56 protein-coding genes and 1 riboswitch (1 of these 57 running past the window's edge) are annotated in these 55,892 nt (G+C 60.6%); of the genes, 38 read left to right on the forward strand and 18 right to left on the reverse strand.

The window, feature by feature from the left end:
* Positions 1-482, forward strand: a 482-nt coding sequence (locus AKV04_RS00060) for an IS30 family transposase (protein ID WP_156317272.1), incomplete at its 5' end; no start/stop codon positions are given.
* A gap of 186 nt (positions 483-668) precedes the next feature.
* The gene (locus tag AKV04_RS00065; RefSeq protein ID WP_054004458.1) at positions 669-1,070 is read left to right on the forward strand and encodes a hypothetical protein; all 402 of its coding nucleotides are present in this window, start codon (positions 669-671) and stop codon (positions 1,068-1,070) included.
* Here the strand turns inward: AKV04_RS00065 and AKV04_RS00070 are convergent.
* From AKV04_RS00070 to AKV04_RS00080, 3 genes are all read right to left on the reverse strand, one after another.
* The gene (locus tag AKV04_RS00070) at positions 1,058-1,882 is read right to left on the reverse strand and encodes a TolB family protein (RefSeq protein WP_054004459.1); all 825 of its coding nucleotides are present in this window, start codon (positions 1,880-1,882) and stop codon (positions 1,058-1,060) included. The genes AKV04_RS00065 and AKV04_RS00070 overlap by 13 nt on opposite strands.
* 72 nt (positions 1,883-1,954) lie before the next feature.
* Positions 1,955-2,728 (reverse strand): hypothetical protein, encoded by a 774-nt coding sequence (locus AKV04_RS00075; protein ID WP_054004514.1) that lies wholly within the window; start codon positions 2,726-2,728, stop codon positions 1,955-1,957.
* 61 nt (positions 2,729-2,789) lie between these two features.
* Complete coding sequence (locus AKV04_RS00080; RefSeq protein ID WP_054004460.1) at positions 2,790-4,178, reverse strand: DHA2 family efflux MFS transporter permease subunit; 1,389 nt, start codon at positions 4,176-4,178, stop codon at positions 2,790-2,792.
* Positions 4,179-4,635: 457 nt separating this feature from the next.
* Between AKV04_RS00080 and AKV04_RS00085 the strand changes: the two genes are divergently transcribed.
* A complete protein-coding gene (locus AKV04_RS00085; RefSeq protein ID WP_156317273.1) occupies positions 4,636-5,688 on the forward strand; it encodes a hypothetical protein in 1,053 nt (350 codons plus the stop codon).
* 135 nt (positions 5,689-5,823) lie between these two features.
* Here the strand turns inward: AKV04_RS00085 and AKV04_RS00090 are convergent, their stop codons facing one another.
* On the reverse strand, positions 5,824-6,465 hold the full coding sequence (locus AKV04_RS00090) for a TetR/AcrR family transcriptional regulator (protein ID WP_054004462.1): 642 nt from the start codon (positions 6,463-6,465) through the stop codon (positions 5,824-5,826).
* 102 nt (positions 6,466-6,567) lie between these two features.
* Here AKV04_RS00090 and AKV04_RS00095 point away from each other — a divergent pair, with 102 nt between their 5' ends.
* The 10 genes from AKV04_RS00095 (at position 6,568) to AKV04_RS00140 (ending at position 16,590) form a co-directional block, all read left to right on the forward strand.
* Entirely contained in the window at positions 6,568-7,701 is a 1,134-nt protein-coding gene (locus AKV04_RS00095) for an aromatic ring-hydroxylating oxygenase subunit alpha (RefSeq protein ID WP_054004463.1), read from the forward strand.
* Positions 7,701-8,918 carry an aromatic ring-hydroxylating oxygenase subunit alpha gene (locus AKV04_RS00100; protein WP_054004464.1) on the forward strand — a complete coding sequence of 406 codons (1,218 nt, stop codon included), beginning with the start codon at positions 7,701-7,703 and terminating at the stop codon, positions 8,916-8,918. Before AKV04_RS00095 ends, AKV04_RS00100 begins: the two co-directional genes overlap by 1 nt.
* Before the next feature lie 34 nt (positions 8,919-8,952).
* Complete coding sequence (locus tag AKV04_RS00105) at positions 8,953-10,053, forward strand: polyamine ABC transporter substrate-binding protein (RefSeq protein ID WP_054004465.1); 1,101 nt, start codon at positions 8,953-8,955, stop codon at positions 10,051-10,053.
* Position 10,054: 1 nt separating this feature from the next.
* A complete protein-coding gene (locus AKV04_RS00110; protein WP_202905534.1) occupies positions 10,055-11,143 on the forward strand; it encodes an ABC transporter ATP-binding protein in 1,089 nt (362 codons plus the stop codon).
* Positions 11,143-12,060, forward strand: a complete 918-nt coding sequence (locus tag AKV04_RS00115; RefSeq protein WP_082351464.1) for an ABC transporter permease — start codon at positions 11,143-11,145, stop codon at positions 12,058-12,060. The genes AKV04_RS00110 and AKV04_RS00115 overlap by 1 nt, the downstream gene beginning before the upstream one ends.
* Complete coding sequence (locus AKV04_RS00120; protein WP_054004468.1) at positions 12,057-12,896, forward strand: ABC transporter permease subunit; 840 nt, start codon at positions 12,057-12,059, stop codon at positions 12,894-12,896. The genes AKV04_RS00115 and AKV04_RS00120 overlap by 4 nt, the downstream gene beginning before the upstream one ends.
* Positions 12,883-13,095 carry a hypothetical protein gene (locus AKV04_RS00125; RefSeq protein ID WP_202905535.1) on the forward strand — a complete coding sequence of 71 codons (213 nt, stop codon included), beginning with the start codon at positions 12,883-12,885 and terminating at the stop codon, positions 13,093-13,095. Before AKV04_RS00120 ends, AKV04_RS00125 begins: the two co-directional genes overlap by 14 nt.
* Complete coding sequence (locus AKV04_RS00130; RefSeq protein ID WP_162232808.1) at positions 13,088-14,707, forward strand: amidohydrolase; 1,620 nt, start codon at positions 13,088-13,090, stop codon at positions 14,705-14,707. The genes AKV04_RS00125 and AKV04_RS00130 overlap by 8 nt, the downstream gene beginning before the upstream one ends.
* A 12-nt stretch (positions 14,708-14,719) precedes the next feature.
* On the forward strand, positions 14,720-15,094 hold the full coding sequence (locus tag AKV04_RS00135; protein WP_235815486.1) for a cupin domain-containing protein: 375 nt from the start codon (positions 14,720-14,722) through the stop codon (positions 15,092-15,094).
* 329 nt (positions 15,095-15,423) lie between these two features.
* A complete protein-coding gene (locus AKV04_RS00140; protein ID WP_156317274.1) occupies positions 15,424-16,590 on the forward strand; it encodes a hypothetical protein in 1,167 nt (388 codons plus the stop codon).
* Between the two features lie 75 nt (positions 16,591-16,665).
* Here AKV04_RS00140 and AKV04_RS00145 read toward each other — a convergent pair whose 3' ends face one another.
* On the reverse strand, positions 16,666-17,784 hold the full coding sequence (locus tag AKV04_RS00145) for a Gfo/Idh/MocA family protein (protein ID WP_054004518.1): 1,119 nt from the start codon (positions 17,782-17,784) through the stop codon (positions 16,666-16,668).
* Between the two features lie 192 nt (positions 17,785-17,976).
* On the opposite strand from AKV04_RS00145, the gene AKV04_RS00150 reads away from it, so the two are divergent.
* Positions 17,977-18,849: a MurR/RpiR family transcriptional regulator gene (locus AKV04_RS00150; RefSeq protein ID WP_054004470.1), complete on the forward strand. Its 873-nt coding sequence runs from the start codon at positions 17,977-17,979 to the stop codon at positions 18,847-18,849.
* Here AKV04_RS00150 and AKV04_RS00155 read toward each other — a convergent pair whose 3' ends face one another.
* The 3 genes from AKV04_RS00155 to iolD are packed head-to-tail and all read right to left on the reverse strand — an operon-like array spanning position 18,850 to position 22,461.
* A complete protein-coding gene (locus AKV04_RS00155) occupies positions 18,850-19,674 on the reverse strand; it encodes an SDR family oxidoreductase (protein ID WP_054004471.1) in 825 nt (274 codons plus the stop codon). It abuts the gene before it with no gap.
* Complete coding sequence (gene iolE, locus AKV04_RS00160; protein ID WP_235815487.1) at positions 19,671-20,588, reverse strand: myo-inosose-2 dehydratase; 918 nt, start codon at positions 20,586-20,588, stop codon at positions 19,671-19,673. Before iolE ends, AKV04_RS00155 begins: the two co-directional genes overlap by 4 nt.
* A 1-nt stretch (position 20,589) precedes the next feature.
* Positions 20,590-22,461: a 3D-(3,5/4)-trihydroxycyclohexane-1,2-dione acylhydrolase (decyclizing) gene (gene iolD, locus AKV04_RS00165; RefSeq protein WP_054004472.1), complete on the reverse strand. Its 1,872-nt coding sequence runs from the start codon at positions 22,459-22,461 to the stop codon at positions 20,590-20,592.
* A gap of 104 nt (positions 22,462-22,565) precedes the next feature.
* On the opposite strand from iolD, the gene AKV04_RS00170 reads away from it, so the two are divergent.
* Positions 22,566-23,372 carry an HpcH/HpaI aldolase family protein gene (locus tag AKV04_RS00170; RefSeq protein ID WP_054004520.1) on the forward strand — a complete coding sequence of 269 codons (807 nt, stop codon included), beginning with the start codon at positions 22,566-22,568 and terminating at the stop codon, positions 23,370-23,372.
* Positions 23,372-24,331 carry a hydroxyacid dehydrogenase gene (locus AKV04_RS00175; RefSeq protein ID WP_054004473.1) on the forward strand — a complete coding sequence of 320 codons (960 nt, stop codon included), beginning with the start codon at positions 23,372-23,374 and terminating at the stop codon, positions 24,329-24,331. Before AKV04_RS00170 ends, AKV04_RS00175 begins: the two co-directional genes overlap by 1 nt.
* Here the strand turns inward: AKV04_RS00175 and AKV04_RS00180 are convergent.
* On the reverse strand, positions 24,309-25,247 hold the full coding sequence (locus AKV04_RS00180; RefSeq protein WP_054004474.1) for a LysR family transcriptional regulator: 939 nt from the start codon (positions 25,245-25,247) through the stop codon (positions 24,309-24,311). The two genes, AKV04_RS00175 and AKV04_RS00180, sit on opposite strands and share 23 nt — an antisense overlap.
* A gap of 81 nt (positions 25,248-25,328) precedes the next feature.
* Here AKV04_RS00180 and AKV04_RS00185 point away from each other — a divergent pair, with 81 nt between their 5' ends.
* Entirely contained in the window at positions 25,329-26,195 is an 867-nt protein-coding gene (locus AKV04_RS00185) for an oxidoreductase (protein WP_054004475.1), read from the forward strand.
* Positions 26,196-26,256: 61 nt separating this feature from the next.
* Here the strand turns inward: AKV04_RS00185 and AKV04_RS00190 are convergent, their stop codons facing one another.
* The gene (locus AKV04_RS00190) at positions 26,257-27,126 is read right to left on the reverse strand and encodes a glycosyltransferase family protein (RefSeq protein ID WP_054004476.1); all 870 of its coding nucleotides are present in this window, start codon (positions 27,124-27,126) and stop codon (positions 26,257-26,259) included.
* A 123-nt stretch (positions 27,127-27,249) separates the two neighbouring features.
* Here AKV04_RS00190 and miaB point away from each other — a divergent pair, with 123 nt between their 5' ends.
* The 16 genes from miaB to AKV04_RS00270 all read left to right on the forward strand — a co-directional run bounded on the left by miaB (position 27,250) and on the right by AKV04_RS00270 (position 41,677).
* The gene (gene miaB, locus AKV04_RS00195; RefSeq protein WP_054004477.1) at positions 27,250-28,548 is read left to right on the forward strand and encodes a tRNA (N6-isopentenyl adenosine(37)-C2)-methylthiotransferase MiaB; all 1,299 of its coding nucleotides are present in this window, start codon (positions 27,250-27,252) and stop codon (positions 28,546-28,548) included.
* 219 nt (positions 28,549-28,767) lie between these two features.
* Positions 28,768-29,310, forward strand: a complete 543-nt coding sequence (locus tag AKV04_RS00200) for an OmpA family protein (protein WP_054004478.1) — start codon at positions 28,768-28,770, stop codon at positions 29,308-29,310.
* 5 nt (positions 29,311-29,315) lie between these two features.
* Positions 29,316-29,666: a hypothetical protein gene (locus AKV04_RS00205; RefSeq protein WP_156317275.1), complete on the forward strand. Its 351-nt coding sequence runs from the start codon at positions 29,316-29,318 to the stop codon at positions 29,664-29,666.
* Positions 29,667-29,857: 191 nt separating this feature from the next.
* Entirely contained in the window at positions 29,858-30,874 is a 1,017-nt protein-coding gene (locus AKV04_RS00210) for a PhoH family protein (protein WP_054004480.1), read from the forward strand.
* Between the two features lie 132 nt (positions 30,875-31,006).
* Positions 31,007-31,507: an rRNA maturation RNase YbeY gene (gene ybeY / locus AKV04_RS00215; protein WP_054004481.1), complete on the forward strand. Its 501-nt coding sequence runs from the start codon at positions 31,007-31,009 to the stop codon at positions 31,505-31,507.
* A 38-nt stretch (positions 31,508-31,545) separates the two neighbouring features.
* Entirely contained in the window at positions 31,546-32,463 is a 918-nt protein-coding gene (locus AKV04_RS00220) for a hemolysin family protein (RefSeq protein ID WP_054004482.1), read from the forward strand.
* Between the two features lies 1 nt (position 32,464).
* Complete coding sequence (gene lnt, locus AKV04_RS00225; RefSeq protein WP_054004483.1) at positions 32,465-33,940, forward strand: apolipoprotein N-acyltransferase; 1,476 nt, start codon at positions 32,465-32,467, stop codon at positions 33,938-33,940.
* A gap of 35 nt (positions 33,941-33,975) precedes the next feature.
* Positions 33,976-34,023: riboswitch (SAM-SAH riboswitch) on the forward strand.
* Positions 34,024-34,030: 7 nt separating this feature from the next.
* Entirely contained in the window at positions 34,031-35,197 is a 1,167-nt protein-coding gene (gene metK, locus AKV04_RS00230; RefSeq protein ID WP_054004484.1) for a methionine adenosyltransferase, read from the forward strand.
* A gap of 152 nt (positions 35,198-35,349) precedes the next feature.
* Complete coding sequence (locus AKV04_RS00235) at positions 35,350-35,799, forward strand: DMT family transporter (protein WP_054004521.1); 450 nt, start codon at positions 35,350-35,352, stop codon at positions 35,797-35,799.
* 63 nt (positions 35,800-35,862) lie between these two features.
* The gene (gene queF / locus AKV04_RS00240) at positions 35,863-36,327 is read left to right on the forward strand and encodes a preQ(1) synthase (RefSeq protein ID WP_054004485.1); all 465 of its coding nucleotides are present in this window, start codon (positions 35,863-35,865) and stop codon (positions 36,325-36,327) included.
* A 53-nt stretch (positions 36,328-36,380) separates the two neighbouring features.
* Positions 36,381-37,067: a tRNA (guanine(46)-N(7))-methyltransferase TrmB gene (gene trmB / locus AKV04_RS00245; protein WP_054004486.1), complete on the forward strand. Its 687-nt coding sequence runs from the start codon at positions 36,381-36,383 to the stop codon at positions 37,065-37,067.
* 260 nt (positions 37,068-37,327) lie between these two features.
* Positions 37,328-38,680: a 3-phosphoshikimate 1-carboxyvinyltransferase gene (gene aroA, locus AKV04_RS00250; RefSeq protein ID WP_054004522.1), complete on the forward strand. Its 1,353-nt coding sequence runs from the start codon at positions 37,328-37,330 to the stop codon at positions 38,678-38,680.
* A gap of 153 nt (positions 38,681-38,833) precedes the next feature.
* Complete coding sequence (locus AKV04_RS00255) at positions 38,834-39,298, forward strand: hypothetical protein (protein ID WP_156317277.1); 465 nt, start codon at positions 38,834-38,836, stop codon at positions 39,296-39,298.
* 135 nt (positions 39,299-39,433) lie between these two features.
* Positions 39,434-40,093: a hypothetical protein gene (locus tag AKV04_RS00260; protein WP_054004488.1), complete on the forward strand. Its 660-nt coding sequence runs from the start codon at positions 39,434-39,436 to the stop codon at positions 40,091-40,093.
* A gap of 61 nt (positions 40,094-40,154) precedes the next feature.
* Positions 40,155-40,736 carry a (d)CMP kinase gene (locus tag AKV04_RS00265; protein ID WP_054004523.1) on the forward strand — a complete coding sequence of 194 codons (582 nt, stop codon included), beginning with the start codon at positions 40,155-40,157 and terminating at the stop codon, positions 40,734-40,736.
* Positions 40,733-41,677 (forward strand): hypothetical protein, encoded by a 945-nt coding sequence (locus AKV04_RS00270; protein WP_054004489.1) that lies wholly within the window; start codon positions 40,733-40,735, stop codon positions 41,675-41,677. Before AKV04_RS00265 ends, AKV04_RS00270 begins: the two co-directional genes overlap by 4 nt.
* Here AKV04_RS00270 and AKV04_RS00275 read toward each other — a convergent pair.
* Complete coding sequence (locus tag AKV04_RS00275; protein WP_054004490.1) at positions 41,674-42,690, reverse strand: LacI family DNA-binding transcriptional regulator; 1,017 nt, start codon at positions 42,688-42,690, stop codon at positions 41,674-41,676. The genes AKV04_RS00270 and AKV04_RS00275 overlap by 4 nt on opposite strands.
* A gap of 237 nt (positions 42,691-42,927) precedes the next feature.
* On the opposite strand from AKV04_RS00275, the gene AKV04_RS00280 reads away from it, so the two are divergent.
* From AKV04_RS00280 to AKV04_RS00290, 3 genes are all read left to right on the forward strand, one after another.
* On the forward strand, positions 42,928-44,445 hold the full coding sequence (locus AKV04_RS00280) for a sugar ABC transporter ATP-binding protein (RefSeq protein ID WP_054004524.1): 1,518 nt from the start codon (positions 42,928-42,930) through the stop codon (positions 44,443-44,445).
* A 1-nt stretch (position 44,446) separates the two neighbouring features.
* Positions 44,447-45,457 (forward strand): ABC transporter permease, encoded by a 1,011-nt coding sequence (locus AKV04_RS00285; protein ID WP_054004491.1) that lies wholly within the window; start codon positions 44,447-44,449, stop codon positions 45,455-45,457.
* A gap of 65 nt (positions 45,458-45,522) precedes the next feature.
* Entirely contained in the window at positions 45,523-46,476 is a 954-nt protein-coding gene (locus tag AKV04_RS00290) for a substrate-binding domain-containing protein (RefSeq protein ID WP_054004492.1), read from the forward strand.
* Positions 46,477-46,820: 344 nt separating this feature from the next.
* Here the strand turns inward: AKV04_RS00290 and AKV04_RS00295 are convergent, their stop codons facing one another.
* Both AKV04_RS00295 and AKV04_RS00300 read right to left on the reverse strand, forming a co-directional pair.
* Positions 46,821-47,615, reverse strand: a complete 795-nt coding sequence (locus AKV04_RS00295) for a uracil-DNA glycosylase family protein (RefSeq protein ID WP_054004493.1) — start codon at positions 47,613-47,615, stop codon at positions 46,821-46,823.
* A 125-nt stretch (positions 47,616-47,740) separates the two neighbouring features.
* On the reverse strand, positions 47,741-49,906 hold the full coding sequence (locus AKV04_RS00300) for a heavy metal translocating P-type ATPase (protein ID WP_054004494.1): 2,166 nt from the start codon (positions 49,904-49,906) through the stop codon (positions 47,741-47,743).
* Between the two features lie 91 nt (positions 49,907-49,997).
* Between AKV04_RS00300 and AKV04_RS00305 the strand changes: the two genes are divergently transcribed.
* Positions 49,998-50,435 (forward strand): MerR family transcriptional regulator, encoded by a 438-nt coding sequence (locus AKV04_RS00305; protein ID WP_054004495.1) that lies wholly within the window; start codon positions 49,998-50,000, stop codon positions 50,433-50,435.
* A gap of 47 nt (positions 50,436-50,482) precedes the next feature.
* Here the strand turns inward: AKV04_RS00305 and AKV04_RS00310 are convergent, their stop codons facing one another.
* From AKV04_RS00310 to AKV04_RS00330, 5 genes are read right to left on the reverse strand one after another with little or no spacing between them, the layout of a single operon-like run.
* Positions 50,483-51,289, reverse strand: coding sequence for an ABC transporter permease (locus tag AKV04_RS00310; protein ID WP_202905536.1), 807 nt, complete (start codon positions 51,287-51,289; stop codon positions 50,483-50,485).
* A gap of 1 nt (position 51,290) precedes the next feature.
* Positions 51,291-52,157, reverse strand: coding sequence for an ABC transporter permease (locus tag AKV04_RS00315; protein ID WP_054004496.1), 867 nt, complete (start codon positions 52,155-52,157; stop codon positions 51,291-51,293).
* Between the two features lie 3 nt (positions 52,158-52,160).
* Positions 52,161-53,216, reverse strand: coding sequence for an ABC transporter ATP-binding protein (locus AKV04_RS00320; RefSeq protein WP_054004497.1), 1,056 nt, complete (start codon positions 53,214-53,216; stop codon positions 52,161-52,163).
* Positions 53,217-53,272: 56 nt separating this feature from the next.
* Positions 53,273-54,415 carry an ABC transporter substrate-binding protein gene (locus AKV04_RS00325; RefSeq protein ID WP_082351461.1) on the reverse strand — a complete coding sequence of 381 codons (1,143 nt, stop codon included), beginning with the start codon at positions 54,413-54,415 and terminating at the stop codon, positions 53,273-53,275.
* A 55-nt stretch (positions 54,416-54,470) separates the two neighbouring features.
* Positions 54,471-55,787 (reverse strand): aspartate aminotransferase family protein, encoded by a 1,317-nt coding sequence (locus tag AKV04_RS00330; protein WP_202905537.1) that lies wholly within the window; start codon positions 55,785-55,787, stop codon positions 54,471-54,473.
* Between the two features lie 81 nt (positions 55,788-55,868).
* Here AKV04_RS00330 and AKV04_RS00335 point away from each other — a divergent pair, with 81 nt between their 5' ends.
* Positions 55,869-55,892: the start of a LysR family transcriptional regulator gene (locus AKV04_RS00335; RefSeq protein WP_054004498.1), read on the forward strand. It continues 873 nt past the right edge of the window; only the first 24 of its 897 coding nucleotides appear in the window; it begins with the start codon at positions 55,869-55,871; its stop codon lies beyond the right edge, outside the window.

A 55,892-nucleotide genomic window follows, 5' to 3' on the forward strand; every position in this document is an offset into this window, starting at 1 on the left:
GCCACTGGGAAGGCGATCTGATCAAGGGCGCCTTCAACCGCTCGGCGGTGGGCACGGTGGTCGAGCGCAAGACCCGCTTTCTCATTCTCAGCAAAATGCGCGGCTGCACCGCTGACGCGGCGTTGGAGGGGTTTACCCGCCAGATGAAACGCCTGCCTGCCGTGCTGCGCCGGTCGATGACTTACGACCGGGGCAGCGAGATGGCCTGCCACCCGGAGCTGGCGCGTCGACTGAAGATCGACATCTGGTTTTGTGATCCGCATGCCCCCTGGCAGCGCGGCAGCAATGAGAACACCAACGGCCTGCTGCGCCAGTTCTTCCCCAAGGGCACCGATCTGAGCACCATCAGCCAGACCGAACTCAACGACGTGGCGCGCATGATGAACCAGCGACCCCGCAAAACCCTCGGATGGAAAACACCCGAAGAAGCCATGGCCGAAGAACTCGCGGCCTTCAGATCAAACGTTGCACTTGAAAGTTGAATCCGCCCTCTGGCAAATTTATGCTGGGTTTGCGCAGATAAGAACACGAATCCGCCTATTCGAGCAGATGGGGTCGGCACGATGCCGCCCGTTCTGGTGTTTGCAACCTGCGGGGGGCCGAACGGTCTTGCCCTGCGACGGGTTTGCAGCCCAATCGGAAACCAGAACTAGAAAAAGGCAGCGCGGATGCAGGATATTTTGCAGGTATTGATTCACAAGGCCCCGGTGCAAGACTTGCAGCTACATATCGGCAAAAGTGGCTTGTGCATTGGCGATGCGGCAGAGTTGCAGTTGCAAACGGATGGCAAGATCGGGATTTACGCGCAGGCGAAGCGGCCTTTGCTGGGGCTGCTGCCGCGTCGCAGTCTGCGGCATCTGGGCCAGTTGGGGCCAGCCGCGACCGCTGTTATGACCGAACCCCTACGCCACCGCGATCATCTGCGGGTGCGGATTGTCGGCCTGACGCCTGAGCATTTGTCACCCAGTGGGACGGCAGAGGTCTATATCTCGGTCTGGAGCAACACCCACCGGATGATGGGGGTGCGGCCGCCAACTCCGCTTCAGGTTGGCCCTATTCAGGGTTCGTAACGCACATAGGCGAAGGCGCTGGAATCCGGTGCCCAATTTGGCACATTCATTGTGCCTTGGCCGCCGATGAACTCTAAAATCCGGCGGCGGTTCTCACCTCGGAGGTCGCACAGGCAGAGTGCTACGGGCAGGTTTGCCGGGTGACCAAGCGTGCCGGGCGGATAGGCCAGATACAGCAGGTGCTGACCGTCGGGTGAGGGGTGCGGGAACCAGTTGACGTAGTCATCCGCGAACAGCTTGCGCTGACCCGTGCCATCCGCCGCCATCACCCAGATCTGCGCGTGGCCGTCGCGGTCGCAGTTGTAGTAGATTTGGCGACCGTCGGCGGAGAAGTCAGGTCCATCGCAATGGCCTTCCCCCATGGTCAACCGCGACTCAACGCCCCCCAAAGGCAAGGTGTAGACGTCGATCACCTTCTTCTCGCCCCGCGCCGCAACATAGGCGAGCACCTTACCATCCGCTGACCAGCCATGCCACCAGCTTGGGGCCTCGGGCGAAATCCTGATCGGATCGCCCCCCTTGGCAGGCAGCAGATAAATCTGCGAGCCTTGGCCCTCATGATGCGAGGAAATCACGATCTGGCTGCCATCCGGGCTGATACCGTGGTCGTTGTTCAGCTTCACCGCCACGCCGGTTTCCACCGGGGCCAGCGCAGGGGCATCAAGGGCCACGCGAAACAACCGCCCCTCGGCATTGATCAATAAGGTCTCGCCGGAAGGGTCCCAATTTGGCGCCTCGATGTGGCGATCCGTTTGCAAGACAACGCGCGAAGTTTCGCTGGCAAGATCGTAGATTTCCAGAAAGCAGCGCATGGAAAACCCCTTTTCAGGCAAACGCATAGGGTGAGTGCAACCCGGCGGTCCGAGCGGTGGGTTGCACCCACCCTACCCACGTTCCTTCGGCGTCAGCAATTTCTTCGGCCGCAGCGCCTCAGCGGCTTTGAACAGCCCAAAGGTCTGGTTGACGTAATTCACCACGCCACCAATCTGCTCCAGATACTTCTGCAATTCAGGCGTCTTTTCGGCCTCAATCACCTGGACCGGCCGATCCGGGCCTTCGGCTTCAAACTGGCAGTAGAACAAAGGCTCGCCGCGTTTCAGGATAATATCCTTTTCGGGCTCATGCCACTCAAATGCCCACATCAGCGGGCGCGGCCAGATGTTCAACGGAAAGCGGCCACCAAAGATCGTGCCGGGAAGTTGTTCGCGGCGATAGTGGGCAAAGGCGGAAAGCTGGGTGATATAGACCAGCTCATCCGCGATAAAGCAGTAGGGCAGCGACATCTGCACGGTCGGGCGATCCGGGTAGCGCCATTCGGTTTCTGACACCAAAGTCATCACCTCACCCAGCTTGTTGGCGCGGATGGTCGAGGCCGCCCCGGCCCGATTGATCAGATGCGGTTTGCCTTTGTCGTCGCGGCCAAAGCCGAGGTGCATGTCAAATGGGCATTTGATCATGAAATAGCGGCTTTCCAACTGGATCACCGCCGGGCACCGGCTGGCCGATTTGGCATGGGTCTTGTTGGTTTGGCGAAACAGCACCCGCTCGGGCGGATCATACAGCACCGCGCCTTTGTCTTGCGTCAGAAACCAGCCGATGGTGACGGGGCCGGATTTCGGCCCTTCTTCGGGGCGCTCAAAGGTCAGGTTAATGTCCACGCGCGGGCCTTTCGTTTTGGTCAGAGTCGGCGGAAAGCCGTCTGCTGTCAATCCAAGCAGGTCAATCGGCGGCGGCGCGGACCAGTTGCGACCCAGCTTGCGGCGAGAGCTTGGCGAAGATCATGGCGGAGGAGAGCGACAGCAAGGCGATTACGATGAACACCACGGGGAAGTTGCCCAGATCGGTGGCCGATGTGCCGCGCAAATAGCCCGCGCCCTCTAGCGTCATTGCGGCCAAGGTGATGCCGATAGAGCCGGAAAGTTGTTGCAGCACGGCGGTGAAAGAGGTGGCCGAGGACAGTCGCTCGGAGGGTACTTCCGCGTAGGCGATGGCGTTCACCGAGGTGAATTGCAGGGATCGCGAGAGGCCGCCCACGAACAACACGCCCAGCATCAGCAGCCACGGCGTTTGCGGGGTAAAGCTGGCCGGGGCGAGGATGAACACCGAGGAAATCAGCGCGTTGACCAACAATACCCGACGGAAGCCAAAGCGGCGCAGGATCGGTTGGGCGGCGAATTTCAACACCAGTGCGCCGATGCCTGAGGCGAAGGTGATCATACCGGATTGAAACGGGTTCAGACCGAAGCCAAGTTGCAGCATTAGGGGCAGCAGGAAGGGCAGGGCGCCGACTCCGACGCGGAACAGCGTGCCTGCGGTGACAGAGATGCGGAAGGTGGGCAGAGCCAGCAGGCGCAGGTCGACCATCGGCTCGGGGGTGCGCAGGGCGTGGCGGACGTAGAGGGCGATCAGGCCGGCACCCGTGGCAGTCAAGCCGAACACGGCCAGCGGGGTGGCAAGGTTCAGGCCCATCAGCGTCGCGCCGGTCAGAAATCCCGCAAGGCCGGGGCCAAGCAGCAGGAAGCCCGCGGTGTCAAAGCGGCGCGGTTCAGGTTCGCGAAGGTCTGGGATGAACAGGGTGGCAAGGATCACGCCCAGCACGGCGATGGGGATGTTGATCCAGAAGATCCAGCGCCAGTCCCAGTAGGTGGTGATGTAGCCGCCCAAGGGGGGTCCCAGAACCGGGCCTAAAAGCGCGGGCACGGTCAGCCAGGCCAGCGCCCCCACCAGCCCAGCACGCGGGGTGCCGCGCAGCACGATCAGGCGGCCCACCGGGGTCATCATCGAGCCCCCCAGACCTTGCAGGGCGCGGGCGGCGACGAGTTCGATCAGGTTGGTCGAGAGGGCGCAGGCGATGGAGCCTAGGGCAAACACGACGATGGCGAGGCGGAAGATTTTGCGCGCCCCGAACCGGTCGGCCATCCAGCCGGAGGCGGGGATGAAGACGGCGAGGGCGAGCAGGTAGGTGGTGAGGACCAGCTTCAGGTGGATCGGATCGGAGTTCAGATCTTTGGCGATCTGGGGCAGGGAGGTGGAGAGGACGGAGCTGTCAATATTCTCCATCAGCAGGGCTGTCGCGACGATCAGGGGGAGGATGCGGGCGGAGGGCATGGCGGGACAATCCCCCAAGGTCCGGGCGGGTGCAAGGGTGGTTCGGAGGGGTGGCACGCGGTTGTGAAGGGGGTGGGATTTGGGGTTTAAGCCACGGTCCCGAGTTGGGACCTTGGGTTTATGGTTTTGGATCAGGGGGTTACGAATTTTTTAATGAAGGGTTAACCAGTTTTGAGGGTCGGGCTGGGGAAGCGGCAGTCGAAACTGCCTCGCAACGGCGCAATGGAATGCCTCGAGCCAGCGAAGGCAGCGGTACGATGGTAATGCGAACGCTTTGGTCGTCCGCAGCGCTCCATGGCTGTCGGTTTCCAGATGGTCAGCCAAATTTCTTGTGGTAGGAAGAGGTGAAGTTGCGCTGAAGATTTATGCGCCATCCTATTGGCATGGTTTTGACACATCTTTAGGCGGTGCTCGCGCTAAGTGTCAAAAATAGGTTCTTTGTGTATTGGAGGCGGATTTGGAGCAATTGAAAACTTGTACATCTCTAAGCAATCTAAAGGCCTGTGCGCTTTTTTTTGACAGGGTTTTGCCTTTCAACCCGATCGAGTTTATTGACTACAATGTCTACCCCGAAGATGGGGGCTACCAATCATACTACGAAAGTGAAAATGCGCCATCGAAATTCGTAAATGATATCGATCTATGTTTGACTCGAGGCTATGAAGCCAATCGTGAGACATTTGCGGATCTTCTATTTGGAAAGTCCAAAGGGGATATAACAAGCGCAGGTATTGACGATGCGATCGATGAAATCGTGATGGCGACGCACGATATTCAAGAGGCAAATAGAGGTGGTGAAGCTCAGGGTGCATTCTATAATGCGCAATACATCTTGCAAAAGTATCATATTACGCAACAAGCACTGGCATTCATTGATTTTAACGAAAATAAGAGACTCAAAAGTTTCAATGGTGGTGCATTGGATCGTTTGAATCAGTTGCAGAAGCGATTTGGATTCGATAACTCCTCGATATATATGCCAAAATTCGATATGCCTGAGCGAAAATTTCATAACACCTCAATCGAACTATCGATCATTGATGCCCCGGTGCTGGATCTTTCAAAAACTAGCTGGGAACAAATTATTGATATAAGACGTGATGATATGGCGCGAAAGAGGCTTCGTAGGTTGTCTGTGGAGGCGCCAGAGTTCCTGCGTCCACATAAGGACGGCTTTGAGGATCGACTACTGCTTGCAATAGATGAATACCAATCAGAAGCAAAAAAGCATGGTATTGATACTGCAAAAGGAATGATATCGATTGCGGCAGATTGGAAAGTTCTTGCAAGTTTTCTTCCATCAGTTGCCTTAAGTATTCCAAAAATTGAAGAAGCTCTAGGAAGTGATCAATCAATAGTGCCAGCTGCAGTTGGAGTAGTTGGAGGATTATTTGCTGTGGCCAATTTTGCTGTGAAGGCTTATGAAGTGTACTATCTTTCTAAAGAGTTTTCCAGAAAACACCCTCTTGCTTTTCTAGGTCATGATTTGTCGAAGGAACTAAGAGAGTAATACGTTTAGCCGTTCTTACGCTGATTGTGCAGCATTAGTCATTGTAGGTTCACAGTGACGCCACTCTCGCCCGTGGCCTGAAAACGCTCGCCAGTTAAGGGTTCTGTGTGTTTGGAAGCGTTTTAGCTGCGCCCCCTACAACAACCCCTCCGCGCCGAAATGCCTTGGGAAGAACGCCATGGCGGCGGCGTGGACGGTTTGCAGGGCCTCGGTGGGGCTGTAGGGCTCGCGGGTGGAGATCAGGTCGACCCAGACGCCTTCGGAGGTGACGCGCAGGACGCGGGAGATCAGGGTGGGGTCGCCGGGGTAGCGGCCTTCGGCCAGCAGGGCGGCGCAGACCTGTTCCAGTTTCGCGATGTAGAGCCGGTCATTCTCGCCGCATTTGGCTTGGTAGAGCGGGCGGGATTGCGCCTCGCCCCAGAACGACAGCCATGCGGAGAGGCGGGCTGGGGTGCATATGGCGGGTTCGAAATCGGCGCGGATCAGGGCGTCGAGTTGGTGGGCAGGGGATGGTCCGGCGGCCTCTAGGGCGGTGTGCCAGTTCTGGCGGTATTCGTCGGACAGATAGCCGAGGGTTTCGGCCAGAAGCGCGTCTTTGGTCTGGAAATGGAAGTTCACGAGGCCATGCGAGATGCCCGCCTTGCGCGCGACATCGGTGAGGGTGGTGCGGGCATAGCCCTGCTCGGCCAGCACGTCGATGGTGGCCTCAATCACCTGGGCGCGGCGGGTTTCGCGCGACAGTTTGCGCGGCGGGGGAATGGTGGGTGCGTGATTCATGGCGCTTTCTTAGCTGAAATATCGCTTTTGGTAAGCTATACAAATTCTGATTGACAGACCAGTCAGAATCTTGCGAGCATCAGGAAACAGCAATGGTTCGCCATGACTCAGGTCTCGCCTCTATCTTCGCCACGACTGGAGTTCTGCCCTGCGACGCTTCCGGCGACGGTTTATGCCGATGCGGAGTGGTATGCGCGCGAGATGGCAACGGTGTTCGCGCAGAACTGGATTTGCGTCGGGCGGCTGGAGGATTTTGGTCGGGGCATGATGCGACGGGTGCAGGTGGGCGCTGCGGATGTGATTGTGTGCCGGGCGGCGGCGGGTGGGGCTTCGGCGTTCCACAACAGCTGCCGGCATCGCGGGTCGGAACTGTGCCGCGAGGCGGTGGAGCCGTTGGGCAAGCTGATCCGCTGCCCCTATCATGCCTTTGCCTATGCGGCGGATGACGGACGGTTGGTGGCGACGGGCCATGCCGTGCCTACAGCGGATTTCGTGAAGGCGGAGCATGGGTTGCTGCCCGTGGCTTTGCGGGTTTGGGCGGGGTTTTTGTTTCTGAATACCGCCGATCAGCCGCGCGATTTGGTGGCGGATGTGGATTTGGGCGTGCTGGATCATTGGCCGATGGATGCTTTGGTGACGGGGCATGTCTGGCGGGCGGAGATTGCCTGTAACTGGAAGGTGTTCTGGGAGAATTACTCGGAATGTCTGCATTGTCCGGGGATACATCCTGAATTGTGCGAGTTGGTGCCTGTTTATGGGCAGGGGATTATGGCGGCTTCGGAGGCTGTGGGTTGGGCGGGGGAAGTGCCCTCGGGGAACCTCAAGCTTGGGGCGGAAAGCTGGACGCCTGACGGGGCGGCTTGTGGTCCGGTGTTTGCGGGGCTGACGGAAGCGGAGCGGGCGGCGGGGTATCAGTTCGTCACCTTCTGGCCGACGGCTTATGTGGTGGCGCATGTTGATCATGTGCGTTCGGTGCGGATCGTGCCGCTGGGGCCATTGCGCACGGCGCTGGTGGTGGAGTGGCATTTCTCGCCTGAGACTTTGGCGCAGCCGGGGTTTGATGCGACAGAGGTCGCTGATTTCGCCAAGATCGTGCTGCGGCAGGATGGCGAAGCGGCAGAGATGAACCAGCGGGGGATGCTTTCGCCCGCTTATCGCGGTGGCACGTTGATGCCCGAGGAATATGAGATTCACCGCTTTCACCAATGGCTTTTACAAGAAATGGAGGTCAGCTGATGACCCAACATGATGCAGCCAGCATGACTGTGCCGAATGACTGGGATCGCCGGGGGCTTCCGGCCTGGACCTATCATTCCGAGGCGATGTTCGCGCTGGAGCGTGAGCGGCTGTTCCTGACGCATTGGCAGGTGGTGGGGCATTTGAACGACGTGGCCAATCCCGGCGATTGGCTGGCGTTTGACCTTTTGGGCGAGCGCGCTGTGGTGATGCGGGGCCAGGATGGCGTGGTGCGGGCGTTTCACAACCTGTGCCGCCATCGTGGCGCGCGGGTGGTGGATGGCGAGAAGGGGCATTGCAAGGGCGCGTTGGTCTGCCCGTTTCATGGCTGGGTTTACAACCTGGACGGGTCGTTGCGGGGGGCGGCGCAGCCTTCCAGCTTTGGCGCGCTCGACCGGAGCCAGTTTGGGTTGAAGCCGATTGAGATGGAGATTTTCCACGGCTTTATCTTCATCCGGTTCTTTGCGGGGCCGCAGCCCTCGGTGGCGGATATGCTGGCCCCCTATGCCGCCGATTTCGCGGGGTATCGCAGCGAAGGCGTGTTGCCGTTGGATATGCCGCATTGGGCGACGGAACTGCCGGTGAACTGGAAATCGGTGCGTGATGTCGACAATGAAGGCTACCATGTGCCGATGGCGCATCCGGCGTTGCAGGATTTGTATGGCCGGACCTATCGCGATCTGCATCTCGATGGCGGGTTGAATGTGTCGATTGGCACGTTTGGCGATGCCCCGGCGCGGCGGTGGTCGGTGAAGATGTATCTGGCGATCACCGAGCGGCAGGAATGGTTGCCCGAGCATTTGCAAACGGTGTGGACCTATTACGGGCTGTTTCCAAATGCGGTGTTCGCCTTCACGCCGGAGTCGGTGCAGTATTATCAGGAAATCCCGATCTCACCGGGGAAGACGCGTGTGACGGGGCGGATTTATCGGCAGCCAGTAGAAAGCCGTCGCATGAAGGCGGCGCGGTATCTGGCGTATCGGATTGACCGCGACACCTCGGCTGAGGATCAGCAACTGTCGATCTGGTCGAACGAGTCGATGCTGTCCACCGCGTTTGAGGGCTTTCATCTGTCGGATCTCGAATATGGGCTGAAGCGGCACCATGATTCCTTACGTGCGCTGATGCCGGTGATGACTTTGGCAAAGGCCCCGCCAGAAGCGGAAATCGCAGCACGCAATGACGAATTGATTTGCCAGTCAAAATCGCAGGGTTAACCTGCATGAAAACCATAAAATCAGGGAGACGGCCATGACACTGACAAGGCGCCACGCGCTTGGACTGCTTGGCGGCACTTTGGCCGCGCCCTATGCCCGGCCTTCTTGGGCGCAGGCGACGACGGTGAATGTCTATAACTGGTCGGACTACATCGGTGAGACTACGCTGGCGGATTTTGAAAAAGAAACCGGTGTGGGCGTGGTTTACGATCTTTACGCCTCGGCGGAAGAGATGCAGGCCAAGATGTTGGCGGGATCGACCGGCTATGATGTGGTGCTGATGTCGAGCCTGAAGCTGGCGAGTTTCATCAAAGCTGGTGTGTATCAAAAGCCAGATCGTGCCAAGCTGACCAACTGGGCCAATCTGGACCCGGCGATCTTGAAGATCGTTGAGGGCTTTGATCCCGGCAACCAATATGGCGTGCCGTATATGTGGGGCTCGGTGGGCTTCACCTTCAACATGGACATGGTGAAGGAACGGCTGCCAGATGCGGATTTGTCGGATTTGGGCACGCTGCTGAACCCCGAGAACGCCGCGAAGCTGGCAGATTGCGGGATTTCGCTGCTGGATAGCCCGACAGATTTTGGCTTCATGGTGCTGAGCTATCTTGGCTTAGATGCCAGTTCGGCGCGCGAGCCTGAGTATCGCAAGATGGCCGAGGCGGTGGCGCCGATCCGGCAATATGTATCCACCTTCGACAATGCCAACTATCTGAACACCCTGCCGAATGGCGAGATTTGCGTGGCGAATACCTGGTCGGGCGATTACGGCGTGGCAAAGACGCGGGCGGCAGAGGCGGGGATCAAGATCGACCTGCAATATTTCGTGCCGAAAACCGGGGCTCCGGCGTGGTTTGACAACTGGTGCATTCCCAGTGATGCGCCGAACGTCGAAGGCGCGCACAAGTTTATTGATTATCTGCTGCGGCCTGATGTGATTGCGGCCTGCACCAATTTCACCGGCTATGCCAATGCCAACCAAGCCGCGACGGCTCTGGTCGATCCGGCGATCACCGGGGACCCGGCCGTCTACCCCGATGCGGAAACCTTGAAGCGGCTTTATACCCCCGCGCCACAATCCGAGGAGCAGGATCGCGAAATCACCCGGATTTGGGCCGAGATCAAGGCGGGTTAGGGTGACTGATCCGTTCATCCGTATAGACAATGTGTCGAAGAAATTCGGCACATTTCAAGCCGTGCAAGACGTATCGTTGACCGTGGCGCAGGGCGAGATTTTCTCGCTGTTGGGTGGGTCGGGCTGTGGCAAGACCACCTTGCTTCGGATGCTGGCGGGGTTTGAAGAGCCCAGCGCTGGGCAGATTTTCATCGACGGGCAGGATATGGCGGGGGTGCCGCCGTGGCAGCGCCCGGTGCATATGATGTTCCAAAGCTACGCTCTGTTCCCGCACATGAGCGTGGAAAAGAACGTCGGCTACGGGTTGAAGCACGAGGATATGACGGCAGCCCAGCGCAAAGCACGGGTGGCCGAGATGCTGGAACTGGTGCAGTTGACGCCGTACGGGCATCGCAAACCGCATCAAATCTCGGGCGGGCAGCGGCAGAGGGTGGCCTTGGCGCGGGCTTTGGCACGGCAGCCGAAGCTGCTGTTGCTGGATGAGCCGTTGGCCGCGTTGGACAAAAAGCTGCGCGAGCATACCCAGTTTGAACTGATGTCTATTCAAGAGCGCACTGGCGTTACGTTCATCGTGGTGACGCATGATCAGGAGGAAGCGATGACGCTTTCGGATCGGATCGCAGTGATGGACAAGGGGCGGGTGAAACAGGTCGGTGCGCCGACCGAGGTGTATGAATACCCCAATTCGCGGTTTGTGGCGGGGTTTATCGGCTCTATCACCGCGTTTCCGGCCAAGGTTTTGGCTGTGGAGGGCGATATGGCGACGGTGCTGGTCGCGGCGTTTCAAGGGGAGGTGCAGGCGCGCGCGGTGCCGGGGTTGAGCGTCGGACAAGAGGTGACGCTGGCGGTGCGGCCCGAGAAACTGGTGATCAGTCAGGTGCGGCCCGAGGGGGCGAATGTGATTGCGGGTCAGGTCAAGGATCTGGCCTATTTCGGCAAGGATAGTCTCTACCGCATCACTTTGCCGTCGGGCGAGTTGATCTCGGTGCATTCGGTCAATGCAGGCCGGAGCGCGGGCGGGCGGCCGGATTGGGATGATCAGGTTTACCTGAGCTTCGCGCCGGCTGCGGCAATTTTGCTGGTGGAATGATGCGCAACCGGATCGCGCATTGGCTACAGGGTCGGGGCTTTCGCGATGTGATCATCGGGTTGCCGTATGTCTGGCTGCTGCTGTTTTTCTTTATCCCGTTCTGTCTGGTGTTGGCGATTTCCTTTGGCAGCCGCACGCCAACCGCGCCGCCGTTTGGCTATGGTGGTGATCATCCGTGGATCAGCTTTGTCGGTTATTCCCGGCTGTTGCATGATGAGCTCTATATAAGGGCGTTTTTGGTCTCATTGAGCAACGCGGCGACAGCGACGGTGTTGTGTCTGCTGTTGGGCTACCCAATGTCACTGGCCTTGACGCGGGTTTCGGCAAGCTGGCGCAACATCTTGTTGATGCTGGTGATTTTGCCATTTTGGACCTCATTCCTTTTGCGGGTTTACGCGTGGATGGGGCTGATGGGCAAGAATTCTTGGTTCAATGGCCTGCTGACTGATGCCTATAACCTGCTGACCCCGGCGGGCTGGCATCTGTCGAGCATCCCGATGATGCACAGCAATTTCGCGGTGGTTCTGGTGATGGTTTACACCTACCTGCCATTCATGATCCTGCCTTTGTATGCCAATCTGGAGCGGTTGGACCCGGTGCTGGATGAGGCGGCGATGGATTTGGGCTCGCGCCCGTTCCGGGTGTTTCTGGATGTGACTTTGCCGCAATCGCTGCCGGGGATTATCGCGGGCGCGATGCTGGTGTTCATCCCGGCGGCGGGGGAGTTGGTTATTCCGACGCTGGTGGGGGATGCGTCCAGCCCGATGATCGGGCGGGTGATTGCGGATGAGTTTTCCTCGGCCTCGGATTGGCCGATGGCGGCTTCGGTGGCGATTGCGCTGCTGCTGCTGATGGTCGGGCCGATGATGCTGTACACGCATTATCAGACCAAGGCCGAAGCGGGAGAGGAACCATGAGACGCCGCCCCGTCTTCCTGATCACCGTGATGTGCTTTGGCTTCGCGTTCTTCTACATCCCGATCCTGTCGATGATGGTCTATTCGTTCAACGGATCGCGGTTGGCGACGGTCTGGGGCGGGTTTTCGACCAAGTGGTATGTCTCATTGCTGTCAAACAAGCAGGTTGGTGCGGCGCTTCTATTGTCGCTGAAGATCGCGGTCACGTCTGCCACGGCGGCGACGATATTGGGCACGATGGCAGGGATCACCCTCGCGCGGTTCCGGCGGTTCAAAGGGCGGACGTTGTTTTCCGGGTTGGTGACGGCACCGCTGATCATGCCCGAGGTGATCACCGGAATATCCTCGCTGATGCTGTTCATTCTGATGGCGAAATTCCTCGGTTGGCCGTCGGCGCGTGGGTTCACCACGGTGACGCTGGCGCATATCACCTTTTCGATGGTGTTTGTGACCACGATCATTCAGTCGCGGATGCTGCAAGCGGATCGCGCCATTGAAGAGGCCGCGATGGATTTGGGATCGAAGCCTTGGGCGGTGCTGTTTGATGTGACCTTGCCGGTGATCTTTCCGGCAATCCTGTCGGGCTGGTTGCTGGCGTTCACGATTTCACTCGATGATGTGGTGATCACCTCGTTCACCACGGGGCCGGGCAACACCACCTTGCCGCTGTTGATCTGGTCGAAGGTCAAGCTGGGGGTGACGCCGGATATCAACGCTTTGGCGACATTGACGGTGCTGGTGGTCGGTTGTGGTGTGGCTTTGGCGGGGTATCTGTTGAACCGATCCGAGAAGCGGCGCGATGCGGATGCGCGGTTGGCGTATCGTGACAATGACTGAAGGGGTGCATATTCCGCTGGGTCTGCCGGGATCTGGGCGGCAGCGCTATGCGGCAGCGATGACTTTGTATCAGGCAGGGGTAATTTCAGAGGCAGCGCTGGAGGTTTATCGGATATGCTCGCCTTTAGATTGCCAAGATCCGCTGGCCTTGCTGCGCGAGCGGGCGTTGGATGTACCGCCGGGGGAGCACCATGACTGAGACTTTGATTTACAACGCCCGCATCCGCACTATGGACCCGGCCTGTCCGCTGACGGGGGCGGTGCTGTTGCGCGATGGGCTGGTGGTGGCGCTGGGCGAGGCTGCTGAGGAGCGCGCGCTGGGGGCAAGGCGGATTGATGCGGGCGGACGGCTGGTGCTGCCTGGGTTTCAAGACGCGCATATCCATTTGCTGAATGGCGGGACGGATCTGGTGGAAACTGCGCAGTTGTATGATTGCGTGACGCTGGCCGAGATTCAGGCGGTGATGGCGGCACATACGGCGGCGCAGTCTGGGCCGATGATCTGGGGCGCGGGCTGGCAGTGCGGCTTCTTTGGCGATCATAATCTGACGCGCGAGGTGTTGGATACGGTGGTGCCCGATCGGCCTTGCCTGATCTACGATGGCAATTTTCACAACGCCTGTTTGAACTCGGCAGCCTTGGCGATGATCGGCGTGGGGGCGGATACGCCGGACCCGTTGAACGGTCATATCGTGCGCGATGCGCGCGGCGTGGCGACGGGGATGCTGCATGAGGAGGCGATCAACTGGGCCACGCAACGGTTGCCGCAAACCGGGGATGATGTGCACAGACAGGGGGTGTTGGCGGGGCAGGCTTTGGCGAACAAGCATGGCATCACCGGGGTGATTGATCCGTGGATTCTGGATCATCATGCGCGGATTTACAGCGGGGCGCTTGACCGCGATGCGTTGACGCTGCGGGTGGCGGGGGCTTGTTTGGTGACGGCTGCCGATACGGTGGAGACGATGATGACCCGACTGCGCAGGCTTCGTGCGGCGCATGGCGGGCGGGATTTCCACCTGAACGCGGCGAAGTTTTTCCTGGATGGCGGGCTGGAGAACCGTACGGCGGCGATGCTGGCACCCTATGCGGATACCGCCGGGGGCAATGCCGCGCTGATGTTCCCGCAAGCTCAGATCGACGCGTTGTTTACCGCGCTGGATGCGGAACGGTTTCAGATTCACGTCCATTGCATTGGTGATGCCGCGACCCATGCCGCGCTGAACGGGTTTGCGGCGGCGCGGGCTGTGAATGGGGCTTGGCCTTCGCTGCACCAGATTGCGCATTGTCAGGTGGTGGATACTGCCGATTTCCCGCGCTTTGCGGCGCTGGGCGTCATGGCGAACCTCCAGCCGCTTTGGGCCTGCAACGATCCGATCATCCCGGATGAAACCATGCTGATGATTGGGTCGGCGCGTGCGGCGCAGACCTATGCGTTCCGGTCGCTGATCGACGCAGGCGCGCCTTATTGCATCAACTCGGATTGGGCGGTGACCACGCTGAACCCGTTTGAGATTATCGGCACGGCGGTGACGCGCGAACCGCCACGGGCGCGCGGGGTGGCGGAGCCGTTCTTCCCCGATCAGTGCCTGACCGTGGCCGAGGCGGTTTTGGGCTATACCACCCATGCCGCCGCCGCCTGCTGGCGGGGCCATTATACGGGCGCGCTGAAACCGGGATATTCTGCCGATCTGATCGTGCTGGATCGCGATATCTACAGCGTCCACCCCTATGCGATTGCCGAAACGCGGGTGCTGATGACCCTGTTCAAGGGCCGCGAAGTCTATCGCGCGCCGCATTTTTCCAACTGAAAGGCTGCTGACATGACCCTGAATATGAAACCGATGGCAGCGGGCGACCGCCGGATTGCCAATATCCACACCGCGAAGTTTGAGGAATTTGTCTATCCCGATGGTCTGGCGTTGGGCGATGCGATCTTGCAGCATGATACGGATTTGCCGCTGGGCACCGGCTTTCACGTCTACCGGATGCCAGCGGGGATGACGACGCGCAGCCATCGCCACATGGGGCATGAGCAGTTCCTGATACTTGAGGGCGAGTTGATTGAAAGTGACGGCACGGTGTTTCGCGCTGGCGATCTGGTGTTTTACCGCGATGGCACCGAGCACAATTCCTACACGCCAAACGGTTGCCTGCTGGCGGTGCATATCGTCGGGCCGGAACAGCCGCTGGAATAGGTTCATCTGCGCCAGTCAGGCAGGTTTGCGGGCCATCTGTCGGGCGAAAAACAGCCCGATCCGGGATAAGGACCAGCCGGATGACCCGCTTCTGTGCTGGGTCCCGGCAGGCTGCCGGACCGACCTAGCTTCACAGATGCTTGATGGCGAAGCTTGCGCGCAAAGGAGCCTTGACTAGATCCGGAGGCAGTCTGCACATGTGAGGTATTCATTCTATACAACGGGGAAGATGCCAAATGCCTTCTCTGGAAAAACCTGTTGCATCTTTTTAGGCGCTGGTTGCGGCGCACAAGGATAAAACCGCGCATCTGATTGTGGTGCAAGACGCTTTGACCAACGCGCCCAGCATCACCCTTTCGCCGGGACAATCGCTGCGCGGCGCAGACCCCGGCTCTGGCATCATGTTCGCGGAGGGCCGCGACGGGGTTCAGCTGTCCACCGATAACCGCATCCACAGCATCCGCCTGCAGACCTCGGTGGAAAAACGCGCGATCTTCAATGACACCTCGGTTGCCAGCCTTGGGCGGATTGAGGTGCGCGGGATCATCGTCACGGGGCGGGTGCAAATTCTGGCACGGGACAAGGTCCGCAGTGGCCATGTCGACGTGAAGGATCTTGATATCGTGTCGGCGGATGCGCGCGGCGAGACAGATCGGCCGCAGGGCTATGGCATGGCTGTGCTGCAGGGGGCGTTCACGCTGTGGAACATGCAGCAAGACACTGATGTCACCATCAGCGCCGATCTTGTCGGCCTCTCGGCGGGCCGGGATGGCGCGCCGGTGCGTGGCTGCGGTATCTTTGTCAGCGGCGGTGGTGACAAGGCTGGCAAGCTGAGCGTGCGACGGCTGGAACCCGATGCGGTTTACAGCGATGGCGGCATTGCGCCGGGCACGCCGGACCAGATCACCGGCGGGGTGTTCACCGTCTATGGCGCGCATGTCGATGTGGTGCGCAATCGCGGCCCGGTGATGACTTACGGCGTCAACGACATCGTGCTGGACAACTGCGGCGTGGTGGATCGCTGGACCGCAGAGGCGAAGATCACCTCGCATGGCCCCAGCGGCATCGGTTTTGTCAATTTCGGCATCGTGCATGAGTTGAAAGTGAACGCGCCGATTGAAACCTTTGGCCAAGGCGCCCGGGACTTCAACGTCTATACCGGCACGGTCGATCTGGCCGAGTTCGACCGCATCACCACCCATGCGGATGGCGCGGAGGGAATCCAGATCAGCCAGCCCATCGGACGGCTTGTCGTGCGCCGGGGCATCGAGACCTTCGGCGGCACCAGGCCCTCGCTGGTCAAGGGCAAGGTCATCAGCCTGTCCGCCATCGGCCTCAGCATCAAGCCGGGCGGTTCCGCACGCGAGATCGAAATTTCTGGTGGCATCAAGACCCATGGCGCTGGCGTCGCGCCAATCGAGCAGCATGGCGCAATCGAGTCCCTGCGGGTCAGCGGCGGCTTCCTTGCGGCGGGCGACGGTTTCGACAAGATCTGAAAGCGGGGTGCGACCCCGCTTTCCACCGCAGACAGTGCAGCCCGCGCGCTTCCCATATGGTTTGCAGCCTCGGGCCTAGGTCACATCGAGCCAGCTTTGCTGTTGCGACGATTGTTGGATGGTTTCCACAAGCGTCTGAATCCGCAGGCCCTTGCGGAAGTTGAACGGCTCGGGCGCTTTGCCCGCGATGGCGTTGATGTAGCCTGCGACCTCGATGGCCTTCAGGTCATTGAAGCCGATCTGGTGGCCAGCGGCGACGCAGAACAAGCCGTAGGGGGCGTGATCTGGCCCAGCCTCGATGCGGCGGAAGCCTTGGCGACCCTTGGCATCGGCGGTCGAGAAGTAATTGAGAACGTTGAAGTGTTCTTGGCTGAACGCCAGCGCCCCCTTGGTGCCATACACTTCAAAATCATGCTGCATCTTGCGGCCGGTGGCGATCCAGTTGCCTTCTATGGAGCCCGTCGCCCCATTCTCAAACCGCAGGAAAGCGCGGCCCACATCATCCACCGTCACAGCTTTGCGACCGCCTTTGCCATCGGGACGCTCGGAGATCATCGTCACAACGTCGCCCATCACCCGGGTGATCGGACCGCAGAGGAATTCGGCGCTGGCGAGCGCGTGAGAGCCAATATCGGCCAGCGCCCCACCGCCCGCCGGGTCGTGGCGGAAGCCGTAGGGGCCATTGGCGTCGGCCATGTAATCTTCGGCGTGCAGGCCACGATAGCCACGAATTTCACCCAGCTCGCCCGCCGCGATCATATCCCGCGCAAGCGCCAGCATCGGGTTGCACAGGTAGTTGAAGCCGACTTGGGTTTTCACCCCTTTAGCTTCGGCGGCGAGGGTCATTTCCAAGGCGTCAGCCGCCATCGGGGCCAATGGTTTCTCGCAATACACATGCTTGCCAGCGGCAATCGCGGCCAGCGACATTTCCTTGTGCAGGGCATTCGGCGCGGTGATCGACACCAGATCAATCTCGGGGTCCGCGATGATGGTGCGCCAATCAGAGGTGGCGTTTGAAAAGCCCAAAGTCCGCGCCGCGCGTGCTGCCGCATCATCCGTGATATCCGCCACCGTATGCAGTTCCAGATCACAGGGAAGCACAAACACCCGCGGGGCCGAGGTGAAGCCGAACACATGCGCCTTGCCCATAAAGCCGGTGCCAATCAGGCCGATGCGAAGTTTCGGTTTGCTCATGTCAGGCGTCCTTATGGGGGTCAGCTGCGGTTTCGGGATGAAATCCGCGATAGGGTTGGGGCTTGGTTTGGTCAAGTGCGCGATCTTTGGCAGGCCCAAAGCCTCGTCAAAAGCCATCAGCGGGCGTGGCGGTGAATTCTGTTGCAATCGCGCTGGGTTGTCATAGGAAACAGGGGAGAGGGTGGTTTCCAGATGCAAGACGCCGATGTTCCGCACAGCTATGAAGACCTGATCCGGGTCATTCATGACCGCTACGAGGCGATGAGCAAATCCTATCAGATCATCGCGCGCTATCTGACGCAGAACCCGAATGATGTGGCGGTGCTGAGCGTCACGGCGTTGGCGGCGAAATGCGATGTGCATGCGTCGAGCTTCGTGCGGTTCGCGCAGGCCTTGGGCTATCGCGGGTTCAAGGAATTGCAGGTGTTGTTTCAGCGCAGGCTGTCCACCGCAGCCCCCGGTTTTGATGCGCGTGTGCGGGCGCTGGAAGCGGAATTGGGCGCGCGGGCGGATCATTCCGAGATCGGCTTTCTGCGCGATCTGGTGGTGCGGGATCTGACCTCGTTGCAAGATTTGCTGGCCTCGATTGACGGGGCGCAAATCGCGCGTGCGGTGGATCTGATGGAGGTGGCGGATACGATCTATCTGCTGGGGCAACTTCGATCCGCCCCGGTGGTGGATTTGCTGCGCTATGTGCTGACCATGCTGGGCAAAAGGGTGGTTTTGCTGGACCCCGGCGGCGGGCTGGCGACGCATATGGCGAAGACGATGCAGCCGGGCGATTTGCTGTTCGCGGTCAGCTTCCGGTTCTACGCGACCGAGGTGGTGAATATCGTCGAGGAAGTCGCAGCGCGGGGTGTGCCGATTGTGGCGATCAGTGACAGCACCCTGTCGCCCTTGGCGAAGAACGCGCAGGTGTTGTTCGCGGTGCCCGAGCATGAATATACCTTCTCGCGATCCTTGGCGGCGCCGATCTGTCTGGCGCAGGCTTTGACGGTGGCTTTGGCGGCGCGATTGCAAAAGACCGCAGGCGCGCCGCGTATTCCGATTGTGACAGCGCGCTGATTACAGCGTCATCGGGCCATCCGGCACCGGCATCCCGCCCGCAACCGCACCCCAGACCGATTGGTCAAAGTTGACCACAGCCCCGGTCATCAGGCCTGCGTCGTCGGAGACAAGGAAGTTCACCGCGCGGGCGGCCTCGGCGGGGTCAACCAAGCGGCCAAAAGGCAGGTTTGCGGTGGCCTTGGCCTCCCAATCCGCCCCACCAGTGGCGGCTTGCAAGGCGCGTTCGTGGTCCGACGACATCCAGCCGATGTTCAACTGATTGACCCGGATGCGGTTGGCCATCACCGAAAACGCGGTGTTGGTGGTCAGGGTGGTCAGCGCGCCTTTGCTGGCGCAATAGGCGTTGATGAAGGGCTGACCTGCGAGGGCCGAGATCGAGCCGATGTTGCAAATCGCCCCCTGAACGCCATCGCGGATCATCAGTTTGATCGCGTCTTGCATCAGGAAATACGGGCCACGCACGTTGACGGCGAACATGCGGTCAAAGAGCTCGGGCGAGGTATCCAGAATTGTGCCGCGATCGGTCAAAGCGCCTGCGTTGACCAGCACATCAAGGCGGCCAAACAGGCGGTCGGTTTGCGCGATGGCGGCGCGACAATCGTCCACGGTGCCGAAATCGGCGGCGATGAAATGCGCTTTGGTGTCGTGGGTTTGGTGCAGCGATTTGGCAACAGCCTCACCCCGCGCGGCATTGCGCCCGGTGACGATGATGCCAGCAGCACCTGCGGCGGCAAGTCGGTGGGCGATGGCAGCGCCAAGCCCCTGTGTCGCCCCTGTCACAACACAGATTTTGCCGTCCATGCGGTTGCCGGAGAAGGTCATTGCACAACCTCATAGCCAGCCGCTGCCATGACGCGCAGCAGTTCTTTATGGCCTTTTTGCGCCATCGCTAACGGAGGCGAAACCTTGGGGTCTTGCTCTGCCTCAACCACAAACCAGCCCTCATAGCCGTAAGAGGCACAGCGTTTGACGATGCTTTCAAAGTCGAGCGAGCCATCGCCCGGCACTGTGAACGCGCCCTTCATCACCGCATTGAGGAAGCTTTCGCGCGACCGATCCAGCCCGTTGATCACGTCCATCCGCACGTCTTTGGTATGCACATGGCTGATGCGGTTGTGGTGGTTATCCAGCACCCGCAGCACATCGCCACCGGCAAAAGCCATGTGGCCTGCGTCAAACAGCAGGGGGATGCCTGCGCCGGAGTGTTTCATGAACAGATCAAGCTCGGCCTCTGTCTCAATGATCGCCGCCATGTGGTGGTGGTAGGACAAGGGCATGCCCTGATCTGCGCACCATTCGCCAAAGGCGGTCATATCATGGGCATAGGCCCTGATCTGGTCTTCCGATAGCTTGGGTTTGCTGGCGAGGGGTTTAGAGCGGTCGCCTTGGATCGAGCGGGCCACTTCGCCGTAAACGATGCAAGGCGCACCTGCTGCGATGAAGAAATCCATCTGGGCGCGGATGCGGTCTTTGTTTGCCGCAATGCCATCGTCCAGCACGGTGCCCGAGAACCAACCGCCACAGACCGAGATGCCGAAGCGGCTCAGGATTGGGCCAAGTTCGGCCATATCCATCGGAAAGCGCCGTCCCGTCTCCATCCCGGTAAAGCCTGCGACGGAGGCTTGGCGCAGACATTCTTCCAGCGTCACATCGTCGGACAGTTCTGCCAGATCGTCGTTCCACCATGCGATGGGGGCGATGCCGAGTTTGGCTTTCAAATGTGGTTTGGCGTTCATCTCAGACTCCGATGCGCTGCTTGGCGCGGATGTGTTCTTGCTGGACGCGGGCTTGGCGCACGCTGTCGCGGGAGGATACCTCGGGCACGCCAACATCCCAATCGGCATCACCGGGCACCCAGGCATAGGCGTCGGTGGTGATCGAGATCACCGTGGTGCGGTCGGTGGTCTTGGCCCATTCGAGCGCGGCGGCGAGGTCAGACAGACTTTCGACATGGCGGCTTGCCGCCCCCATTGCGCTCGCATGGGCTGCGAAATCGACATGCAGGGGGGCGCTTGGGTTTTGCACACGGCAATCCTTCAGCAGATTGTTAAAGCCGGGCACACCCTTGGCCTGTTGCAGGCGGCTGATCACAGCATAGCCGCCGTTGTCGCAGACCACGATGATCATTTTGTGACCCGACAGCACCGAGGAATAGATGTCAGAGTTCATCATCATATAGGTGCCATCGCCGAGCATGACGATGGGCGTCCCGCTGACCGCACCGGGCCCGCTTTGCGCCATCGCACAGCCCCAACCAGCGGCAATCTCATAGCCCATACAGGAAAAACCGAACTCCAGATCAAAGGTATGCGGGGCTTTGACGCGCCAGCCCTTGGCAACCTCACCGGGCAGACCACCAGCGGCAGAGATCAGCGTGTCATGCTCGCCCGCCGCAAGGTTCACTTGGTGGACGACTTGGGCATAGGTTGGCACCGGAGTGTTGGTCGGGGCTTGGTGGCTGTCCAGCAGCGCATCCCATGCGGCGAACAAAGCCTTGGCGCGGGGCAAAAGTGCCGCGTCAGCGTGCCAATCGCCAAGGGCCGCGTTCAACTCGGTGACGGTTTCCAAGGCATCGCCGACCACCGCCAAGGCGCGGTGCTTGGTGGCATCATAGCGCGCGGCATTGATCGAGATAAACCGGGCGTCTTGCGCAAAGGCCGTCCATGATCCGGTGGTGAAATCCTGCAATCTTGTGCCGATGGCGATGATCACATCCGCCTCTGCCGCCAGCGTATTGGCAGAGGTCGAGCCAATGATGCCAACCGGGCCGCAATGCACCGGATGATAATGCGTCAGGCCGCCCTTGCCTGCGTTGGTTTCCACAACAGGGATTCCACGCTGTGCGGCAAATTCGGCCACCGCAACCTCAGCGCCGGAATAGCGCACGCCACCGCCTGCGATGATCAGCGGGGCTTTGGCGGAACGCAGCAGATCAACCGCTTGTGCCAAAGCGGCGCGGTCGGCGCGCGGGCGCGGAATCGTCCACAACCGTTCCTCGAAGAACACCTCGGGGTAATCAAACGCCAGTTCCTGCGTGTCCTGCGGCAAGGCGATGAAAGCTGGCCCGCAATCGGCCGGGTCCAGCATGGCTGCCACCGCTTGCGGCAGCGAGGACAGGATTTGCGCTGGATGGGTGATGCGATCCCAATAGCGGGTCACGGCTTTGAACGCGTCATTCACCGTCAGCGTCGGGTTGTGGTAATGTTCGACCTGTTGCAGCACGGGATCGGGCAGGCGGTTGCTGAACGTGTCGCCTGCGATCAGCAGCACCGGCAAGCGGTTGGCGTGCGCGGTGCCCGCCGCCGTCACCATGTTCAACGCCCCCGGCCCAATCGACGAGGTGGCAATCATAATCTGCCGCCGCCGCTTCGCCTTGGCAAAGCCTATGGCAGCGAGGGCCATCGACTGTTCGTTCTGGCCGCGCCATGTCGGCAGGTGATCTTGCACAGCCTCCAAAGCCTCGGACAGGCAGGTCACGTTGCCATGGCCAAAGATGCCGAACACGCCCGCAAACAGCGGCACTTTCTGGCCGTCGATCTCAGTCATCTGAACCGTCAACCAGCGCACCAGCGCTTGGCTTAATGTCAGGCGAATGGTGGCTTTGGACATGCTGGCTCCTCCCAAAAGCTTGCCCGAAGCATACGCATTTGGATTGAATATTGACAATGGTGATTTTTCGCAATGACTATTGCAGAACAAGTCTGGAGATGGCGATGATTGCGAACAAACTGAAAGCGCTCTGGGCGGCAGGCAGGCCTGCGATCAATGGTTGGTGCAGTATCGGAAACCCGTTCACCGCCGAGATCATGGCGGCGCAGGGTTTCGATTCTGTGACCATTGATATGCAGCACGGCGCGTTGGATTATTCCAACCTGCTGCCGATGTTTCAGGCGATGCGGGCAAGCGGTGCTGTGCTGATGGCCCGCGTGCCGTGGAACGAGCCGGGGATTGTGATGAAGGCGCTGGATGCCGGGGCCTACGGCATCATCTGCCCGATGGTCAACACCGCCGAGGATGCCGCGCGTTTCGTCAGCTACCTGCGTTATCCGCCCTTGGGTCAGCGCAGTTTTGGGCCGACGCGGGTTTCGTTTGCGGCGGGGGCGAATTACGCGGGCGAGGCGAACGACAATATCCTTGGCTTCGCGATGATTGAGACGGCGGAGGCTTTGGCGAATTTGGACGCGATTGCCGCCACGCCGGGCTTGGATGGGCTGTATATCGGGCCAGCGGACCTGACTTTGTCGCTGACGGCGGGGCGGTTGGCACCGGGGTTTGACCGCGAGGAACCCGAGATGATCGCGGCCATTCAGAAAATTCTCGTTGCGTGCAAGGCCAATGGCCTGCGCGCGGGTCTGCATTGTGGCACGCCGGACTATGCGGTGCGGGCGATTGGCTGGGGGTTTGATCTGACCACGGTGGGCGGCGATGCGCGGTTTTTGGCGGCGGCTGCGGGCGCGGTGGTGACGCGGTTTCGCGATCTGACCAACGGTGAGGCCAAGATCGAAAAGGGGGCCTATTGATGCCGCATATTGTCGTGGCGGGCAAGCTGCACCCGGCTGGCTTGGCGCTGCTCAACGCGGCGGAGGGGGTGACGTTTGATCATATCGAGGAGATTTCTGAGGCCTCGTATCAGCCGTATTTGCTGCAAGCAGACGCGATTGTGATCCGCACGCAGCCACTGGGGGCGGCGTCGGTGGCCTTGGCGCAGCGGTTGAAAATCGTCTCGCGCCATGGCGTCGGCTATGATGCGGTCGATGTGTCGGCGCTGAACGCGCGGCGGATTCCGCTGTGCATCGTCGGGGATGTGAACTCGGTTTCGGTGGCCGAGCACGCGATGATGCTGATCTTGGCTTGTGCAAAGCGATTGATCCGGGCGGATGCCAGCACCCGGCAAGGCCCGTGGGGCTGGCGCAATCGGTTGGAGGCGAGCGAGATTTCCGGCAAGCATCTGCTGATCCTCGGCTATGGCCGGATCGGGCGGCATCTGGCGCGGATGGCTGCGGGGTTTGGCATGGAGATTCGCGCCTATGACCCCTACCTGCTGGCGCAGGGCTGGCCGGAGGGGGCGGTTGCGGCGGTGCCGACACTGGCTGATGGATTGGCTTGGGCTGATGTGGTTTCGGTGCATCTGCCCAAAGCCGACCGACCCGTGCTTGGCACGGTGGAACTGGCGCAGATGAAGCCGGGGGCGATGGTGATCAACACGGCGCGCGGTGGCATTGTTGATGAGGCCGCCTTGGCGCAGGCCCTGCACGCGGGGCAGATCGGGGCGGCGGGGTTGGATGTGTTTGAAGCCGAACCGCCCTTGCCGGATCATCCGCTGCTGGGGTTTGATCAGGTAATATTAACGCCGCATATCGCCGGGCTGACGGCGGAAAGTGCCGAGCGGATGGCGGTGGCCTCGGTGCAAAACGTGCTGGATTTCCTCAACGGCAGGCTTGATCCGGGGCTGATCGTCAACCGGGATGCTTTGGCCTAGGGTTGGGCTGTTTGGCGCGTTCTTCCGCTACCAGATCCACGAAGGCCCGCAACGGGGCGGGCATGAAGCGACTGGAGAAATACAGCCGGGGGCCGTCAAATTCTGGCCACCACTCGGGCAGAACGGCCATCAGCGCGCCGCTGTCCAGATGCGGTTGCAGCCAGTTTTGGAAAGCAAAGATCAACCCGTGCCCTGCGATCGCAAAGTTGATCGCGGCTGCTGACGCGACCACTGTAAGCAGAAGCTTGGCCGGGGGATCAACCGTGATAACCTCGCGCCCGTTCTCAAACTGCCATTCGGTCAAGGCGCCGCTGGTAAAACGGGTGCGGATGCAGTCATGCGCGGTGATGTCGCTGGGGTGCAATGGCGTGCCGCGTGCCGCCAGATAAGACGGCGCGGCGACAAGGGCAGTATGTTGCACGGCGGGCCCAATCGGCACTGCGATCATATCCTGCGCCAGATGCTCGCCATAGCGGATGCCGGCATCACAATCGGCGGCGGTGATATCGACAAGGCGATCATCGACCACCACTTCCAGCCGCACCTGCGGATAGCGCGCCAGAAAGAGATTCAGCAGCGGCGGCAGAATATCCACCATCACCGCCCCCGGCACGTTCAGTTTCAGCCGCCCGCGCACCTGTCCTTGCGCGCTTTGCGCGTCGTTCAGCGCGGCATGGGCTTCGGACAACAGCGGTGCGATCCGGGCGGCAAGGATGCGCCCGGCTTCGGTTGGCATCACACTGCGCGTGGTGCGGGTCAGCAGTGGTGTACCTAAATTGGCCTCAAGTCGGGTGATGGTTTCGCTGACGGTTGAGGCCGAAAGCCCCAAGCGGCGCGCGGCGGTGCGAAAGCCGCCCGCCTCGGTCACGGCAAGGAAGACCTGTAGATCGTCCAGCGAGGTGGCATTGTTCGACATACCGATCAACCTATTCGGATTTGGTCGGATTATCAATTTCTACCGAACGGCTATCTAGGGCGCATCACAAGGAGCAACACCATGACACAGACAGCCGCAGCCGCCGGACGTTTCAGCTTTCCCGGTACCGATATTTCCGTCAACCGCATGGGCTATGGCGCGATGCAACTGGCCGGACATCACGCCTTCGGCCCGCCCGCCGACCCAGACGAAGCCCGCGCCGTGCTGCAAGAGGCTTTGACTTTGGGCGTCGATCACATCGACACCAGCGATTACTACGGCCCGTTTGTGACCAACGACCTGATCCGTGAGGCGTTGCACCCCTATGCCGCCAATCTGGTGCTCGTGTCCAAGATCGGTGCATGGCGCGATGACAAGGGCGGCTGGATACTGGAGCGCGGCGCGGATTTCCTGCGCAAGTCGGTTGAGGACAATCTGAAACGGCTTGGCCTTGACCAGATGGCGATTGTGAACCTGCGCATGGGTGGGTCAGAGGATGACATTGCCGCCCCGATGCAGGTGATGCGGCAGATGCAGGACGAAGGCCTGATCGCGCATATCGGCGTCAGCACGGTGGATGCGGGCCAGCTTCAGATCGCCCGCGATATTGCACCGATTGTCTGCGTGCAGAACCACTACAATCTGGTCCACCGCCACGATGACGCAATGATTGACGCGCTTGCTGCGGATGGCATCGCCTATGTGCCGTATTTCCCGCTGGGTGGTTTCACGCCGCTGCAAAGCGATGTGCTCAAGCAGGTGGCGGACAATATGGGCCAATCCGCGCAGGCTGTCGCCTTGGCGTGGTTGTTGCAGCGCAGCCCGAACATGCTGCTGATCCCCGGCACCTCGCGCCGCAGCCATCTGCGCGGCAATATAGCGGCGGCGAGCCTTACGTTGGGTGCGACCGAACTGGCGCAGATGAACGCGATCGCCGGGATGGTTTAACGGCGTGCGAGGAGACCCCAAGAGGCCCTGGCTTAAGGCCGGGGCGGCTTGGGGATGGGGGCTAAAACCACTGCCCCGGCTCCATCAAGCCCAGATCCATCAGTTGCTGGCTGTGCCAATCAAACGGCGTTGAGTTGTGCCATTTGAAATCATGGATATCAAAGCGAGAGCCCGCGTTCGAGCGCAGGGCTTTCGCGGTGCGGAAACTGACGATGGCGGTGGTGATGTTGTGGTGCCACGGGCAAGCGTAAGTGTTATATTCTTCATCCGACAAAGTGAAATCCGACCGCATGGTTAGCCCCGGCTTGGTGCGGAACAAAGCGATGCGGTCGATCTTGCGGCGCGGCACCGGGATATGTTCTTCAAACCGCCAGCGTAACCCGCCAAAGAAATCCAACTGGCGTTCCTTCGGGTAATTGTGGTTCGCGACATCAGGCCGACCCAAAGCATAATAGCCGGATTTATCCATATGCGCGTGATCCAGTGACACCGCATTGGGGAACACATTCAGATCATCGGCGTACAGATCGACCACGTAAGACAGCATCGCGTCGCGGCGTTCTTCGCTGTGGAAGGCCAGCATTTCGCGGATCGTGCGGGTCTCGCAGAACGGGTAGAACAGATATTCGGCGTTGTAGCAGTAATACAGCCAAATGCCGGGGGCGGCGGCGATCACCTTATTCACGGCTTCCACCAAAGCCTCTACCGTGGGGGCCTCATAGGGAATGCGGTGGATTTTCGCTTCAAGCTCTGCCGATACCGGAATCGCATCGGGGGCAAACAGGGCAAGCTGGACAAAGCCAGCCTCAAGATGATGGCGGATGGTGGTATCCACCTCTACCGCGTCTTCGGCGAAGATCAAGGCGAGCGGACCTTTCACCAAGGCCGTCTTGGCCTCGGCCAGAAACTGATTAAGCGACGTATACTTCATGCCCTGCCCATATGCCTTTGGCTTATTTGCGGCAGAATCCGTTAACAATCCCTGCAACGCAAGCCCCGGCGTTGCGAAGCGGGCCTGTTTGGCATAGATCAACAGCCCAGACAGGGGTGCGCCATGGCCGATCCGAAGAAATTGTTCATCAAGACCTATGGGTGTCAGATGAACGTCTATGATTCCGAGCGTATGGCCGAGGCCATGGGCGCGGACGGCTATGTCACCACCGATAGCGCCGAAGATGCCGATATGGTGCTGCTGAACACCTGCCATATTCGGGAAAAGGCGGGCGAAAAGCTGTATTCCGATCTGGGGCGGCTGAAAAAGCTGAAACTGGCGCGACCCGATGTGAAAATCGGTGTGGCGGGCTGCGTGGCGCAGGCCGAGGGGGCCGAGATCATGCGGCGGATGCCGATTGTCGATCTGGTGGTAGGCCCACAATCCTATCACCGCCTGCCCGAGATGGCCCGCGCAGGCACGCCGCAGGTCGATACCGATTTCCCACTGGAGGATAAGTTCGACCTTCTACCAGAGCGCAAGGCCAGCCGTGGCCCGATGGCGTTTTTGACCGTGCAGGAAGGCTGCGACAAGTTTTGCGCGTTCTGCGTGGTGCCCTATACCCGCGGGGCGGAAGTTTCGCGTGATCCGCAGCGTATTCTGACCGAGGCGCGCGGTTTGGTGGATAAGGGCGTGCGCGACCTGACGCTGCTGGGCCAAAACGTCAACGCCTATCATGGCGACGGCTGGACTCTCAGCCGCCTGATCCGCGAACTGGCGAAGGTCGATGGCTTGCAGCGTATCCGCTACACCACCAGCCACCCTAATGACATGGAAGACGATCTGATCGCTGCGCATGGCGATGAGCCAAAGCTGATGCCCTATCTGCATCTGCCCGTGCAGTCGGGGTCAGATCGCATCCTGAAAGCGATGAACCGCAAACATACCGCCGAAGAGTACCTGCGGCTGATCGAACGTATCCGTGCGGCGCGGCCCGATATTCTGCTGTCGTCGGATTTCATCGTCGGCTTCCCCGGCGAGACCGATCAGGATTTTGAGGACACGCTGTCGCTGATCCGCACGGTAAACTATGGTATGGCCTATAGCTTCAAATACTCCGCCCGCCCCGGCACGCCTGCTGCGGAAAAGCCCGAGATTGACGCTGCGCTGGCCGATGCCCGCCTGCAAACCCTGCAAGCGCTGATCACCGAACAACAGCGCGGGATGCAACAGGCCATGGTCGGGCGTGAAGTTGGGGTGCTTTATGAGAAAGCCGGGCGCGAGGCCGGGCAGATGATTGGCAAGTCGGATCACCTGCACGCGGTGTTTGTGAATGACCCAAATGGCCGTGTTGGCGAGATGGTTCGGGTGAGAATCTTAGCTTCGTCGTCCAACTCTTTGGCAGGCGCGCGTATTTCGTGATTGGCGCTCAACCAGCATCGTTTCCACGCTGTCGGCAAAGCAACTTGAGTGGCGAAATTATGGCCAAACACGCAACAACTAGTCTTCAAAAAGCCATAAACCCATAGATTTTGCTTTACTTCACAAGGTCGCGTCGGCAAACCTTCGCTCATATATATGTGAATTCCGAATGGTTAAAGGGGAGCTGCCACAGTGGAGCGTTTTTCCAGAGCAGTGCGAATGGCAATCGGCGGCGCGGCGCTGGCTGTCGGCCTGATGATGGCAAGTGGGGCGATGGCACAGACCGCGCCGCAGATCGCTGGCAAGATCGAATGGGGCGTCTGGGTTGACGACGACGGCTGTATGCACTGGTGGGCAGATGGCGGCGCCGAAGGCTATATGCTCGACCGGGTTAACCCGAAGACTGGTAAGCCGGTTTGTCTGAAGCGCAACACCTGTCTGGTGCAAAACACCGACACATTGTTTGCCACCGATAGCTCCAAGCTGACCGCTTATGGCCGCCGCTACCTGACCGATTTCTTCCAGAACGCGGGTGCCTTTGGCTACGCGATCTACGGTCACACCGACAGCCGCGCCTCGGATGAATACAACATCAAACTGTCGCAGCGCCGTGCCGCTTCGGTGGCTGCTGTTGCCCGCTCGGTTGGTGCTATGGTGGATCGTGAGATTGGCTATGGCGAGCGTCAGCCGCGCGCCACCAACGCAACCGCCGAAGGGATGCAGCAAAACCGCCGCGTCGAAGTCGTCTGCTATAAGTGGTGATGAACATGTCCAAACTCAACGCTCTCCCGCTTCTGGCCTTCGCCGCAATCAGTCTCAGCGCCTGTGAGGGCCCCGGCCTTGTACCGTACACAGCAGGACCCAATACGGTGATCGCAACCGCGCGGGACACGGGCCGGGATCATACTGGTCTGATCGAGGGCGAAGCCGCCATCGCCTATGACCCTGATGGCTGCCAAGGCTGGATCATGGATGACGGCATCGAAGGCTATTCGGGTCGCCGCTACGATCCGGTGTCTGGGCTTCCGGTCTGCAACAACCATTATCCGCCAGGTACGGTTCTGGGCAATTACCAGACCTCATCGGCACCGATCAAAGACTGGGTGCCGAACCGCTAATATCGGCGCGCGCAGGCTAAAATACAGCAAAGACCACGGGATGTTTCCGTGGTCTTTTTTTATTGCCCGGTTCTTGCGCAAAGATGTCGCTGTCATCACTTTGATATCAAGACCATGCAGGTTGTTCTTGCCAGAGTATTTGGCAGGCTTACACTACATATAGACGTCACCTGAACCGCAAGGAGATCCCTTTGGGCATCAGCGCGCTAACGCCCCCGACCCGTTCCGAGGATATTGTCGAGACTGTCCTCGAATTTCCCGATAACCGGCTTTTGATCAGCCTCTGCGGCGAGTTTGACCGCAATTTGGCCCAGATCGAGCACCAGATGGGGGTGCATGTGCTGCGACGGGGCAACCGTCTGTCCGTCATCGGCGACAAGGCTGCGCGCGAACAGGCGGCGGCGGTGTTGCGGTCTTTGTACGCGCGGCTGGAACAGGGCCGCAGCGTGGCAGCGGGCGATATTGACGGCGCGATGCGGATGGGGCGGCCAATGCCGGATACCAAACTGGAAGCCTCTGATCAGATTGAGATGTTCACCGGCGGCGGCATCGAACTGCGCACCCGCAAAAAGCCGATTGAACCCCGAACCGAGGCGCAGAAGGAATATGTGAAAAACCTGTTCGCCAATGAAATGGGTTTCGGTATTGGGCCTGCGGGCACTGGGAAAACCTATCTCGCGGTGGCGGTTGGCGTGACCATGCTGATCTCGGGCGCGGTGGAGAAAATCATCCTGTCGCGTCCGGCGGTAGAAGCGGGCGAGCGTCTGGGCTTTCTGCCCGGCGATATGAAGGAAAAAATCGACCCCTACATGCAGCCTTTGTACGACGCGCTGAACGATTTCCTCCCTGCCAAGCAGATCCAAAAGCTGCTTGAGGAAAAACGCATCGAAATCGCACCCTTGGCTTTCATGCGCGGGCGCACTTTGTCGAACGCCTTTGTCGTGCTGGATGAAGCGCAAAACGCCACCACCATGCAGATGAAGATGTTTCTGACTCGCCTTGGCGAAGGCAGCCGCATGGTGATCACCGGCGACCGCACGCAGGTCGACTTGCCGCGCGGCACCGCCTCGGGATTGCAAGATGCTGAGCGGATTCTGCAAGGGGTGAAGGGCGTGACCTTCAACTATTTCACCTCGAAAGACGTGGTGCGGCATCCGTTGGTGGCCCGCGTGATTGAGGCCTACGAGCGCGACGAAGCGCAGGGCTAATCGGCTGGCGGCACGTGATCTGACGGAGCGCGTGCCGCGCAAGTTTTCTTGAGCGCTGACGCTCCCCCCAGGATATTTATTTATGCCAATGTGAAAGCTTGAGCGTTTGGCCTGGCTGCGTTATGGGGCGGCATGGAACCACTTGTTGATATCGTCATCGAGGATGCGCGCTGGGAGGCCCTTGGGCTGGACGCGCTGGCCGAACTCGCCGTGCGTGCGGCTTTTGCCGAGCTGGGCTTGCCAGAGGTGGGGTTTAGCCTGTGCCTGATGGGCTGCGATGATGCGCGGATTCTGGAGTTAAACGGCGATTTTCGCGGCAAGCCCAAACCAACCAATGTGCTGAGTTGGCCGTCGGAGGAGCGTGGCGTGGATGCAGGTGAAGTGCCAGATCTGCCGGAACCGGGTGAGGCGGACGATCCCGAATCCCTTGGTGATATCGCGATCTCCTATGACACTTGTGCGCTTGAGGCCGCTGAGGCGGGTAAGCCCATGGCGGATCACGTTAGCCATCTGATCGTGCATGGTCTGTTGCATCTGCTGGGCTATGATCACATCCGCGCCGCGGACGGTGATCTGATGGAGGCCACCGAGGTGCGGATACTTGCGCGTCTGGGGCTTTCTGACCCATACTGAGAGCATCGGCCCCTCGGGGCGTTTTGGAACAAGGACCAATGGGCAGTAGCAACGACGGGTTACCCGCAGCGCCAAGGGCGCGCGCGGATGCCGATGAGGCCGAGGCCTCGCCACGCGGATTCTTCGGGCGGCTGTTGTCCGCCTTCAACTCCTCTGACAGCAGCGAGGGCGACGAGGAAGCGGCGGCGTTGACACCCGCGAAAGGCGGTCTGTTGGGGTTGAGCAATCTGCGGCGCTTGCGGGTCGATGATGTGGCGATTCCCAAGGTTGAGATTGCCGCCGTGCCGTTGGACATCGGCAAGGATGATCTGGTCGAAGCGTTTCGCCAACATGGCTTTAGCCGCCTGCCGGTTTACAAAGGCACTTTGGACCATCCGCAGGGCCTTGTGCTGCTGAAGGATCTGGCCTTGCAGCATGGCTTTGGCGCCTCGGGGCGGTTTTCGCTGAAGAAACTGTTGCGTCCGGTGTTGTTCGCGCCACCCTCGATGCCCGCCGCGACGCTGTTGCAGAAGATGCAGCGCGACCGGGTGCATATGGCCCTGGTGATCGACGAATACGGTGGCGTTGATGGTTTGGTGACAATCGAAGACCTGATCGAGACGGTGATCGGGGAAATCGAAGATGAGCATGACGAGGTCGAAGGCGCGCTCTGGAAGGAAGAGTCTCCAGGTGTGTTCGTGGCGCAATCCACCGTGTCGCTGGATGATTTCGAGGCTGCCATCGGCCTGACCCTGCGCAACGGCGAGGATGATGAGGATATCGACACTCTGGGTGGCCTCGTGTTCCTGCGCACAGGCCGGGTGCCGGTGCGCGGTGAGATCGTGCCGCATGAATCCGGGGTGGAGTTTGAGGTGCTGGACGCTGATCCGCGCCGGATCAAGCGTTTGCGGGTGCGCCTGCCGGGGGCGATAGCACAGGTGGTGTCCGAGCCTGCGGTGCCCGAGGTCGAAGGCTAAGATGTTGCGCAGGACCAGGGCGGGCTGGCCGGGTCTGCGGGGCGTTGGCTTGGCGGCAGTGCTGGGCGTGCTGGCGGCCTGCGGGCAAGCACCGCTTGGGGCATGGTATCTCAGCCTGCCCGCCTTGGCTGCACTTTGCTGGCTGATCGGGCGCAGCCCTGCACCGATCTGGCTGGCATGGTTTGCAGGCGCGGGCTACTTTGCGGCAGCGCTGAATTGGATCGTGCAGCCCTTCATGGTCGATGCCGCGCGCGATGGTTGGATGGCCCCATTCGCGCTGGTGTTGATGGCGTTTGGCATGGCGTTGTTTTGGGCGCTGGCGGGGTGCTTAAGTCGCTATAGTCGAAACGCCGCCTTGGGCTTCGCGGTTGCCCTCGCCGCCACAGACCTTTTGCGCGGCTATGTGCTGACCGGATTCCCATGGGCGCTGATCGGCCATATCTGGATCGACACGCCAGTGGCGCAACTGTCAGCGTTCATCGGGCCAAGCGGGCTGTCGCTGCTGACTGCTGTGCTGGCTGCGGGCCTGGCACTGCGCCGCCCGCTGCCCGTCGGCCTTGCTGCCGCAACCCTCGCCGCCGCTTGGGGTTACGGTGCTTGGACCCTCGCCCAACCGATGCCTGCTGACCGCCCCGTCACCCTGCGCCTTGTGCAGCCCAATGCCGAACAGCAGGCGAAATGGGACCCAGCGCTGGCGCAGCAATTCTTTGACCGCCTGCTCAGCCTGACCGCCGCCAAACCCACGCCCGATCTGGTGATCTGGCCGGAAACCGCATTGCCTTATCTGCTCGACCGTCACCCCGAAATCGGCGGTATGATCGCAAGCGCGGGCGGGGGCGCTCCTGTTGCCATAGGGATGCAGCGGGTGGAGGGTGACAAGGCGTGGAACTCCCTCGCGGTGATCGTCCCGGACGGCATGACAAGCGCCACCTATGACAAGCACCATCTCGTGCCATTCGGCGAATATATCCCCTTCGGCGATGCCTTGTTCCAATGGGCCAATATCTCGGCCTTTGCCTCGCAGGTCGGTAATGGCTACATGGCTGGCCCCGGCCCGCAACTGCTCGACTTTGGCCCGAAACTGGGCCGGGCTTTGCCGCTGATCTGCTACGAGGCGGTGTTCCCGCAAGACTTGCGCGGCACCGAGCGGCCCGATTGGCTGCTGCAAATCACCAATGACGCGTGGTTTGGCCGGTGGACCGGGCCGTTCCAGCACGCTGCCCAAGCCCGGTTGCGGGCCATCGAGCAAGGCCTGCCGCTGGTGCGCGTCGGCAATACCGGGGTGACGGCGGTGTATGACGCGCGCGGCCGCATCACCGCTAGCCTGCCGTTTGAGATCGCCAGCTATCTTGATGCCGCCCTCCCCGCCGCTTTGCCGATCACGCCCTATGCCCGTTTCGGGGAAATCCCGGTTTTGGTGTTGCTGGCCGGACTCGCAGCCGCGCTGTTCCGCCCCCGCAAACGCCCCAAGCCTTGACCTTTCCGTTGGATTGGGTCTAAGGCAGGCCGATAAAACCCGCACAACGGCTTCCTGGCGTGCGTGGATAACCCAACGGAGCACTTCCCCATGAGCCGCCAAAACTACATTTTCACCTCGGAATCCGTGTCCGAGGGCCATCCTGACAAACTCTGCGACCGGGTGTCAGATGCCATCCTCGATGCCTTCCTGACCGAAGAACCCAACGCACGGGTGGCGTGTGAAACCTTTTCCACCACCAACCGCGTGGTTGTCGGCGGTGAAGTGGGGCTATCGACCGAGAAAAAGACCGCTGAGATGGTCGAGCGAGTCGAAGACATCGTGCGCGCTTGCGTCAAAGACATTGGCTACGAGCAGAAAAAATTCCATTGGGAAAAGATCAAGGTTCACAACTACCTGCACGAACAATCTGCGCATATCGCGCAGGGCGTTGATAAAGACGGCGCGGGCGATCAGGGCATCATGTTCGGCTATGCCTGCCGTGAGACGCCGGAGCTTATGCCAGCCCCGATCCAATACGCCCATGCGATCCTGAAACGCTTGGCCGAAGTGCGCAAATCCGGCGCAGAGCCGACCTTGGGCCCGGACGCCAAAAGCCAGCTGTCGCTGCGCTATGTCGACGGCAAGCCGGTGGAAGTCACCTCGATCGTGCTGTCGCACCAGCACACCAGCAAAAAGCAATCCTCCGCCGATATCCGCGCGATTGTAGAGCCCTATATCCGCGAAATCCTTCCGGCAGAATGGATCACCAAAGCCACCATTTGGCATGTCAACCCGACGGGGACGTTTGTGATCGGCGGGCCGGATGGCGATGCGGGCTTGACCGGGCGCAAGATCATCGTCGATACCTACGGCGGCGCGGCCCCGCATGGCGGCGGCGCGTTTTCGGGCAAAGACCCAACCAAAGTGGACCGTTCGGCAGCCTATGCCGCGCGCTATCTGTCGAAGAACATCGTTGCCGCTGGCCTAGCGGATCGCTGCACCCTGCAGGTGTCCTATGCGATTGGCGTCGCCGAGCCGCAGTCGATCTATGTCGACACCCACGGCACCGGAGTTGTGCCCGATGACGTGATTGAGCGCGCTGTGGCCGCCTGCATGGACCTGACCCCGCGCGGCATCCGCGAGCATCTGCACCTGACCAAGCCGATCTATGCCCGCACCTCGGCCTACGGCCATTTCGGTCGCGCCCCGGAAGCCGATGGCGGCTTCTCCTGGGAGAAGACCGATTTGATTGACGCCCTGAAAGCGGCGGTTTAAGTCTAAACTCATGGGCGGCGGCTGGATGTACCACCGTCGCCGCCCGTGAAGCCCTGCACTTCGCGGCATGACCCGTGGGCTTCAAGACCAAGGTGCATCCGCACCCCCGCGCCAAGTAGACACCAGAGATGACAGCCTTGGGAGTCCGCCAAATGCCCAGTGACACCTTGCGTTACGCCCTGATCATGCTGCTGGCGGGTATCGGTATTCCGATGCTTGCGGCGCTGAATGCCCAGTTGGGCGGGCGGATTGGCGCACCCGTGGCGGCATCGGTGGTGCTGTTCGCGGTGGCCCTGCTGGCCTGCGTCCTCGTGCTGGCTTTCTCGGGTCAGGTCCATGCCCTCGCCCTGCTGCCCGCGCAACCGAAATATCTGTTCGGAGCCGGGCTGTTCGTCGCCTTCTATGTGCTGTCGGTGACATGGGTTGCGCCGCGCTTTGGCGTTGGCAATGCGGTGTTCTGTGTGCTGCTCGGCCAAATGATCGCGGCCACCCTGATCGACCAGTTCGGCCTGTTCGGTGCGATGGTGCGCACGGTTTCAGTGGCACGCGCCACCGGACTTGTGGCAATGGTCGCGGGGCTTGCCCTGATCCAGCGCGGCTGAGCCCCGGCTTGACGCCTTGAACCAGTGGCGCTAGGTCGGCCCCTTCACCGCGAGGATAGCAGAATGACCAGCACAGATGTTTCCGGCCTGACACAGCTTGGTGCGGCCACGGCTTTGCCCGCAGGCCCCGAACAGGCGGTGCTGGAAAAAGTCCCCGCAGGCCATGTCGGCACGCTCTATTGCGTGCGCTTCACCGCGCCCGAGTTCACCTCAATCTGCCCGATGACCGGACAGCCGGATTTCGCCCATATCGTCATCGACTATGTGCCGCGCGATTGGCTGGTCGAGTCGAAATCGTTGAAGCTTTACCTTGGCAGTTTCCGCAACCACGGTGCCTTCCACGAGGATTGCACCTTGGATATCGGCAAGAAACTGGTCGCTTTGCTCGATCCGGTCTGGCTGCGCATCGGCGCCTATTGGTTCCCGCGCGGCGGCATCCCGATTGATGTGTTCTGGCAGACCGGAACCCCGCCCGAAGCCGTCTGGCTGCCCGACCAAGGCGTCGCGCCCTACCGGGGCCGGGGTTGACGCTGCCCGCAAACCAAGGCTAGAGGCCGCAACCCAACCATGAGGCGACCCCCATGTATGATCCCGTCGAACGCCGCAATTTCTACGGACGCGTCCATGGCAAAACCCTGCGCGCCAGCCAGAAGACCTATCTGGAGGAAGATCTCGACCGTCTCAGCCTGCCCGGTGTGACGCGGGAAGATAACCCCGAACGCTTGCCCATTGACCTCTCCCGTTTCGCAGACAAATCGCTCTGGCTGGAAATCGGCTTCGGTGGTGGTGAGCATCTGGTCCACATGGCCGCCACCTATCCCGAAGTCGGCATCATCGGTTGCGAGCCCTTCGTTAACGGCATCGCCATGCTGCTCGGCAAGATCCGCGCGGCAAATGTCACCAACCTCGCCATCCACCCCGGCGACGTGCGCGATCTGTTTGATGTGCTGCCCCCGGCTTCCATAGCCAAAGCCTTCCTGAACTACCCCGACCCCTGGCCGAAAGCCCGCCACCATCGCCGCCGCTTCGTCACCCAAGGCTACCTCGCAGCGCTCGCCCGCGCCCTGCAACCGGGTGCTGAGTTTCGCGTCGCCACCGACATCCCCGATTACGTCCGCCAAACGCTGGAAGAAGTGCCGCAAGCGGGCTTCACCCTTCTGGATCAGGGCGATCAGCCATGGTCCGACTGGCTCTCCACCCGCTACGAGCAAAAAGCCCTGCGCGAAGGCCGCCCGCCGCATTACCTGACCTTCCAGCGCAACGCCTGAAACTGCGGTCAGCTGCGCTCCGCGCGGGAGTATTTCAAAAAGAGCAAATCCAACAAGCGCTCTGCACATTGCTCTTTCTGAAATACTCCCGCCGGAGGCGCCTCCCCCTCACCCCCCACCACGCATCAAACCCATCCCGCGGCAGCAGCGTGCGCGTGCCCCCTCGATGGGGGCCAAGCGCGCAGCCCTATCAGGTCAACCGTGGACCCCGGCCCTTGCTTGCGCTATCAGGCTTGCAAATTCCGCGCAGGAGAATGCCGATGTCCGCCCATGCCACCGCCCAACCGATGACCGCCTCGAAATCCGGGCCACTGAAAGGCACCGCTTCGGTGCCGGGCGATAAATCCATCAGCCACCGCGCGTTGATTTTCGGCGCGATGGCGGTAGGCGAAACCAAGATCACCGGACTTCTGGAAGGTCAGGACGTGTTGGATACCGCGAAAGCGATGCGGGCGTTTGGCGCGACCGTCTTGCAGCACGGGCCGGGGGCATGGTCGGTGCAGGGCGTCGGTGTTGGTGGTTTTCAGGAGCCTGCCGATGTGATTGATTGCGGCAACTCCGGCACCGGGGTGCGGTTGATCATGGGCACGATGGCGACGACGCCGATGACCGCGACCTTCACCGGCGATGCCTCGTTGCGCAAACGTCCGATGGGGCGGGTGACCGATCCGCTCAGCCTGTTCGGTACTCAGGCTTACGGCCGCAAGGGTGGCCGTCTGCCGATGACTGTGGTGGGGGCGGCCAATCCGGTTCCGGTGCGCTATGCTTTGCCCGTCGCTTCGGCGCAGGTGAAATCGGCAGTTCTGCTGGCGGGGCTGAACGCGCCGGGGCAGACGGTGGTGATTGAGCGCGAACCGACGCGGGATCATTCCGAGCGGATGCTGCTGGGTTTTGGCGCGCAGTTGACGGTGGAAAAGACCAGCGAGGGCAATGTCATCACTTTGACCGGCCAGCCAGAACTCCGCCCGCAAACGGTGGCGGTACCGCGCGATCCGTCCTCGGCGGCGTTTCCGGTCTGTGCGGCGCTGATCGTCGAAGGTTCGGATATCTTCGTGCCCGGCGTCAGCCAGAACCTCACTCGCAATGGCCTCTATCTGACTCTGGTCGAGATGGGTGCGCAGATTGAGTTTCAGAATCCGCGCACCGAGGGGGGCGAACCTGTGGCGGACCTGCGGGTGCGGTTCAGCGACAGTATGAAGGGCATCGAGGTGCCGCCCGAACGCGCGCCGTCGATGATTGATGAATATCCGATCTTGTCGGTGGTGGCGGCCTGTGCGACGGGCAAGACGATCATGCGCGGGGTGAAGGAACTGCGCGTCAAGGAATCCGACCGGATCGACGCGATGGCGCGGGGGTTGGAGGCTTGCGGGGTGAAGATCGAGGAGGACGAGGATACCCTCATCGTCCACGGCATGGGGGCGAGTGGCGTGCCGGGGGGCGCCACTTGTGCGACCCATATTGATCACCGCATTGCGATGTCTTTTCTGGTGCTGGGTATGGCTGCGAAAAGTCCGGTTTCGGTCGATGATGCCTCGCCGATCGTGACGTCTTTCCCGATTTTTGAGGGCTTGATGACAGGCTTGGGTGCTACTTTGCGGCAGGGTGGGCAATAGCTTTTGGATGGTCCCAACTCGGGACCATTTTGTATCCTTTTAAATCAAATGGTTAGGCTGGGCGATTTAAGGCTTTCTTAACCTTTGACGCAGCAAGCTTGACCGAACCGACAGGGCATGATCGCCTTGCCGCAACAGCGGCGGGGAGGCGGGATGAAATATCTGTACTGGGCTTTGCCGATGGCCACCGTGATCGCTTATGGCGTTTGGCGCTATTTTGCGGCGCAAGTCTATGTCGGGGGTCTGCCGCCGTTTGATCTGCATCTTTACAGCTTTGAACAGGCGCAGACCTATTTGGCAGGGCTGACGCCTGCTGCCAAAGCCATCTATCTTGGTCCGCTGCATCTCGCCGATGCCCTGCTGATGTTTTGCCTTGCCATCACGCTGGTCTTACCGATTTGGCGGTGGGATTGGCCATGGTTCCTACCCGCGATGGCATATGTTGGCTTTGATCTGCTGGAGAATGACAAAGTTGCCAGACTGCTGCGCGGCGGGCTTTGCATCACCGCTGACGTGGAAAATGTGACATTGATGACCAGCTTGAAGTTCGTGGCCCTGGCCGTTGCGGCGGCTTTGGCACTGTGGAGTCTTTGGCGGATGCGGCGGGTTGCGCGTTAGGAGGCGGTGCGTGAAATCACGCACCCTACCGACGACTCTGGGCGCGGGGTCTGGTGGCGCTTGGCTTTGCGCCGGGGTATAGAGGCGCAAAGGCTCGGTTGCGGGCCGAACTTTACGCCAAAGGAAGGGCATCAGATGGGAACTTTTTATGCAGCCGTCGAGGTGTTCGACCCGGAAGGCCCGGCCAACATGCCGGATGGCGCAGATTATGGCGGCGAGGCGCGGTTTTTTGTGCTGACCGCAGAGGATTTGTCGGAAGCCCTAGCGACCTTGACAAATTCGATTTCCGTCAATGGCTTGCGGCTGGACCGCGTGTTGCACGCCGGGGCGGTGGAAGCGTTTGAGGATGAGATTCTGCCGTTTGAAATCGACATTGATGGCATGGCCGAAACCGCCCAAGGCTCGGGCGAGATTTGTGTCTCGGAAGCGCATCCGTTTGAGCCTGACGAGTCGGATGGCGTCGCCTCGGGCTGTTATGCCGTCTGCATCGACGCTTTCGATATGGAATGGGCGGATGAGGACGAGGGCGAATATGGCGGGCACTATCAGCTTGCGGTGATCAAGGCCGAAACCGCTGCCGAAGCCTTGCAGCAGTTGGTCGAAGATTTTGAGGCCGAGGGCATTGTGATCATCTCGCTGGAAGGCTTGGTGGATGCCAAGGCGTTTCCGTTTGACGCCTATGAATTCCAGTTCGAGGAAGACGACGCGGTGTCCGAGGTGCTGGAGCAGGGCGGTATGATCGTCTCAAACGCTTATGCCTATCCGCCGGAAGCGCCGCGCAAGTTGGACAGCTAGGTCAGGGCGACTTGGGGGCTAGCCCCCAAACCCCCAGGATATTTGAGCACAGAGGATGACCATGCGCTTTACAGTGGCCATTGATGGGCCCGCGGCGGCGGGCAAGGGCACGATTGGGCGGGCACTGGCGGCGCGGTTTGGCTTTGCGCATCTGGATACCGGGCTGTTGTATCGGGCGGTTGGCGCGTTGGGCGGCGATCCGGTGGCGGCGGCGCGGGGTTTGACGGCGGCCGATCTGGAGCGCGATGATCTGCGCTCGCTTGCGGCGGGGCAGGCGGCGAGTGTGGTGGCGGTGATCCCAGAGGTGCGGGCGGCTCTGGTCGATTTCCAGCGGCGATTTGCCACGGCAGAAGGCGGGGCTGTGCTGGATGGCCGCGACATCGGCACGGTGATTTGCCCGCAGGCCGAGGTGAAGCTTTATGTAACGGCGAGCGCCGAGGTGCGGGCGCATCGGCGCTGGCTGGAGGTCGGCGGCGATGAAGCCCGCGTGCTGGCGGAAGTGATAGAACGCGACGCGCGGGATATGGGGCGCAGTGCTGCTCCGTTGAAGCCTGCGCCGGATGCGGTGGTGATTGACACGTCAGACCTGCCGATAGAGGCCGCGATTGCGGCGGCGGTGGTGCTGGTCGAGGCGCGGCTGTGACAGCCCGTGTTGTGCTGCATCTTCCGGGCTACATGTTGGCGCGGCTGGAGGCAGGCAACCCACTGCTTTACGCCCGGATTCGCGATTGCATTGTGGCGCGGGGCGGGGTGGTTGATCTGATCGAGGGCTTCGATGGCAAGCGCTATCGCCCGGATGGCAATCTGCATATCGTCGAGAACGGCAGCGGCCAGCGCCTTGGCGTGTTGAACGCGGCAACGGCCTATCTGGAGGGGTTTTTCCACGTTGATCCGCAGGGGATTCAAGCGGCGAGCCGGATTGGCGGTTTGCGCTATGATCCAACGGAGGTGGATGGGGCGGCGGCGGCGGCCTATCTGGCCGCGTTACAGCAGCGCTTCGCGGTGCCGCGACGCTCGCGCTATAAGCAGGCGCGTGCGGTCAGCGATCTGCCGCAGGGCGCGATTGCCGTGTTCCTGCAAGGGCCAGCGCCGCAAAGGAACGGGCAGGCGTATTTCGGCTTTGAAGAGATGGTTGAGGCGGTTTGCGCGGGCGCTGGGGGCCGTCCAGTGCTGGTCAAGCCGCATCCGTTGAAGCCAGAGTTGGGCGCGGAGATCATCGCTTCGGTGCGCGCGCAGGGTTATGCGCCGATCGCCACCGACGCCAATGTGCATGACATTCTGGCGGCTTGTGTCGCCACGGTGTCGGTGAATTCCGCCACCGCTATGGAGGGGTTCTTGCACGGCAAGCCTGCGGTGTTGTTCGGGCGTTCGGATTTCCATGCCTTTGTTGAAACCGTGCGCCAACCGGGGGATTTCAGCGCGGCTTTGGCGCGGGCTTTCGCCGATCCGCCGGACTATGCCCGCGCGCTCACTTGGTATTTCGGCCAGCACTGTCTGGACATCCACGCTGACAGTTTCGATGTCCGAGTGCTGGCGATCTTTGCCGAGGCCGGGTTTGATGCGGCGCGATTGGGTCTGCGTTAGCGGCGCGGCGGGGGGCCGACCGAATTGCGCACCACCAGATCGGGGCGCAGGAGAATCTCGGTCTCCTCCGGTTGCGTGTCGGACAAAAGTTGCAACAGCAGCGTCATCGCATGTTTGCCGATCAGCCCGCGCGGTTGGCGGATCGTGGTCAACGACGGCTGCATGAAGGAGGCCTGCGGCACATCGTCAAACCCGGTCACCGAGAAATCGCGCGGCACCACATAGCCGCGCGCGGTCAGGCCCAGCATCACGCCAATCGCGGTTTGGTCGTTGACGCACATGAAGGCGGTCGGCAACGTGTCGCGCAGGAACAGCTGATCGACAGCCAACCGCCCGCTTTCAATCGTGCCATCACCGTCGATCACCATGCGAGAGGCTGCCGGAATCCCAGCAGCATCCAAGCCCGCCTCACAGCCCAGACGGCGGCGGCTGTAGGCCAGACGGCTGCGATTCTCACCGATGAAGGCGATTTTGCGGTGGCCCTCGGCGATCAGCAATTCCACCGCCTTGCGCGCGCCTTCCAGATCATCGACGCCGACATAGGGGATGCCGCCGTTGAACACCGGCTCGAACACCCCAACGGTGGGCGGCAGGCGGGCGGTCATCGACTGGTGGCCGAAGGGCAGGATCCCGGTGAACAGGATCATCCCGGCGGCTTGGTTCGAGGAGAAGAACTTCAGATATTCCATGCCACGCTGGGCGTCGTTCTGGGTGTGGCCGATCAGAACGCCGTAGCCATGCGCGCGGGCCTCGTTCTCTAACCCCACAAGAATGCTAGAGAAATTTGGGTCGCCAATGTCGGGGGCGACCACGAGGATCATGTTGGATTTGCCCAGCCGCAGGCTGCGCGCCATGGCGTTTGGGGTATATCCGGTCAGCGCAATCGCTTGGTTGACCTTCAGCCGGGTTGAGACAGCGACCTTTTCCGGCAGGTGGATGGCACGCGACACCGTGGCAATCGACACCTCGGCAATGCGGGCAACGTCTTCGATGGTGGCGGGGGAATTCGACAAGGGGCGGGGCCTTTGGTTGCTTGAGCGCAGCCTATAGAGGTGCGGCACAAGGTGCAAAGCGGACGTTGCATTGTTAGAATGTAAACCTTTACATAAAAAATGCAAAGCACTACACCTAAGGGGCGGAGAGGAGCCGCGAGGGGGGAAGTCATGGAGTCAGAGCCTAAGGGCAGTGGCGACATTGTGGTGTCTGCACGCGATGATGTCGCGTCGGCGACACACGAGGACAGTCAAATCATGCCCGCAACGCGCGGCGATATCGTGTTGTCGGCGCAGAGGATCAGCAAATCCTTTAACGGCGTGCAGGTGCTGTTCAGCGTCGATTTCGACCTGCGGCGCGGCGAGATTCACGCGCTGATGGGTGAGAATGGCGCGGGAAAATCCACGCTGGTCAAGGTGCTGTCCGGCTTTGAACAACCCACCTCGGGTGAGATTTTTCTCGATGGCAAGCCGGTCAAACTGCCACCGAATGGTGCGGCAGAGGCGCTGGGCATCGTGGTGATCCATCAGGAATTCAATCTTGCCGAACATCTGACCGTCACCGAAAGCCTGTTTCTGGGCCGGGAAGTTGCGCATTTTGGCCTTCTGGACCGCAAATTCATGCGGCGCGAAACCCGGCGGGTTTTGGATATGCTCGGCTCGCATATCAGCGAAACGGCGGTGATTGGGTCGCTGACCGTGGCCGATAAGCAGATGGTCGAGATTGCCAAGGCGATCAGCCGCGACGCCCGCATTGTGTTTATGGATGAACCAACCGCTGTGCTGTCGCGCGGTGAAACCGAGGCGCTGTTCAAGCAGGTGCGCAAGCTGCGCGATCTGGGCACCAGCTTTGTGTTCGTCTCGCACAAGCTGGATGAGGTCACTGAACTTTCCGACCGGGTCACGGTGCTGCGCGATGGACAATGGGTGAAAACCGCGCCGACTGCGATGCTGGATGGCGAGTCGATTGCGCAACTGATGGTCGGACGGGAACTGTCGAGCCTGTATCCACAGAAATCGGAACCCAACGTCGATGAGACTCGCGTGTTGTCGGTGGTGGGCCTGAACACGGCCCATGTCCGTGATGCGCATTTCGATCTGCGCAAGGGCGAGATTTTGGGGTTTTCCGGCATGATCGGCTCGGGCCGCACCGAGCTGATGGAGGCGATTGCTGGGCTTTATCCGCGCGTCTCGGGTGAGGTGCGGATCGGTAATGCCTTGATGCCAGCGGGCGATATTCAGGCGACCGCAGCGGCGGGTCTGGCCTATATGACCAAGGATCGCAAATCCAAGGGCCTGCTGCTCGGGTCAGACATGACGAGCAACCTGACGCTGCAATCCTTGGATCAACATGGCCGCTGGGGCTATCTCAGCCCCGCGAGTGAGCGCAAAGCTTTGGCGCGGGCGCGGCGGCGGTTTGACATTCGGGTGCGCGATGCCTCTGTAGTGGCGGGTCGGATGTCAGGCGGCAATCAGCAAAAGCTGCTGCTCGCCAAGGTGATGGAGATCACGCCGAAAATCCTGATCATCGACGAGCCGACGCGCGGCATCGACGTCGGCACCAAGCAGCAGATTTACCATTTCATCGCGGCTTTGGCGCGCGAGGGTTGTTCGGTGATCGTGGTGTCGTCGGAGATGCCTGAAATCATTGGGCTTTGCACCCGGATCGTCGTGATGCGGGCGGGCCGGATCGTCGGCGTGCTGGAGGGTGATGAGATTAATGAGCAGGAAATCATGCGCTACTCGGCAGGGTTGAAGCAAAAGGCTGTGGCTTGAGATGGGGGCGAATGTGACAACTGAAGATCAGGTGGAACCAAAGCGGCGCTGGCAGGATGTAGACTTGCGCGCGGTGGCCCCGTTTGTGGCGCTGGCGCTTTTGCTGCTGCTGGGGGCGATGGTGAATTCCAACTTCATCAGCCTGAACAATCTGGCCAATGTCGCCACCCGCAGCGCCTTTATCGCATTGATCGCGGTGGGGGCGACCTTTGTGATTTCCTCGGGCGATCTGGATTTGTCGGTGGGCTCGATGGTGGCCTTTGTCGCCAGCTTGATGATCTTGTTCATGAACTCCAATGCGATTGCCGATCCGGGGATGATGATCGCCGCCGCGATGCTGCTGGCGCTGATCGTGGGGGCATTGTGCGGTCTTGCCAACGGATTGATAACCACGGTCGGCAAGATAGAACCCTTCATCGCCACGCTTGGCACTATGGGCATCTATCGCGGCTTGACCACTTGGCTGAGCCAGGGCGGGGCGATCACCCTGCAATCGGCGGAGCAGCAAGACCTGTATCGCCCGGCCTATTTCGGCGTGATCTTGGGCGTGCCCGTGCCGATTATCGTCGTGCTGGCTGTGACTTCGGTTGCCGCCTTCGTGCTGTATCGGATGCGCTATGGCCGTCATGTGGTGGCGGTTGGCTCTAACCCCAATGTCGCGCGCTATTCGGGCATCAAGGTCGACCGCGTCCGCACCACCGCTTTCGTGATCCAAGGCGTCTGTGTTGCCATCGCGGTGATGCTCTATGTGCCGCGCTTGGGGTCAACCTCGGCCACCACCGGTATTTTGTGGGAGTTGCAGGCGATCACCGCTGTCGTGATCGGCGGCACCGCATTGAAGGGCGGCGCAAGCCGGGTTTGGGGCACCATCTGCGGCGCGTTCATTCTGGAATTGGTCGGCAACATCATGCTGCTGTCGAACTTCATTTCCGAATACCTGATCGGCGCAATCCAAGGCGCGATCATCATCATCGCCATGCTGGTGCAACGTTCACTGGTGCGGAAATCGTGACATTTCGGCCGGGGTTTGGGTCGCCCGGCCGCTTACTGCCAGGCCCAACCAAAGGGAGGAATAAAATGCGTAAAGGACTACTTAGCCTTGTGACTGTCGCCGCGATGGCAATGGGCAGCACGGCGGGCTTTGCCGAGGACAAAGCCTATACGATTGGCGTCTCGATCCCCGCAGCCGATCACGGCTGGACCTCTGGCGTGGTGTTCCATGCCAATCGTGTGGCGGAAGTATTGATGGCGCAGCATCCGGGGCTGAATATCATCGTCAAAACTTCGCCCGATCCGGCAAGCCAAGCGAACGCGCTGCAAGATCTTGAAACCCAAGGCATTGACGCGCTGGTGATCCTGCCAAGCGACCCCGATCCGCTGGTGAACTCGATCAAAGAGATCAAATCCAAGGGCACCTTTGTGACCATCGTTGACCGTGCGCCTTCGGTGAATGACGATTCGGTGCGCGATCTCTATATCGCTGGGAACAACTATTCCTTGGGCGAAACCGCAGGCAACTACATCAAAGCCACCACCCCGGACGCCGAAGTTGTGGTGATCCGTGGCCTGCCAATCCCGATTGACCAAACCCGTCAGGATGGCTTTGACAAGGCCATCGAAGGCTCGGGCGTCAAGGTGCTGGACCGTCAGTTCGGCAACTGGAACCGCGATGACGCCTTCAAAGTCATGCAGGATTACCTGACCAAATTCCCGAAAATTGACGTGGTTTGGTGCCAGGATGATGACATGGCCGTCGGCGTGTTGCAGGCGATTGAGCAATCGGGCCGCACCGACATTCAATATGTTGTGGCGGGTGCAGGCTCGAAAGACATGATCAAGAAGGTCATGGATGGCGACAAGATGATCCCGGTTGACGTGTTGTACCCGCCAGCCATGGTCGGCACCGCGCTGGAGATGACGGTCGCCAACCTCTACGGCCAAGTCCCGATGCGCGGCACCTTCACCTTGGACGCAACGCTGATCACCAAAGACAACGCGAGCGCCTACTACTTCCCCGACTCGCCGTTCTAAGGCCGGGGCAACGGGAGTGAAACGCGCCTGCCCATTCGCTTGGGCAGGCGTTTTGCATTCAGACCCGTTCCCCCATCCCGCCTGCCAAACAAACCACCCAAGCCCGGAATCAAGGGCGAAGCCCGCCGGGCAGCGCCCGACCGCCCCCTCGGGCGGGCGCTATTGCAGCGTCACCAGCAGAATCTCTGGGGAGGAGGCTGATACATAAAGTGCCTAAGACATCTGTTGCAGCGCCCACCCGGCGGTCAGGCGCTGCCCTGTGGTGGTTCGATGCCATCGCACATAAAGCCTTAATTCAGCCGCAGAAATTTTCAGTCTAAGCCTGCGCTGCAAGCCCATTTTGCTCAACGAGCCGCTGACATATGAGAAGCGGATGACGTTGATAGGGGAAGTTCTAATCCAAAAATGTCACGGCAATACCGATCAACCTTCGCTTCAAGCCGACCTTGCGGTGTCTCGCAGTACCTGCGCGCTGCACCTTCCTTCGCCCAAGCTGCGGAGGACCCTCGCGCCGTTGGATGGCGCTCGTGCAAAACGGGCTTTTTCAAGTTGAATCTATCAAGAAGATGCCGCGCGCGATTGCCAAAGGCTACAACGTGATCTGGCTTGAACAATTCCACTTCGCGAAGCAATACCTTGCCACAAATGTCATAGAGGTGCGGATCAATGGGCGCTTCCTTCGCATACAGCTTCATCGCGTCAGTCACCCAGACATCATAGCCATTCTCAACACAGCGCCGGATCAACTGCCAGAGAACGCCATAATGGCGACGAGACTGGCGCAAGTAATCACTGTCAATTCCAAAGAAAGTGCCAACGGTGATGCCCGTTTGAACGCCATTGCGGAGAGGGTCTTGCGCGCAAAACATCACGCGACCGCGCGTTGGGCGGTCTGCGGATAGCAAACACGGCAGATCGTAGCCAGCGACATGATTGTCGAATGTTGCTAGAAGATCATTCGCATAGGCCTCGGTGGGAACGACAGGCATATTTCGCCCTTGGGCATGACCCTCATGGAAATCCATGCGAAGGCCATCTGAGATTGCCGCCAACGCTTCGGGTTTGAACAGCAAGTCTTGCGAGGCGATCAGGTCTTCCCAAGGCGCATGATTAAACAAGATGTCTGCGTCATATTTCATTGGTGTTATCCTTTTCACGTCTCGGGACATAGTTGGCATCCTATTCAAACCTTAACGACTCCCTAACACCCACCCCCTAACCCCTTGAAATTCCATTCGTCCGCACCCTGTCCACGCGTGGACACTCACCCACCCCTCCGAGGATCCCGCGCCAGCAGCCGCATCGCGTTCAGGGTGACGAGCACCGTGGCCCCGGTGTCGGCCAGCACGGCGATCCAGAGGCCGGTCAGGCCGAGAACCGAGGTGATCAGAAACACCGCTTTCAGCCCCAAAGCCACCGCGACGTTCTGCCGGATATTCGCCATCGCGGCCCGAGACAGCCGGATCATCGCGGGCAAGTCGGTCAGCTTGTTGCGCAGGATCGCGGCATCTGCGGTTTCCAGCGCCACATCCGTGCCCGCCCCCATCGCCACCCCAACGCTGGCCTGCCGCAGCGCTGGGGCGTCGTTGATGCCGTCGCCGACCATCATCACGCCACCCTCAGCCGCCAGCTTTTGAATGGCGGCGATCTTGCCCTCGGGCAGCAGCCCCGCCTGCGCTTGGATGCCCAACCGATTGGCCACCGCCGTGGCAGAGCCGAGATTATCCCCGGTCAGCATCACCGCCTGCAGTCCCAGCGCCTTCAACTGCTGCAAGGCCTCGGCGGCCTCAACCCGAGGTTCATCGCGCAGGGCCAGCAGACCAAGGGCAACGCCGTCGCGGGTAACCTCCACCACTGTCTTGCCGTCCGCCTGAAGCAGGGCCACTGTAGGGTTCGCGGCATCGGCCACGCCGACATGCACCAGTGCGCCCTCGACCATGGCTTCGACGCCCTTGCCGGGAAACGCGCGGGCGTCATGGCTGGCGAGCAGGGTCAGGCCGTCAGACTTGGCTTGCGCGAGGATCGCCTTGGCGAGCGGATGGGTGGAGCCGGCTTCAACCGTCGCCGCCAGTTGCAACAGGGTGATCGCCGCGATGCCCTCGGCGGGCAGGGTGTCGGTCAGCACCGGGCGGCCTTCGGTCAGGGTGCCGGTTTTGTCCAAAGCTACGGTGTGCAGGTTTGCCATTGCCTCGATCACCGCGCCGCCCTTGATCAGCAAGCCGTGCCGTGCGCCCGTCGAGAGTGCGGCGGCGACGGCGGCGGGGACCGAGATCACCAGCGCGCAGGGGCAGCCGATCAGCAACAGCGCTAGCGCGCGGTAGGTCCAAGTGCCCCAATCCGCGCCCATGGTCAGTGGCGGCAGCAAGGCGACCAACAGCGCCACGCCGACGATGGCGGGCATATACCAGCGGCTGAAACGGTCGATGAAGCGTTCGGTCGGGGCGCGGGCGGCTTCGGCATCGGCCACCATCTGGGCGATGCGGGCGAGGGTGCTGTCGGCGCTGGCTTTCACCACACGAACGCGCAAAACGGCTTCGGTGTTGATGGTGCCCGCCAGCACGGCGGCCCCCGGCCCTTTGGTCACCGGAAGGCTTTCGCCGGTCACAGCACTTTCGTCGATGCCAGAGATGCCCGAGACGATTTCGCCATCCACCGCCATCCGATCACCGGGGCGGACCTGGATGATCTGACCGGGCTTCAGGGTTTCGGCGGCGACTTCGTGGCTGTGGCCGTCATGCTCTAGCAGCGCCGTCGCGGGCACAAGTTTGGCCAAAGCGCGGATGCCGTCGCGGGCCAAGTTGGTGGCGACACCTTCCAGCAATTCGCCCACCGCGAACAGGAATACCACCAAGGCGGCTTCCTCGGCGGCACCGATCAGCAAGGCCCCGGTTGCGGCGATGGTCATCAGCATTTCGATGGTAAACGGCATCCCTGCCCGGAGTGCCGCCAGCGCTTTGCGCGCCACCGGCAGCAGCCCGACTAGGCAGGCCAGCGTGAACGCCCAAACCGCGTGGTCGACAAGAAAAGTCCATTTCGCGATCTGAGCGGCGGCCAGCAGGATGCCGGTGAAAAATACCAAGCGCGCCTTGGCGGTATGATACCAGCGCTGATCCGTTGGCAGATCGGCATGGTTGTGAGAGCCATGATCGGCGTGGGTCTCGGTGCCGTGCTGCTCTGTCGGGGCCTCGGGTGCCGCTACGGCGGGCGCGGTGATGCCATAGCCCAGTGCCTGCACGGCGCGCTCGACTTGGGCGGGCAGGGTGGTTTCGGGGGCAAGTTGCAGCCGCAGGCGTTCGTTCATCAGGGTGATTTCTACGCCGCTGACCCCCGGCAACCGTTCCACAGCGGTCTGAATTTTGCGGCTACAGGCCGCGCAATCCATACCAGTGATGCGCCATTCGTGTGAGTCGTTGCCGGATAGTTCAGTCATTTCAGCCTCTTGCGTTCTTTCGGCACGTCCCTTGCCGTCTTTGAACCCTAAAGCTAATGTCTCTAGTAACTATAGCTGCAAGAGGTTTCTCATGCTGACCATCGGAAAATTGGCCGCCGAGACCGGGGTGAAGGTGCCGACGGTGCGCTATTATGAGCAGATCGGCCTGCTGCCACCGCCCGAGCGCAGTAGTGGAAATCAGCGACTGTACGGCCCCCTCGCGCGGCAACGGCTGGCGTTTATCCGGCACGCCCGCGCGCTGGGCTTTCCGCTGGAGGCGATACGCGATTTGCTCAGCCTGTCGGATCGGCCTGAACTGCCCTGTTCTGCCGCCGATGCGATTGCCAAGGCGCAGCTTGCCGCCGTGCAGGCGCGGATCGCGCAGTTGAAGGCGCTGGAGCAAGAGTTGCAGCGCATGGTCATCCAATGCGCCCACGGCACCATCGCCGATTGTCGGGTGATTGAGGTTTTGGGCGATCATGGCCAATGCGCGCATGATCATCACACTGTGCCTGAGGCGATGGAGTGAAGGACCGCAGCCGCGCCACGGTCCCTCATTTGATGCCGCGAAGGCGCTCAGACGGGCGCGGTTTTCGTGTTTCGTGCCTTGAGGAACAACACGATGATCGCCAAGAACACTGCCGCATTGATGATCGTCGACAGCGCGTAAAGCTCGGGTTTCACGCCGTAGCGCAAAGCGCCCCAAGCCACCGAGGGCATCGTTGGCGTCGCCCCCAGCAAGTAGAACGAGATGTCCAAGCCGTTCAGCGCCAGCACGAACGCCACGATCAGGCTGCCCATGATGCCCGACCATGTCAGCGGCAGCATCACCTCAAGAAACGCCCGAAACGGGGTGGCACCGCAGACAATCGCGGCCTCGTTCATCCGCCAATCGTATTTATACAGCATCGCCGCCATGATCAGGAAGCAGAAGCTGAAGCAATGCACCGAATTGGCAATGATCGCCGTCACCATGTTGCCCTGCAAGCCAAACACCAGATAATACAAGGACATGCTGGAAATCCCCAGCAGGATTTCAGACACGAACAGCGGGCCCGCAAAGAACACTGCGTAGAACAGTGCCCGCTTGCCAGCAAAGCGCAGCACGCCGATGGTGGCCAGAAACCCCATCACGGTGGAAAGCACGGCGGTGCAAGAGGCGATGATCAGGCTGTTGACGAACGCGCTTTGGTAGATCGAGTTGGTCGCAAGGTTGACATAGCTTTTCGGGTTGAAGTTGGGCGGATAGGGAAAGTTCGGGTGGTTCGATAGCGAGGCGAACAGGATATGCACGATCGGCATATAGAGGAACACATAGGCGGTGATCAGGATCAGACCCATGGTCCATTTCGCGGCAAAGTCTTTCAGGCTCATGCTGTCCATCTTAACGCTCCATCCCGGTAAATCCGGTTCGCCGCAAATTGACGCCAAGGCTGAGGATCACCAGCGCCGCGATTGAAAACAGCACCAGCACCACGCCCATTGCGGCCCCCAAGGCCCAAGTGCCGGATTCGCCGAATTGCTGCGCCATCGACATGCCGTAAAGCGTGCCGTTGGGGCCGCCGAGAAAGCGCGGGGCGAGGGAGGCTGACAGGGTGGGGATGAAGGATAGCAGAAAGCCGATCATGGTGCCGGATAGGTTCAGCGGCCAGATCACCTCGGAAAACACCCTTAGGCGTCCGGCTCCGCAGGCGCTGGCTGCCGAGGCCAGCCGCAGGTCGAAGTTCAGCAGGGAGAGGTAGATCGTGGTGACGGTCATCGGCAGGTAGAGATAGACGAAGGCGATGAACGTGGCCGAGTTGGAGTACATGATGAACCGCAGTGGGGCCGCGCCCAGCCGCATCAAGGCGCCGTTGATCAAGCCGGTTGGGCCGAGCATGCCTTGGAGCGCGATCAAGCGGAGCACCTCGCCGGATAGAAACGGCACCGCCAGCAGGAGCGAGAAGATCAGCTTATAGCGCCCGCCAAAGCGCACGATGAAGAAGGCGATGGGCCAAGCGACGACGACCAGAAACACCGAGACCAGAATGGCCATCAGCAAGGATCGCAGGAAGAAGATGATATAGGCGCTCTCGGTGGCAAGCGTGACATAGTTCAGCGTCGTCCAGTCGCGCACGATTTTGTAATTCGCGGTCTGCCAGAAGCTGAGCACGACCAGCGCTACTAGGGGCAGCACGAAGAACAGCACGAGAAACGTGGTCGGGATATACAGGAACACCCGTTTGCGGGCGGCGGCGTTGGGTTCTGACATCGCTTAAGCCTCCGCCGGGAAAATGTGGGCAAGGTTGGCGTCCCATGTCAGCGCGATTTCCGCGCCAATCGCATGCATGTCGGGGCGTTTGGGTTGCACCGCGATGATGCGGGCCTTATTGGCGGCTTCCAGAATGAATTCGACAAACGGGCCGCGCAGCACCACGTCGATCACTTTGCAGGCGATACCGGGTGTGCCTGAGGCCCCCAATGCGAAGCGTTCGTTCTTCACAAACACGCTGACCCGACCCGCCGCCACCGGGGCGCTGGGCGAGAATGTATAGCCGTGTTCGGGGATATTGACCGTTGTGCCATCGGATACGCCATCGAACCGGGTAGCGCGACCAACAAAGCGGGCGACGAAGGGCGTGTTGGGGTGGTCGTAAATCTCTTGCCGCTCTCCCAACGCTTCCAGCTTGCCCTTGTTGATCACCGCGACGCGGTCGGACATCGACAGGGCTTCTTCCTGATTGTGGGTGACATAGATGAACGGGATGCCGAGTTGCTTTTGATAGCGGCGGATTTCCACCTCCATCTCTTGGCGCAATTCGCGGTCTAGGTTGGCCAGCGGTTCATCCAGCAGCAGTAGCGTCGGGTTGGTGACAAGGCCGCGCCCCAAGGCGACGCGTTGTTGCTGGCCGCCGGACAGCTGGTTCGGGTAGCGATCCATCAAGCCGTTCAGCGACAAGATGCCCTCGGCCCAATCGAGGCGATCCTTGATCTTGGCGGGGGTTTCCTGTGTCATCCGCAGCGGGAAGGCGAGGTTTTCGCGGACCGTGCGATGTGGGAACAGCAGAAATTCCTGAAACACCATGCCGATGCCGCGTTTATGTGGCGGCAAGGCGGTCACATCCTGACCCTTAAAGAAAATCCGCCCCTCGGATGGGCGATCCAAGCCCGCGATCAAGCGCAGCAGGGTGGATTTGCCCGATCCGCTGGGGCCAAGGATGGCAATGAATTCGTGTTTGGCGATGTCGATGCTAAGGTTGTGCAACGCTTTCACCGGGCCATAATGCCGCGAGACGTTGTCGATTTTGATATAGGCGCTGGTGTCCGTCATAAAGCTCTACCTGTTTTGGGGCGCTGCGGAGGGCCGCAGCGCAGAATGCAAAAAGATCAGGCGGCCTGAACGTTGGACCACACGCGTTCCCATTTCTCGGGCGAGGAGGGTTGATCGAACATGAACAACCCGGCGATTTCAGACGAGCGGTCCATCAGATACAGTTTGCGTTCTTCTTCCGTCGCGGTGGCGCGCAGATCGACGGTGGTGGAACAGCCCGCAACTTCACCGATGCGCTTCATCACCGGGGCCGAGATCATGGTATCGACGAAGGCGTTGCACAGATCCATCTTCTCGCCATCGGCAACCCCCGTGGTCACCAGCCAAGTGTCAACCCAGCCCAAGCCGCCCTCTTTCGGCTGCAAAGTGTGTCGGAAATCGCCTTTGGTCATGCCATCGGTCGCGGTCAGCAATTGGCGGTACACTTGGGCGAATTCGGTCGCCGCCACCACAGCGCCGCTTTGCAGCAGTTGGAACAGCGTCGGATTGTCCTGATAGCGGGTCAGCAGCAGGCCTTTCTGCTGGATCAGCAGCTTTTCCACCCCGGCCATTTCGTCATCGGTCAGCACATAGGGGTTGAACGGCTTGCCATCCGGGCGCGGTGCCTCGCGGGTGCCCATCTCGGCGGTGACAAGCAGGGCCGCAAGCGCGATGTTTTCCTCAAACCGCGATGAGGTCGACAGACGCCCGGCCCAAGCCTCATCAAACATGCAGGTCAGGCTTTGGGTCTGATCGGGGGCGACCACGGCGGCGTCATAGGTGATGCCATACGCGCCCCAGCAGAACGGGAAGCCCACTTTCGCGCCCGACACAGGATCGGTCAAAACCGTGAACGCCTCGGCGGCGAATTCCGGCAGATAGCCCGCCGTGCCTGCGACCTTGGTGTAATCCACCGCCCGGATCAGGCCTTCACGGAAGTAAAGCTGCGGCCAGAAACCATCGGCTTGCACCAGATCAAACTCGTTCGCGCCGCCGACGCGCAGCTTGTTATAGGCCTCGGAATTGCCATCGAAGAACGACGGCACCAGTTTCACCTGATGCGTGTCCTCAAAGGCGGTGACGACATCGGGCAGCAGATAGGCCTCCCACATCAGCGCCCGCAACTCGGGCGTTGCCGCCCAAGCCGGGCGCACGAAGGGGGCGGAAAGCGTTGCGGCTGCTGCCGAGGACAGAACCGCGCGTCTGGTTAGTTTGGTCATGGTGTTCCCTATTGTTTTGCGACTCCGTTGTGGAGTTCGTGGTTATTCCGGTGGGTTAAGCGATGCCGTCAGCCTCGATGCTGCCCAGAACGGCATCGAATACGTCCAGCGCATGTGACATTTGCGCGTGGCTGCAATCCAGCGGCGGTTTGATCTTGATCAGGTTGCCAAGGCCCGCGTAGCGGCTTTCGCCAAACAACACGCCCTTTTCAACACCGCGTTTATAGACTTCTGACGCGGCTTTCGGCGCGGCTTCTTTGGTGGCGCGGTCCTTGACCAGTTCGATGGAGACGAACAGCCCCGGCCCGCGAATATCGCCGATCAAAGGGTGACGTTCTGACATCTCATGCAGCCGTTGCGTCGCGTAGGCACCAAGCGCACGCGCCTTGCCGCACAGATCGTCGGCAATGATCGCGTCAATCGTCGCCACCGCCGCCGCCATCGCCACCGGGAACTGCCCGAAGGTCAGCGCATCTTCGCCGGATGAAAAGCCGTTCAGACGGTCACTCGCCATGATGCCCGCCAAGGGAAAACCGCCGCTGACGCCTTTGCCGAAGGTCATGATATCGGGGGTAACGCCGTAGTAGTCGGCGGCAAACATCTCTCCTGTGCGGCCAAAGCAGCTTTGAATTTCGTCAAAGATCAGCACGATATTGTGGCGATCGCAGACATCGCGCAGGCCTTGCAGAAACGCTTTGCCGACGATGATATGACCGCCATTGCCCAAGATCGGCTCGATAATCAGCGCCGCCACACCGCCATCGACGCCCTTGGTGATGGTGTCTTCCAGTAGGCTTAGGCACATCCGGGTTTCGGCCTCTAGGTCCATGCCAAAGCGCGGGCGATAGCTGTCGGGATGCGGCACACGGGTGAAGCACTGCGGCTGCAAGGCGTGGAACGGGTTGTTCGGATGCGGCCAGCTTGCCGCCATCGTGGCCAGCGACCGGCCATGATAACTGTCTTGCATCACGATCACATTGCGCGCGCCGGGTCGGTTTTTGAACGCCAGTTTCAGCGCCATTTCCACCGCAAGGCTGCCATGCAGGCAATAGCCGATGCGGTTCAGATCGCCCGGCGAAATCTCGGCCAGCTTGGCGGTCAGCTTCAAGAGCGGGATGGTGTTGAAGTTGGGCCGGGCATGGGTGATGTCGCGCAACTGGGCGATGGCGGCCTCGACCACGCGGGCGTCGTTGGCGCCAAGGCTGTTCGACCAGGCCTGCGAGGTGCAATCAAGATACTCGCGGCCCTTGTCGTCCCAGACCAAAGAGCCTTTGGCTTTGACCAAGGTGATCTTGCTTTTGTCGCCTTCGCGCGGGTCGTGGATCAGGGCGGTTTTGCCGCGTTCCATCAGGGCTATTTGGCTGGTGTCCATTGGGCTGCTCCTTGCATAACTTGCTTGGATTATTCAGCAAGACTGCTTGACAACAAGGACGATTAGCTGATGAATTAATTCATGGCGCTTATTAATATCCACTTC

This window comes from Cypionkella psychrotolerans (genome assembly GCF_001294535.1).
Classification (GTDB): Bacteria; Pseudomonadota; Alphaproteobacteria; order Rhodobacterales; family Rhodobacteraceae; genus Cypionkella; species Cypionkella psychrotolerans.

What these genes read in the sequence shown, in the direction of transcription:
- ybeY (WP_054004481.1), top strand. Translation starts at nt 31,007, where the DNA reads ATGGAACCACTTGTTGATATCGTCATCGAGGATGCGCGCTGGGAGGCC.
- AKV04_RS00155 (WP_054004471.1), bottom strand. Translation starts at nt 19,674, where the DNA reads ATGACCTTCTCCGGCAACCGCATGGACGGCAAAATCTGTGTTGTGACA.
- AKV04_RS00260 (WP_054004488.1), top strand. Translation starts at nt 39,434, where the DNA reads ATGGGAACTTTTTATGCAGCCGTCGAGGTGTTCGACCCGGAAGGCCCG.
- AKV04_RS00095 (WP_054004463.1), top strand. Translation starts at nt 6,568, where the DNA reads ATGACTCAGGTCTCGCCTCTATCTTCGCCACGACTGGAGTTCTGCCCT.
- AKV04_RS00205 (WP_156317275.1), top strand. Translation starts at nt 29,316, where the DNA reads ATGTCCAAACTCAACGCTCTCCCGCTTCTGGCCTTCGCCGCAATCAGT.
- metK (WP_054004484.1), top strand. Translation starts at nt 34,031, where the DNA reads ATGAGCCGCCAAAACTACATTTTCACCTCGGAATCCGTGTCCGAGGGC.
- AKV04_RS00065 (WP_054004458.1), top strand. Translation starts at nt 669, where the DNA reads ATGCAGGATATTTTGCAGGTATTGATTCACAAGGCCCCGGTGCAAGAC.
- AKV04_RS00330 (WP_202905537.1), bottom strand. Translation starts at nt 55,787, where the DNA reads ATGGACACCAGCCAAATAGCCCTGATGGAACGCGGCAAAACCGCCCTG.
- AKV04_RS00235 (WP_054004521.1), top strand. Translation starts at nt 35,350, where the DNA reads ATGCCCAGTGACACCTTGCGTTACGCCCTGATCATGCTGCTGGCGGGT.
- miaB (WP_054004477.1), top strand. Translation starts at nt 27,250, where the DNA reads ATGGCCGATCCGAAGAAATTGTTCATCAAGACCTATGGGTGTCAGATG.
- AKV04_RS00255 (WP_156317277.1), top strand. Translation starts at nt 38,834, where the DNA reads ATGAAATATCTGTACTGGGCTTTGCCGATGGCCACCGTGATCGCTTAT.
- AKV04_RS00100 (WP_054004464.1), top strand. Translation starts at nt 7,701, where the DNA reads ATGACCCAACATGATGCAGCCAGCATGACTGTGCCGAATGACTGGGAT.
- lnt (WP_054004483.1), top strand. Translation starts at nt 32,465, where the DNA reads ATGTTGCGCAGGACCAGGGCGGGCTGGCCGGGTCTGCGGGGCGTTGGC.
- aroA (WP_054004522.1), top strand. Translation starts at nt 37,328, where the DNA reads ATGTCCGCCCATGCCACCGCCCAACCGATGACCGCCTCGAAATCCGGG.
- AKV04_RS00090 (WP_054004462.1), bottom strand. Translation starts at nt 6,465, where the DNA reads ATGAATCACGCACCCACCATTCCCCCGCCGCGCAAACTGTCGCGCGAA.
- iolD (WP_054004472.1), bottom strand. Translation starts at nt 22,461, where the DNA reads ATGTCCAAAGCCACCATTCGCCTGACATTAAGCCAAGCGCTGGTGCGC.
- AKV04_RS00285 (WP_054004491.1), top strand. Translation starts at nt 44,447, where the DNA reads ATGGGGGCGAATGTGACAACTGAAGATCAGGTGGAACCAAAGCGGCGC.
- AKV04_RS00135 (WP_235815486.1), top strand. Translation starts at nt 14,720, where the DNA reads ATGACCCTGAATATGAAACCGATGGCAGCGGGCGACCGCCGGATTGCC.
- AKV04_RS00070 (WP_054004459.1), bottom strand. Translation starts at nt 1,882, where the DNA reads ATGCGCTGCTTTCTGGAAATCTACGATCTTGCCAGCGAAACTTCGCGC.
- AKV04_RS00315 (WP_054004496.1), bottom strand. Translation starts at nt 52,157, where the DNA reads ATGTCAGAACCCAACGCCGCCGCCCGCAAACGGGTGTTCCTGTATATC.
- AKV04_RS00265 (WP_054004523.1), top strand. Translation starts at nt 40,155, where the DNA reads ATGCGCTTTACAGTGGCCATTGATGGGCCCGCGGCGGCGGGCAAGGGC.
- AKV04_RS00305 (WP_054004495.1), top strand. Translation starts at nt 49,998, where the DNA reads ATGCTGACCATCGGAAAATTGGCCGCCGAGACCGGGGTGAAGGTGCCG.
- iolE (WP_235815487.1), bottom strand. Translation starts at nt 20,588, where the DNA reads ATGAACGCCAAACCACATTTGAAAGCCAAACTCGGCATCGCCCCCATC.
- AKV04_RS00145 (WP_054004518.1), bottom strand. Translation starts at nt 17,784, where the DNA reads ATGAGCAAACCGAAACTTCGCATCGGCCTGATTGGCACCGGCTTTATG.
- AKV04_RS00190 (WP_054004476.1), bottom strand. Translation starts at nt 27,126, where the DNA reads ATGAAGTATACGTCGCTTAATCAGTTTCTGGCCGAGGCCAAGACGGCC.
- AKV04_RS00290 (WP_054004492.1), top strand. Translation starts at nt 45,523, where the DNA reads ATGCGTAAAGGACTACTTAGCCTTGTGACTGTCGCCGCGATGGCAATG.
- AKV04_RS00295 (WP_054004493.1), bottom strand. Translation starts at nt 47,615, where the DNA reads ATGAAATATGACGCAGACATCTTGTTTAATCATGCGCCTTGGGAAGAC.
- AKV04_RS00185 (WP_054004475.1), top strand. Translation starts at nt 25,329, where the DNA reads ATGACACAGACAGCCGCAGCCGCCGGACGTTTCAGCTTTCCCGGTACC.
- AKV04_RS00200 (WP_054004478.1), top strand. Translation starts at nt 28,768, where the DNA reads ATGGCAATCGGCGGCGCGGCGCTGGCTGTCGGCCTGATGATGGCAAGT.
- AKV04_RS00080 (WP_054004460.1), bottom strand. Translation starts at nt 4,178, where the DNA reads ATGCCCTCCGCCCGCATCCTCCCCCTGATCGTCGCGACAGCCCTGCTG.
- AKV04_RS00300 (WP_054004494.1), bottom strand. Translation starts at nt 49,906, where the DNA reads ATGACTGAACTATCCGGCAACGACTCACACGAATGGCGCATCACTGGT.
- AKV04_RS00310 (WP_202905536.1), bottom strand. Translation starts at nt 51,289, where the DNA reads ATGGACAGCATGAGCCTGAAAGACTTTGCCGCGAAATGGACCATGGGT.
- AKV04_RS00170 (WP_054004520.1), top strand. Translation starts at nt 22,566, where the DNA reads ATGATTGCGAACAAACTGAAAGCGCTCTGGGCGGCAGGCAGGCCTGCG.
- AKV04_RS00130 (WP_162232808.1), top strand. Translation starts at nt 13,088, where the DNA reads ATGACTGAGACTTTGATTTACAACGCCCGCATCCGCACTATGGACCCG.
- AKV04_RS00220 (WP_054004482.1), top strand. Translation starts at nt 31,546, where the DNA reads ATGGGCAGTAGCAACGACGGGTTACCCGCAGCGCCAAGGGCGCGCGCG.
- trmB (WP_054004486.1), top strand. Translation starts at nt 36,381, where the DNA reads ATGTATGATCCCGTCGAACGCCGCAATTTCTACGGACGCGTCCATGGC.
- AKV04_RS00175 (WP_054004473.1), top strand. Translation starts at nt 23,372, where the DNA reads ATGCCGCATATTGTCGTGGCGGGCAAGCTGCACCCGGCTGGCTTGGCG.
- AKV04_RS00180 (WP_054004474.1), bottom strand. Translation starts at nt 25,247, where the DNA reads ATGTCGAACAATGCCACCTCGCTGGACGATCTACAGGTCTTCCTTGCC.
- AKV04_RS00150 (WP_054004470.1), top strand. Translation starts at nt 17,977, where the DNA reads ATGCAAGACGCCGATGTTCCGCACAGCTATGAAGACCTGATCCGGGTC.
- AKV04_RS00120 (WP_054004468.1), top strand. Translation starts at nt 12,057, where the DNA reads ATGAGACGCCGCCCCGTCTTCCTGATCACCGTGATGTGCTTTGGCTTC.
- AKV04_RS00115 (WP_082351464.1), top strand. Translation starts at nt 11,143, where the DNA reads ATGCGCAACCGGATCGCGCATTGGCTACAGGGTCGGGGCTTTCGCGAT.
- AKV04_RS00325 (WP_082351461.1), bottom strand. Translation starts at nt 54,415, where the DNA reads ATGACCAAACTAACCAGACGCGCGGTTCTGTCCTCGGCAGCAGCCGCA.
- AKV04_RS00105 (WP_054004465.1), top strand. Translation starts at nt 8,953, where the DNA reads ATGACACTGACAAGGCGCCACGCGCTTGGACTGCTTGGCGGCACTTTG.
- AKV04_RS00320 (WP_054004497.1), bottom strand. Translation starts at nt 53,216, where the DNA reads ATGACGGACACCAGCGCCTATATCAAAATCGACAACGTCTCGCGGCAT.
- AKV04_RS00280 (WP_054004524.1), top strand. Translation starts at nt 42,928, where the DNA reads ATGCCCGCAACGCGCGGCGATATCGTGTTGTCGGCGCAGAGGATCAGC.
- queF (WP_054004485.1), top strand. Translation starts at nt 35,863, where the DNA reads ATGACCAGCACAGATGTTTCCGGCCTGACACAGCTTGGTGCGGCCACG.